Annotated in this window: 41 protein-coding genes, 1 other RNA gene and 3 pseudogenes (1 of these 45 running past the window's edge); 12 read left to right on the top strand and 33 right to left on the bottom strand. The window is 61.8% G+C overall.

Annotated elements, in window-relative coordinates; translation table 11 throughout:
• Positions 1 to 216 precede the first annotated feature (216 nt).
• Both GOB87_RS06585 and GOB87_RS06580 read left to right on the top strand, forming a co-directional pair.
• A complete protein-coding gene (locus tag GOB87_RS06585) occupies positions 217 to 1938 on the top strand; it encodes a phospholipase C (protein ID WP_242006209.1) in 1722 nt (573 codons plus the stop codon).
• On the top strand, positions 1931 to 3265 hold the full coding sequence (locus GOB87_RS06580; RefSeq protein ID WP_242006206.1) for a cytochrome-c peroxidase: 1335 nt from the start codon (positions 1931 to 1933) through the stop codon (positions 3263 to 3265). The genes GOB87_RS06585 and GOB87_RS06580 overlap by 8 nt, the downstream gene beginning before the upstream one ends.
• 82 nt (positions 3266 to 3347) lie before the next feature.
• On the opposite strand, the gene GOB87_RS06575 is transcribed toward GOB87_RS06580, so the two are convergent.
• Positions 3348 to 6977 (bottom strand): SGNH/GDSL hydrolase family protein, encoded by a 3630-nt coding sequence (locus tag GOB87_RS06575; RefSeq protein ID WP_166314007.1) that lies wholly within the window; start codon positions 6975 to 6977, stop codon positions 3348 to 3350.
• A 501-nt stretch (positions 6978 to 7478) separates the two neighbouring features.
• Entirely contained in the window at positions 7479 to 9371 is a 1893-nt protein-coding gene (locus GOB87_RS06570; RefSeq protein WP_166314005.1) for an ABC-F family ATP-binding cassette domain-containing protein, read from the bottom strand.
• 186 nt (positions 9372 to 9557) lie between these two features.
• On the opposite strand from GOB87_RS06570, the gene ndk reads away from it, so the two are divergent.
• From ndk to GOB87_RS06550, 4 genes are all read left to right on the top strand, one after another.
• On the top strand, positions 9558 to 9980 hold the full coding sequence (gene ndk, locus GOB87_RS06565) for a nucleoside-diphosphate kinase (protein ID WP_166314003.1): 423 nt from the start codon (positions 9558 to 9560) through the stop codon (positions 9978 to 9980).
• Between the two features lie 788 nt (positions 9981 to 10768).
• Complete coding sequence (locus tag GOB87_RS06560; protein ID WP_242006208.1) at positions 10769 to 12178, top strand: class II 3-deoxy-7-phosphoheptulonate synthase; 1410 nt, start codon at positions 10769 to 10771, stop codon at positions 12176 to 12178.
• 159 nt (positions 12179 to 12337) lie between these two features.
• Positions 12338 to 13573: a nicotinate phosphoribosyltransferase gene (locus GOB87_RS06555; RefSeq protein ID WP_194303241.1), complete on the top strand. Its 1236-nt coding sequence runs from the start codon at positions 12338 to 12340 to the stop codon at positions 13571 to 13573.
• A gap of 35 nt (positions 13574 to 13608) precedes the next feature.
• Entirely contained in the window at positions 13609 to 14022 is a 414-nt protein-coding gene (locus tag GOB87_RS06550; protein WP_166313999.1) for a hypothetical protein, read from the top strand.
• Here GOB87_RS06550 and GOB87_RS06545 read toward each other — a convergent pair.
• Positions 14003 to 14848: a Crp/Fnr family transcriptional regulator gene (locus tag GOB87_RS06545; protein WP_166313997.1), complete on the bottom strand. Its 846-nt coding sequence runs from the start codon at positions 14846 to 14848 to the stop codon at positions 14003 to 14005. The genes GOB87_RS06550 and GOB87_RS06545 overlap by 20 nt on opposite strands.
• 137 nt (positions 14849 to 14985) lie before the next feature.
• On the opposite strand from GOB87_RS06545, the gene GOB87_RS06540 reads away from it, so the two are divergent.
• The 3 genes from GOB87_RS06540 (at position 14986) to GOB87_RS06530 (ending at position 18876) form a co-directional block, all read left to right on the top strand.
• On the top strand, positions 14986 to 16734 hold the full coding sequence (locus GOB87_RS06540; protein WP_166313995.1) for a tetratricopeptide repeat protein: 1749 nt from the start codon (positions 14986 to 14988) through the stop codon (positions 16732 to 16734).
• Between the two features lie 133 nt (positions 16735 to 16867).
• Positions 16868 to 18196: a glutamate--tRNA ligase gene (gene gltX, locus GOB87_RS06535; RefSeq protein WP_166313993.1), complete on the top strand. Its 1329-nt coding sequence runs from the start codon at positions 16868 to 16870 to the stop codon at positions 18194 to 18196.
• Positions 18197 to 18426: 230 nt separating this feature from the next.
• Entirely contained in the window at positions 18427 to 18876 is a 450-nt protein-coding gene (locus GOB87_RS06530; protein WP_166313991.1) for a hypothetical protein, read from the top strand.
• 139 nt (positions 18877 to 19015) lie between these two features.
• On the opposite strand, the gene GOB87_RS06525 is transcribed toward GOB87_RS06530, so the two are convergent.
• Positions 19016 to 19366 (bottom strand): DUF6525 family protein, encoded by a 351-nt coding sequence (locus GOB87_RS06525; RefSeq protein ID WP_166313989.1) that lies wholly within the window; start codon positions 19364 to 19366, stop codon positions 19016 to 19018.
• A gap of 25 nt (positions 19367 to 19391) precedes the next feature.
• Positions 19392 to 19499: pseudogene (locus tag GOB87_RS06520) on the bottom strand (GTP-binding protein); the annotation flags it as partial.
• Between the two features lie 75 nt (positions 19500 to 19574).
• Between GOB87_RS06520 and GOB87_RS06515 the strand changes: the two are divergent.
• Positions 19575 to 20171, top strand: a complete 597-nt coding sequence (locus GOB87_RS06515) for a DUF1826 domain-containing protein (protein WP_166313987.1) — start codon at positions 19575 to 19577, stop codon at positions 20169 to 20171.
• A gap of 111 nt (positions 20172 to 20282) precedes the next feature.
• Here GOB87_RS06515 and GOB87_RS06510 read toward each other — a convergent pair whose 3' ends face one another.
• From GOB87_RS06510 to rnpB, 23 genes are all read right to left on the bottom strand, one after another.
• Positions 20283 to 21131 (bottom strand): pyruvate, water dikinase regulatory protein, encoded by an 849-nt coding sequence (locus tag GOB87_RS06510; RefSeq protein ID WP_166313985.1) that lies wholly within the window; start codon positions 21129 to 21131, stop codon positions 20283 to 20285.
• A 138-nt stretch (positions 21132 to 21269) separates the two neighbouring features.
• Positions 21270 to 23945 (bottom strand): pyruvate, phosphate dikinase, encoded by a 2676-nt coding sequence (gene ppdK / locus GOB87_RS06505; RefSeq protein WP_166313983.1) that lies wholly within the window; start codon positions 23943 to 23945, stop codon positions 21270 to 21272.
• Between the two features lie 212 nt (positions 23946 to 24157).
• Positions 24158 to 26236: an NAD-dependent DNA ligase LigA gene (gene ligA, locus GOB87_RS06500; RefSeq protein WP_166313981.1), complete on the bottom strand. Its 2079-nt coding sequence runs from the start codon at positions 26234 to 26236 to the stop codon at positions 24158 to 24160.
• Positions 26236 to 27957: a DNA repair protein RecN gene (gene recN / locus GOB87_RS06495; protein WP_166313979.1), complete on the bottom strand. Its 1722-nt coding sequence runs from the start codon at positions 27955 to 27957 to the stop codon at positions 26236 to 26238. The genes ligA and recN overlap by 1 nt, the downstream gene beginning before the upstream one ends.
• A gap of 115 nt (positions 27958 to 28072) precedes the next feature.
• Entirely contained in the window at positions 28073 to 29074 is a 1002-nt protein-coding gene (locus GOB87_RS06490) for an outer membrane protein assembly factor BamD (RefSeq protein WP_166314026.1), read from the bottom strand.
• 159 nt (positions 29075 to 29233) lie between these two features.
• Positions 29234 to 30250 carry a UDP-3-O-acyl-N-acetylglucosamine deacetylase gene (lpxC, locus tag GOB87_RS06485; protein ID WP_166313977.1) on the bottom strand — a complete coding sequence of 339 codons (1017 nt, stop codon included), beginning with the start codon at positions 30248 to 30250 and terminating at the stop codon, positions 29234 to 29236.
• A gap of 233 nt (positions 30251 to 30483) precedes the next feature.
• Positions 30484 to 31980, bottom strand: a complete 1497-nt coding sequence (gene ftsZ / locus GOB87_RS06480) for a cell division protein FtsZ (RefSeq protein WP_166313975.1) — start codon at positions 31978 to 31980, stop codon at positions 30484 to 30486.
• 110 nt (positions 31981 to 32090) lie between these two features.
• Positions 32091 to 33464, bottom strand: a complete 1374-nt coding sequence (ftsA, locus tag GOB87_RS06475; protein ID WP_166313973.1) for a cell division protein FtsA — start codon at positions 33462 to 33464, stop codon at positions 32091 to 32093.
• Positions 33461 to 34498, bottom strand: coding sequence for a cell division protein FtsQ/DivIB (locus GOB87_RS06470; RefSeq protein WP_166313971.1), 1038 nt, complete (start codon positions 34496 to 34498; stop codon positions 33461 to 33463). The genes ftsA and GOB87_RS06470 overlap by 4 nt, the downstream gene beginning before the upstream one ends.
• The gene (locus tag GOB87_RS06465; RefSeq protein ID WP_166313969.1) at positions 34495 to 35469 is read right to left on the bottom strand and encodes a D-alanine--D-alanine ligase; all 975 of its coding nucleotides are present in this window, start codon (positions 35467 to 35469) and stop codon (positions 34495 to 34497) included. Before GOB87_RS06465 ends, GOB87_RS06470 begins: the two co-directional genes overlap by 4 nt.
• Positions 35466 to 36413 carry a UDP-N-acetylmuramate dehydrogenase gene (gene murB, locus GOB87_RS06460; RefSeq protein WP_166313967.1) on the bottom strand — a complete coding sequence of 316 codons (948 nt, stop codon included), beginning with the start codon at positions 36411 to 36413 and terminating at the stop codon, positions 35466 to 35468. Before murB ends, GOB87_RS06465 begins: the two co-directional genes overlap by 4 nt.
• The gene (gene murC, locus GOB87_RS06455; RefSeq protein WP_166313965.1) at positions 36410 to 37834 is read right to left on the bottom strand and encodes a UDP-N-acetylmuramate--L-alanine ligase; all 1425 of its coding nucleotides are present in this window, start codon (positions 37832 to 37834) and stop codon (positions 36410 to 36412) included. Before murC ends, murB begins: the two co-directional genes overlap by 4 nt.
• On the bottom strand, positions 37831 to 39033 hold the full coding sequence (murG, locus tag GOB87_RS06450; protein WP_242006205.1) for an undecaprenyldiphospho-muramoylpentapeptide beta-N-acetylglucosaminyltransferase: 1203 nt from the start codon (positions 39031 to 39033) through the stop codon (positions 37831 to 37833). Before murG ends, murC begins: the two co-directional genes overlap by 4 nt.
• The gene (locus GOB87_RS06445) at positions 39030 to 40196 is read right to left on the bottom strand and encodes an FtsW/RodA/SpoVE family cell cycle protein (RefSeq protein WP_166313963.1); all 1167 of its coding nucleotides are present in this window, start codon (positions 40194 to 40196) and stop codon (positions 39030 to 39032) included. Before GOB87_RS06445 ends, murG begins: the two co-directional genes overlap by 4 nt.
• Entirely contained in the window at positions 40196 to 41578 is a 1383-nt protein-coding gene (murD, locus tag GOB87_RS06440) for a UDP-N-acetylmuramoyl-L-alanine--D-glutamate ligase (RefSeq protein WP_166313961.1), read from the bottom strand. Before murD ends, GOB87_RS06445 begins: the two co-directional genes overlap by 1 nt.
• Positions 41579 to 41591: 13 nt before the next feature.
• On the bottom strand, positions 41592 to 42683 hold the full coding sequence (gene mraY, locus GOB87_RS06435; RefSeq protein ID WP_166313959.1) for a phospho-N-acetylmuramoyl-pentapeptide-transferase: 1092 nt from the start codon (positions 42681 to 42683) through the stop codon (positions 41592 to 41594).
• Entirely contained in the window at positions 42683 to 44086 is a 1404-nt protein-coding gene (locus tag GOB87_RS06430) for a UDP-N-acetylmuramoyl-tripeptide--D-alanyl-D-alanine ligase (protein WP_166313957.1), read from the bottom strand. The genes mraY and GOB87_RS06430 overlap by 1 nt, the downstream gene beginning before the upstream one ends.
• Entirely contained in the window at positions 44083 to 45546 is a 1464-nt protein-coding gene (locus GOB87_RS06425) for a UDP-N-acetylmuramoyl-L-alanyl-D-glutamate--2,6-diaminopimelate ligase (RefSeq protein WP_166313955.1), read from the bottom strand. Before GOB87_RS06425 ends, GOB87_RS06430 begins: the two co-directional genes overlap by 4 nt.
• Before the next feature lie 3 nt (positions 45547 to 45549).
• Positions 45550 to 47559: a peptidoglycan D,D-transpeptidase FtsI family protein gene (locus GOB87_RS06420; RefSeq protein ID WP_166313953.1), complete on the bottom strand. Its 2010-nt coding sequence runs from the start codon at positions 47557 to 47559 to the stop codon at positions 45550 to 45552.
• A gap of 125 nt (positions 47560 to 47684) precedes the next feature.
• Positions 47685 to 48659 (bottom strand): cell division protein FtsL, encoded by a 975-nt coding sequence (gene ftsL, locus GOB87_RS06415; protein WP_166313951.1) that lies wholly within the window; start codon positions 48657 to 48659, stop codon positions 47685 to 47687.
• A complete protein-coding gene (rsmH, locus tag GOB87_RS06410; RefSeq protein WP_166313949.1) occupies positions 48659 to 49738 on the bottom strand; it encodes a 16S rRNA (cytosine(1402)-N(4))-methyltransferase RsmH in 1080 nt (359 codons plus the stop codon). Before rsmH ends, ftsL begins: the two co-directional genes overlap by 1 nt.
• A complete protein-coding gene (mraZ, locus tag GOB87_RS06405; protein WP_166313947.1) occupies positions 49735 to 50211 on the bottom strand; it encodes a division/cell wall cluster transcriptional repressor MraZ in 477 nt (158 codons plus the stop codon). The genes rsmH and mraZ overlap by 4 nt, the downstream gene beginning before the upstream one ends.
• A 312-nt stretch (positions 50212 to 50523) precedes the next feature.
• An RNA gene (rnpB, locus tag GOB87_RS06400) (RNase P RNA component class A) lies at positions 50524 to 50912 on the bottom strand.
• Positions 50913 to 51006: 94 nt separating this feature from the next.
• On the opposite strand from rnpB, the pseudogene GOB87_RS06395 reads away from it, so the two are divergent.
• Positions 51007 to 52059, top strand: a pseudogene (locus GOB87_RS06395) (alpha/beta hydrolase).
• A gap of 6 nt (positions 52060 to 52065) precedes the next feature.
• Here GOB87_RS06395 and GOB87_RS06390 read toward each other — a convergent pair.
• The 3 genes and pseudogenes from GOB87_RS06390 to GOB87_RS06380 form a co-directional block, all read right to left on the bottom strand.
• Positions 52066 to 52578 (bottom strand): hypothetical protein, encoded by a 513-nt coding sequence (locus tag GOB87_RS06390; protein WP_264805133.1) that lies wholly within the window; start codon positions 52576 to 52578, stop codon positions 52066 to 52068.
• Between the two features lie 136 nt (positions 52579 to 52714).
• Positions 52715 to 53614, bottom strand: a pseudogene (locus GOB87_RS06385) (ribokinase); the annotation flags it as partial.
• A gap of 64 nt (positions 53615 to 53678) precedes the next feature.
• Positions 53679 to 55709 (bottom strand): TonB-dependent receptor plug domain-containing protein, encoded by a 2031-nt coding sequence (locus GOB87_RS06380; protein WP_166313943.1) that lies wholly within the window; start codon positions 55707 to 55709, stop codon positions 53679 to 53681.
• Between the two features lie 165 nt (positions 55710 to 55874).
• Between GOB87_RS06380 and GOB87_RS06375 the strand changes: the two genes are divergently transcribed.
• The gene (locus tag GOB87_RS06375) at positions 55875 to 56165 is read left to right on the top strand and encodes a hypothetical protein (protein ID WP_166313857.1); all 291 of its coding nucleotides are present in this window, start codon (positions 55875 to 55877) and stop codon (positions 56163 to 56165) included.
• Between the two features lie 19 nt (positions 56166 to 56184).
• On the opposite strand, the gene GOB87_RS06370 is transcribed toward GOB87_RS06375, so the two are convergent.
• Together GOB87_RS06370 and GOB87_RS06365 are read right to left on the bottom strand one after the other, a co-directional pair.
• A complete protein-coding gene (locus GOB87_RS06370) occupies positions 56185 to 56931 on the bottom strand; it encodes a 2OG-Fe dioxygenase family protein (RefSeq protein ID WP_166313941.1) in 747 nt (248 codons plus the stop codon).
• Positions 56918 to 57007 carry the 3' end of a mechanosensitive ion channel family protein gene (locus GOB87_RS06365; RefSeq protein ID WP_166313939.1) on the bottom strand. It continues 2505 nt past the right edge of the window, so the window shows 90 of its 2595 coding nt (coding positions 2506-2595); the start codon falls outside the window, past its right edge; the stop codon is at positions 56918 to 56920. The genes GOB87_RS06370 and GOB87_RS06365 overlap by 14 nt, the downstream gene beginning before the upstream one ends.

The following is a 57007-nucleotide window of genomic DNA, read 5'->3' as shown; positions in this document are numbered from 1 at the left end:
CAGAATCTGCCTCCAGAGGCAAAATGCCGTTGTCATTCCAGATCAGACGCACAGGACACAGCTCTCAGAACAGAGAATAACACTCTTCAGACAAAATGTGAGAAATCCGCGACGAAGCTTGCACTGTCCGCTCTTTTGTCTCTGTCCGTTTTTTCTCCTATCCCGGGCCATGCCGGAGACTGGGATTTCGGATCGGGCAAGAATCAGCAGTCAAGCCTGTTTGGAAATGGCGTCAGCACCAAGACCCCCATCAAACATCTTGTTGTGATCTATCAGGAGAACGTCTCCTTCGATCACTATTTCGGAACTTATCCGAAAGCGGCCAACCCCACGGGTGAGCCGAGCTTCCGTGCCCGTTCCGGTACACCGGTTGTCAATAACCTGCTCGCCAACGGTCTGCTTGAGCAGAACCCCAACACCAACTCCGCCAATGGTACGGGCGCGGCTCTGCCGTTCCGTCTTGATCGCACGCAGGCCAGCACGGCGGATCAGAATCACGCTTATACCGCCGAACAGATGGCCTATGACGACGGCAAGGTCGATCTGTTCCCGCTCTACACAGGTAACGGCTCATCCGGTGGCGTGGGAGCGTTCGGCACCAAAGGGCAGGTTCTGGGCTATTACGACGGTAACACCGTGACGGCCTACTGGCGCTACGCCCAGCGTTTCGCCATGAGCGACAATTCCTATACCGACACGTATGGTCCATCCACGCCGGGCGCTCTGGAAGTTGTCTCGGGTCAGACGAACGGTCTGAAGCTGATCGCAACCACCCAGAAACCGTCCACGAAGGAAGCCTCTTCGGCCTATGTCTCTGACGGTCAGGGCGGCTGGACGATGGTCAATGACATCGATCCGGGCTACGACACCTGCTCGTCGGCGACCAATCAGGGCATGATGACGGGCCGCAACATCGGTGATCTGCTCAACGAGCGTGGCATCACATGGGGCGGTTTCATGGGCGGGTTCGACCTGTCCCTGTCCAACTCCGACGGATCGACGGGTTGCACGCGCAAGACGTACTCGACCATCGTGTCCGAGAACGTTGCCGACTACATTCCGCACCATAACTGGTTCCAGTATTACGCGAGCACGGCGAACCCCACACACGCCCGTCCGACTTCGGTCAAGTCGATTGGTTACACCTATGTTCCCGGCACTTCGACCAAGGATCCGGCCAATCATGAATATGACCTGAAGGATTTTTACACGGTTGCGAAATACGGCAATCTTCCGGCAGTTTCTTTTGTGAAGATGCCGGCCTATCAGGACGGTCACGCAGGTTATTCCGATCCGTTGGATGAGCAGGTTGGCGTCGTTGACGTGATCAACATGCTTCAGAAACTTCCTGACTGGCGCGACACTGCCATCCTGATCGCCTATGACGATTCTGACGGCTGGTATGATCACGCTTATGTCGCCCCGACCCACGGTTCATTCGACTCTTCTGCCGATCAGTTGAACGGGGCCGGGGTATGCGGCACGGGCACGGCGCCGAAGGGCGTGGACGGCAAGCCGGTCAATGGTCGTTGCGGCCCGGGCACACGTATCCCGCTGATCGCGATCTCTCCTTGGGCCCAGCGTAACCATGTCAGCCACACTCTGACGACGCAGGCGTCCATTGTCCGCTTCATCGAGGATAACTGGCTGGGCGGTAAGCGTCTTGGACAGGGTTCGTTCGACGCCACGGCTGGCAAGATCGACGATCTGTTCGATTTCCGTGGTGAGCCGCACACAGAGAAGCTGATCCTCGATCCGGACACGGGCGACATTCGCTCAGGCAGTATCTCGGGCAATGACAGCAGTAAGAACTCCAATAAGGATGACTCACCGTTCAACGCCGGTCATTCCAGTTCTTCGTCGAGCCAGAGTTCTTCGGCCTCGGGGCTGACTGGTCTTCTTGCCGCAATCTGGTCCTTCCTGTCTCAGTATGTCTGATCTCTTCCGTTCGATGCAGCCCGCTCTGGGCTGCATCACTCTTCTTGCTTTTCTGTGGACGGGAACCTCGGCGGCGTTGGCGGCCGGGTCCTGTCTTCCGGCGTCTGACGGCAGCAATCCCTGTCCGGTGGAATTGCGACGTCCGGATGTTCATCCGCTTTCGGCAATGGCCGAGATCGGAAAACAGATTTTCAACGATCCATTGCTGTCGGGTTCAGGTGTTCTGTCCTGCGCCTCATGCCACGAAGTAGCCAATCATTACGCACCGTCCGGTCAGACAGCGGTCTTTAGCGGTGGACAGGATCTGAATCGTCAGGGACGGCGTGCCATTCCGACGCTGACCTATGCCGAGCGGCGACCTAATTTCAGCATCGGTGTGGATGATCCCACAAGCGAGGCGGCGCCTGCGATAGTGGCCACGACAGCCAATGCGACACGTGGCGGCAAGAGTGCCGCCAATCCAGCGGCCTCTGCCGGCAATATGGTGCCACAGGGCGGTCTGTTCTGGGATGGTCGTGCTGATACGTTACAGCAGCAGGCGCTGGGTCCGCTCTACGATCCGGCTGAAATGGCGTCCACACCGCAGAAGGTGATCGACCGGATCAGCAACGCGCCCTATACGTCCGATCTGAAACAACTCGCGGGCATAGCGGGAGAGGCGTCCTCCTCCTTCCTTATGTCCGAAGCGATGTTCGCTCTTGCCCGTTATCAGATCGAGGATCCGTCCTTTCACCCGTACAACAGCAAATTCGATGCGTGGCTGGAAGGAAAGGAGTCATTCACGCCACTGGAACGGGTTGGGTATCTGGCGTTCAACGATCCGCAAAAAGGCAATTGTGCGGCGTGTCATATCGACACCGTGCAAGGCAATCGTCTGTCTCCGCTGTTTACCGATCATCAGTACGAGGCGCTGGGTGTACCCCGGAATATGGACATCGCGCGCAATCATGATCCGGCTTATGCGGATCTGGGTGTGTGTGATCGTCAGCCGAACAGTCGTCGTGCGCTGAGCGTTTATTGTGGGATGTTCGCGACGCCGACACTGCGTAATGCCGCCACCCGCCATGTGTTTTTTCACAATGGGGTGTTTCACTCTCTCAAGGAAGTGATGGATTTTTACGCATTGCGCGATCTTGAGCCGTCAAAATTTTATCCCGTGGGGGATGACGGACAGGTGCGGAAATATAACGATCTTCCTGTCCGATATCGTGACAACCTCGATACGGTGGATGCACCATTTGACCGCAAGCCCGGCGATCGGCCCGCAATGACAGAAGAAGACCGTGCGGCAATCATTGCCTTTATGCGCACGCTGACCGATCGATAAACGTGTTTTGTGAATGCAATGCAGGCGGATTGCGGAGCCGGCAGTTTTATAAAACTGCCGGCTCCGCGTCTTTCAGACGTGTTCAGAAATATGTGTAAGAGCGGCTCTGGGTCGAGAACAGAGAAGCCATTTTCGCAGTCAGGCGTGGAGCCATCATGGCGTGAGCGTGTAGCGTGGGATGTACCTTATCGCTCGCAAGGAAGCCGCCATAAGCCGTATTGATCATGCGTGAGATATCTTCACCGAAATCCAGCAGCGTGACTTTGTTGTCGTTGGGATTGGCGGTTTGATAGGCCGTGACCGCCGCCTGATAGAGAGGCAGATACAGGTCGGAGTTGATTCCGAACTTGTCACGAAATGACCACGGAACCTGAACCACGATCCAGGCGTTCGGAGCCGTCTCGCGCAGGGCTTCCATGCTCTGGGTGAGAGCCGCCTGGAAGTCGGATGGGGTCATATGGCCATAATAGGCGTCGTTGTAGCCATAGTTCAGGTAAAATGCGAACGGCTCCTCGCCCGTGTCTCCGTAAGCGCTCCAATGCCCCGCGCTATCGAGCACACTGGTCTGGCTGTCGATCAGATTCCAGCGGCTGCCACTGTCAAGCTTGCCGCCCTGACCACCGCTGGAACCCGTGATCTTGTAGAAATACGGCACACTTCCATCGCCGCTCTGGGAAAAGCCGGTACCGCCATTGGCCATCATGGAGATGTCATACCCCATCTCGTCGAGCGCCTGCGCCAGAAAGAACGAAAAATCGCAGAGATTGTCGCCATAATACGTGGTCGCGTTGTCCACCACATTGTTGGCGTTGACACCTTCCGTGATGCTGTCACCGATCATGACCACATAGGGCCGCATGGCGGGCGCTTCGGCAGGGGACGAGCCGGAATCAAGCTGGACACCGAGGATCTGCACCAGTTCGGTGGCTGTCGTGACCGGCCAGCGGGCATTGGCGGTGATCGCGGAATAGGACAGATAGAAATCCAGCCGGTTCTCGCTGTTTGCGATGATGTTGGACAGTGTGATGTCGGCGTTGGCGGCACTGCGCAAGGTGGGCACGCCATTGACGAAGTAACTGACCAGGTTTCCGGCTTTCGCATTGCCAATTTTTACCACGGCCGTGGGGTTGGTGCCTGCGTTCCAGACAAAGCGGAACCACGCACCGTTCCACGCCGAACGCCGCCACTGACTGCCGCTGCGGCCCTCATCGCCGGTCCAGTTTCCGGGGCTGAAGCAAAATGCGGTGCTGTTCACCGAGACAATCGAACTGATTGTTACGGAGAGGGCAGTTGGATTGGCCAGGCCGGCGTTATTGCTGGATGCGAGACTGACGGTGCCCGCCGCCGATGGCGTGAATGTCACGGTGACAGGCGCGGTGCTGCCTGCAGGAACCGTGACAGTGGAGGGAGAGAATGTGCCGGCAACCCCAGAGGCACTGAGTGTGAAGGTTACAGGCACGGGCTGCGAAGAGCCACCTGCTGGGGTGAGGGTCACCGTGACGGGTTCACCGATCATCGCCGTGCTGGCGGCTGTCAGGGTGTAACTCGTCCAGGCGGATGTCGCAGTGAAAGCGAGAGCCTGCGGATCGGCCAGACTGCTGTTGTTGGTGACGGAAAGGCTGCCGCTGCCCGCAGTGGACGGCGTGAAGGTAAAGCTCGTGGATGTGGTGCTTCCCGCCAGCAGCGTGACGCTTGTGGGATTGAAGGTGCCGGCCAATGTGCTCGCAGGCGTGATCACGACGTTTGCACTGAGCGTGGTCTGTGAGGACGGAGTGACGATGAAGGTGGAAGCCTGTCCCACCGTGAGTGTCGTCGCGCCGGACAGGACATAGCTGCTGGAACTGTTGGTGCTTGTCGCAGTGAGCGTGACCGGCGCAGGGTTGGAGAGTGAACCGGAGTTCGTGAAAGAGAACGTGCCCGATCCTGCAACGGATGGTGTGAACGTACAGGTTACGGCAGCCGTGCTGCCAGCCGGGAAGGTTACGCTTGCGGGAGAGAACGTGCCCGCGAGCGTGCTCGACGGTGTGACGGTGACCGCAGACGACAGAGCCGCGCCCGCGCCGGGGGTGAGCGTAAAGGTAGCGGCTGTCCCCACGGTCAGGATGGACGGTGTGGAGACGGAATAGGTGGTGAAAGCCGTCTGGCTGCTGCTTGCCGTCAGGGTCTCGCTTGCAGGATTGCTAAGCGAGCCGCTGTTGGTGAAGGAAAGTGTGCCCGACCCGGCGGCGGACGGCGTGAAGGTGAACGAGACCGCAGCCGTGCTGCCAGCGGGAATGGTGACGGTCGTGGGACTGAAACTGCCCGCAAGCGTGGAGGCCGGTGTGATGGTGACGGCGGAGGAGAGAGCCGCGCCCGAACCCGGTGTAACGGTGTAAACCGTGCCTGCGCCGACTGTCAGCGACGTTGCACCGGACACGGTATAAGTGGAAAAAGCGGCCTGAGCCTGGGCCACTGTCACCAAAAGGCTTGTTGGATTTGTAAGCGAGGCCGAGTTGGTGAAGGACAGCGTTCCTGATCCGGTGGTGGTCGGCGTGAAGGTGAACGTCACGGCGGCGGTGCTGCCTGCCGGAATGGTGATGGCGGCAGGGCTGAATGTGCCTGCAAGCGTGGAGGCTGGTGTAATGGTGACGGCGGAAGCGAGCGCCGTGCCGCTGCCCGGTGTGACGGTATAAGTCGAGGCAGCGCCTGCTGTCAGCGAAGCGGGACCGGAAATCATGTAGGTCGAAAACGCAGATGCCGCAGCGGACGATGTGACCGAAAGAGCCGCCGGGTCGCTCAGGCTCGCATTGTTCGTGGTGGAGATCGTGCCCGATCCGGTGGCGGACGGTGTGAAGGTGAAGGTTGCGGCCGCCGTGCTGCCGGCCGCAATGGTCACGGTGGTGGGGGAGAATGTGCCTGCCAGCGTGCTTGTCGGCGTAATGACGGCAGCCGTTGACAGCGCAGTGCCAGCGCTCGGTGTGACGGTAAAGGTGGAGGTGGTGCCTGCCGTCAGGGAGGCGGGGCCGGTGAGAGTGTAGGCTGTGAACGGTGTGGTTGCAGCCGCCTTGTAAGAAGCGAAAGAGGAAAGACTGGCGCTATTGCTGGCGCTTCCGGCTCCTCCTTTGTAGCTGTACGCGCACAGACCGATGGAGCCTGTCACGTTCTGGAGAGTGGCTTCCGTATCGGTGAAGGTCTTGGTGAGAACAGTCGTGCCTGCGGCGTTCGTGGCTGTCAGGTTGAAGGTTGTGGTCGCGCTGTCGGTCTGGGACCAGTCAAAAGAGAATGTGAAATCTGTTCCGGCCCCGACACCCGGCGAGAATACGGCCGTCGTGTCACCGATCCAGGTTGCTGTGCCATTCACGACCTTGTAGTAGCCAAAATAGCAGTTTTTACTTGTTTTGGCGTCATATTCGACACCAACCATGTAGCATGTGGGGGACGATGTGCTGCGGTTGGAGCGGATGACTGCGTAAAAACGCTGATAGGCCGTGGCCGTTGCCGTAAAGGTGACTTTGCCGTCCTGTACATCTTCGCTGGTAGGGCGCAGGAGCTGCTTGTGAAAATAGGTGGTGGAATCATCCACACTCATGCGGAGAAGATTGGAACTGTCAGTGGAGAAAACCCCGCCGACGGCATCGATCCAGCCGTCCACCAGTGTGGTTCCCGCGGTTGTGACGGCTGCGGTGGGGCCGGTAAAGGCTGTGGTGTCATGAAGAAGAGTAAAATCGGTCATTAAATCTGTCTTTTCTGTCAGGAAGAGCGAACGTGTCCCAGAAGGTGTTTCCGTGTCGAGCCGCACGGATATTTGAAAAATCCTTTTTCAATAAAACGACTGTTTCATATCATTGTCATGAAGGTGGAGGAGGCATGAAAAGGGAGAACATGTCGATCCTGTTACCCTGTTGCTGCTCGCAGCCGTGGGAACCCGCAACGGATCGAAAAGGGATCGTTCGTCACGAGTACGTCCGCGTGTCGCCTGACAGATATCAGTCCCCGTTCGTGATGAAGTGGTCAGAAAAGAAAAAGGTGCATATTCATGCTGTATGAAGCGCCAGCCTGTTCATGCGTGAACGTGTATGATCGCAAGTACAAAAGATGCGTAATCCGATTTCTCCGCGTGGGCGCGGGAATCGGCACTTCCATTTCGATCAGGAAGAACTGTGGAGCGGCGGATATACGTAATCGGTGAAAGAAAAGGGGCGCGTGTCCTGCCCGAACCGTGTCCCTCCCTTCGTCAGCTTTCGGCGGCAGCCTCTTCCAGTGCGCCTTGAGCTGCGAACCACTCCTCTTCCGCCTGTTCCGTATCCTTTTTCAGAGCGGCAAGTTTGGTGGTCAGCTTCGTCACATCTTCGCCCGATGAGGTTTCATAAAGCGTGGGATCGGCCAACTTCGCCTCAATCTTTCCGCATTCACCAGAAAGTTTCGCAACCTTGGCCTCAGCCTCTTTCACGCGCTTGCGCAAGGGCGCCAGAGCTTTTCGTGCTTCGGCTTTTTCCCGTCGATCTTCTTTTCGTCCGGCGGTCGTGTCGGCTGGTTTCGCGTTGCCACGTGCCGTCGCACGGGATTGTTCCAAAGGCCATGTGCGATATTCGCTCATATCGCCTTCAAATGGCGTGACCTTGCCGTTCGCCACCAGCCACAGACGATCCGCCACCATTTCCACAAGATGGGCGTCATGGCTGATAAGCAGAACCGCCCCGGCAAACTCGGACAGCGCACGTACGAGCGCATCCTTGGCGTCCAGATCAAGATGGTTCGTCGGTTCATCGAGGATGAGCAGTTGCGGGGCGTCGCGCGTGGCGAGCGCAAGTAACAGTCGGGCCTTTTCACCACCAGAGAGTTCACTCACCTTCGTTTCGGCCCGGTTTGCATCCAGTCCGAAGCGGGCAAGCTGGGAGCGCACCTCGGTCGGCGTGGCCTTTGGCAAAGCCCGCGCCATATGGCCGATGGGCGTATCGGTCATCACGAGTTCTTCAGCCTGATGCTGTGCGAAATATCCCACTTTCAGACGTGGGCTGTGATTGACCGTGCCGGACATGGGTGTGAGACGCCCGGCCACCAGCTTGGCAAAAGTGGATTTACCGTTCCCGTTCGCGCCTAGCAGGGCGATGCGGTCTTCCATGTCGATGCGCAGCGAAATGTCTGACAGCACCACACGTCCTTCATAACCCGCTGTGACATGGTCCATCGTCAGCATGGGCGGTGGCAGGGGCATTGGCTCGGGGAACGCGAATTGCGTGGGGGTGTCTTCCACCACACTGTCGATGACGGGAAGTTTCTCCAGCGCCTTAAGGCGAGCCTGCGCCTGTTTCGCCTTCGTGGCCTTGGCGCGGAAGCGATCCACGAAGGACTGCATATGCGCCCGCCGCGCCGCCACCTTTTCTGCGGCGCGCGCCTGCTGCAACGCCTGCTCGGTGCGGATGCGCACGAATTCCTCATAACCGCCCGGCGTGAGTGAGAGCTTGCCACGATCCAGATGCGCGATGGCATCCACACAGGAATCCAGCAATCCACGGTCATGACTGACGATCAGCGCCGCACCGCCGAAACGCGCAAGCCAGCCTTCCAGCCAAAGCGTGGCTTCAAGATCGAGGTGGTTGGTCGGTTCATCTAGAAGCAGAAGGTCCGGCTCAAGAAACAGCGCCGTTGCCAGCGCCACGCGCATGCGCCAACCGCCTGAGAAATCCGACACAGGTCTTCCTTGGGCGTCTGCGTTGAAACCCAGACCGGAGAGGATGCTGGCCGCGCGGGCCGGCGCGCTGTCGGCATTGATGGCCAACAGGCGTTCATGGACTTCCGCAATGCGCTGCGGATCGGTAGCGGTCTCGGCTTCCGCAAGCAGGGCCGCGCGTTCGGTGTCCCCCGCAAGCACGGTTTCGATCAGTGACGTCGGACCGGACGGAGCTTCCTGCTTCACACGGCCGAGGCGCGCACGCGAGGACAGGCGGATATCGCCCCCATCCGGGGAGATGTCTCCGGCAATCGCGGCCAGTAGGGTGGATTTGCCCGCGCCGTTGCGTCCGACCAGACCGACCTTGCGCCCCGGTTCGATCGAGAGACTGGCCTGATCGAGCAGCGTGCGGCCCGCAATGCGAAGGGTCAGATCATGAATGACAAGCAGGCTCACCGGAACTCTCGCGTCGGATCGAGGAAAAGGGGAGGGGCGCGTAGCCCTCCGGGCCGTTCCATAGCATCCGTCCTTCCAAAGCCCTACCCGAAGACGCGAGAATGCTCTAGATGAGCCTCAGCTGCGGGCTTGCCCGCGCTCCGTTTCGCGCAACGCGGAGCGACAGACCAAACGAGGGAGCCGAACATGGCCGTTGAACGTACCCTTTCCATCATCAAGCCCGATGCCACGCGCCGCAACCTGACCGGCAAGATCAATGCCGTGTTCGAAGACAACGGCCTGCGCATCGTCGCCCAGAAGCGCGTGCAGCTCACGCCCGCACAGGCCGGCGCATTCTACGCCGTGCACATGGAGCGCCCGTTCTACGGCGATCTCGTCTCCTTCATGACGTCCGGCCCCGTGGTCGTGCAGGTTCTCGAAGGCGAGAACGCCGTGGCCAAGAACCGTGAGGTGATGGGCGCGACCGATCCGAAAAAGGCCGAGCCGAAGACGATCCGCGCTCAGTTCGCCGAGAGCATCGAGGCCAACTCGGTCCACGGTTCCGACAGCGCCGAGAACGCCGCCAACGAGATCCGCTTTTTCTTCGCCGAGACGGAAATCCTGCCCTGATCTGAGGGTGGTTTCTGACGGGCCGGAGCTTCTCCGGTCTGGACGATAGAATGCGGGACGGTCGCTGAGTGAGAGCCATGTTCTCCTCAGCGGCCGTTTTCGTAGGAAGTGTCAGGTGAACAAGATTGGCTTCAAGGTGGCTTGCGGCGGCCTTTGTTACGTGGGTAAGAAAGGTTGGCCGTAAGGCGTTTTGGGTTGGTGGATTTTTGACCTGCCTTATTGTTCTTTGAAATCAATGGGTTTCAGGAAGAGTGTTCCCCGCAGACGCGGGGATGAACCGTTCTGGCCGTCCATGCAGATCGTGCCGACTCCGTGTTCCCCGCAGACGCGGGGATGAACCGTAAAGACCTCGACCGGGAGGCAGTCAGACGCAGTGTTCCCCGCACACGCGGGGGTGAACCGATCCGCGTGGATAATCCCCGGACTGGAACGGTCGAGATACCAACAATTATTGGAGGGCATAAGTCGTTCTCATGGGCATCATGAAAGCAGAGCTATGTGGTGACACGGTGATATTCTCTCCGCCGTAGCCACCTCCCAAGGGGCGCAATGCAGGGTTCTCGGGAGGTCCTGCCCGCATGGCTCTGCTCTCCGCATTTTGAGACAGATCACTCAACTTGTCCTGCCTCCGGTTGCGCAGACGTTTGTGCCCCACTCTTTGCACTCCACCCTGAACTTCGGCATACTCCCGGACCCGTCGCGTGACGGGTCCGTTTCATCATGTGTGTAAAGACACGGCCAAGGCTCAGAAAACTTGGCCAAGACGACAGGAACCGACCATGAGTGTCATGCTCACCCGCTCCGCTCCGATTCAGACAGCCGCTCCCGTGGTTGCCAACTGGTCGCCGGAGAGCTGGCGCTCGTTTCCCATCAGGCAGGTGCCGTCCTATCCGGACGAAGCGGCGCTGAAAGCCGTCGAGGGACGCCTGCACCGCTATCCGCCGCTGGTCTTTGCGGGGGAGGCGCGTCGTCTGCGCGCCCATCTGGCAGAAGCCGCAGCCGGTCGGGCCTTCGTTCTGCAAGGGGGCGCCTGCGCGGAAAGCTTCTCCGAGTTCTCGGCCGATATCGTCCGCGACACGTTCCGCGTGCTGCTTCAGATGTCCGTGGTGCTGACCTTCGGCGCCAAGGTGCCGGTGGTGAAGATCGGTCGCATGGCCGGGCAGTTCGCCAAGCCGCGCTCGTCCGACATGGAGACGGTGGGCGATGTGTCGCTGCCGTCCTATCGTGGCGACATCATCAATGGACCGGCCTTCACGGCGGAAGACCGCGTGCCCGATCCCGTGCGCATGGAGACCGGCTACTTCCAGTCGGCCGGAATCCTCAATCTGGTGCGTGCGTTCTCGCGTGGCGGTTATGCCAACCTGCACCGCGTCAATCGCTGGAATCTTGGCTTTGTCGAGCGTTCGCCGCTGGCCGAGCGTTATCGCGCGCTGGCTGAACGCATCGATGAGACACTTTCCTTCATGTCGGCCTGTGGCCTGAACGCCACGAGCGCTCCGCAGATCGATGAGACGGAGTTCTACACGTCCCATGAGGCGCTCTTGCTGCCTTATGAACAGGCCCTGACCCGCATCGATTCCACTTCGGGCGAGTGGTATGACTGCTCCGCTCACTTCCTGTGGATCGGGGATCGCACCCGCCAGCCGGAGGGCGCGCATGTGGAGTTCCTGCGTGGTGTGCGTAACCCGATCGGCATCAAGGTCGGTCCGACGACACAGATCGGGGATCTGGAGAAGCTGCTTGAAATCCTCAACCCAGAGGACGAAGCCGGACGCATCACACTGATCTCGCGTATGGGCGCCTCCAAAATCCGCGATCACCTGCCAGCGCTGGTGCAGGCGGTGAAGGGAACGGGTCGCACCGTGACATGGGTGTCCGACCCGATGCATGGCAACACCATCTCGACTGCAAGCAAGGTGAAGACGCGTTCGTTCGAGGCGATTCTCTCCGAGGTGCAGGGATTCTTTGACATCCTGACCAACGAAGGCGTGTCGCCGGGCGGCGTTCACATGGAAATGACCGGTCAGAACGTGACGGAATGCGTGGGCGGCGCGCACCAGCTCACGGAGAATGATCTGGGCGAGCGGTATGAGACGTTCTGCGATCCGCGCCTGAACGCGGAGCAGTCGCTGGAACTGGCGTTCCTCATGGCGGAAGAGCTCAAGGGGCGTGCCCACTCACTCGTTTCCGAAGCCTGATCGACGAGGGATACCCGCCGGGGGAGGCGCATGCGCTGCCACCGGCGGGTTCCTGTTCCGTCTTTTGTGATGCCTGCGACGGGGTTGTCCTCTGCGCCATCCTGCGTCCTGATACGGCATTCCTCCGCATGACGGAGCCAGAGTAAAAGGACGGCAGAGATGTCCCGTTCCAGTCAGCCCTCTCCAAAAGCTCCATCACCGAACACGGCGCTTGGTGTCGCCGGGTCGCTCTGTGCGGCCCCGATTGATGACGCCGCCATCCGGGCACGCACCGACAGCTACTTCAACCGCACGAAAGACATTGTCTCCCGTTTTGGGGATTGTGTGGTGACGTATGCTGTCTTCATCCGTCGTCCGGTGCTGTCGGCCACGGCTATGGTGGAAACATGGCTTGCCAATATTGCGCGGGAACGTGGGATCGAGATCCTTGTCGAGCCGGTGTTCACCGAAGGCGAATGGGTGGGAGCGGGCGAGCCTCTGCTCTACATCACGGGGTTCTTTTCCCATCTTGTGGATCTGGAAACGCTCGTTCTCCAGAAACTCGGTCCGTGCTGCGTGGCAGCGCACCGGGCCTATCAGATGGCCCTTTCCCTGCCCAAGGCACAGTTTCTGGCCATGGAAGCCCGGCACTGCGCGGGCTACGAGATGCAGGAACTGATGGCCTATGGCGCGTCCGTCGGCAGTCGGGCCGCCCAGCGTGAGGGGGCTGTGGGCTTCGTCGGCGGAGCGAATGACGCGACAGCGGTATATTTCGGACAGGACCACGGCTACGGCACCATGCCGCACGCGCTGATCGGTTACGCCGGGTCCACGCTGCGCGCCGCGTCCATGTTCCACGAAGTCTATCCGGACAGCGATCTCGTGGTGCTGGTGGATTACTATGGGCGCGAGATCACGGACGGTCTGGCTGTGTGTCGCCGCTTCTCCGAACTGGCGGCGCAGGGGCGCGTGGCGCTGCGACTGGATACGCATGGCGGGCGTTTCATGGAAGGGCTGGACCCGCAGGAATCCTATGCCGTTCTGGATCGGTACGTGCCCGATGCCATCCGCCGCTACCGCTCTGAGAGCGAGTTGCGCAATCTGATCGGCACGGGCGTTTCGGCCGCCGCCATCTGGCATATGCGCGAGACCTTGGACGCGGCAGGCTTCGAGAAAGTGAAGATCGTGGTCTCGTCAGGTTTCGGTGTGACGAAATGCGCCAGTATGGCGGATGCCAGTGCTCCTATTGACGTGGTAGGGACGGGTTCCTTTATCCCCAAGCTGTGGAACGAAACGTATGCCACGGCGGACATCGTGACCTATGCCGGGGTGGAGAGCGTGAAAGTGGGGCGTGAGTTCTTGCTTCCCTCCATGCGCCGCGCCGAGGAAAGCCGCCGCCGGCTCCTCCATCCCTGAGATCGCAGCCTTATTCTTTCTTTCAGAGAGTGCCGATGACGAACACCGAACACGCCCATGACGAAACCCCGGACGCGCAGGATGACAAAGGCGGATTCGTCGTTCGTATTCTCGATCTTTCGGGCGGTGCGGAGGACAATATAGTTGAAGACGTGAAGGGTTTTCACGACATTGCCCATGCCAACGCCTTCGCGCGGGCCTATGTGCGCGACAGCATCGAGCGGTGCCGGGTGCCGGGCGCGTCATCCCGCGAGACGCTACAGGCGTGGTTCGCTTATGGTGAGAACGCGGAAGTGCTCGATGCGGGTGAGGACGGATGGAAGTCGTCCACCGAACTCAACGATTTCGTTGAACATCCCGCCACGCGGATGGACCGTGACTGGCGCGCGCTCGATCCGCGTCGTCTGATCGATGAAGAGGATGAAATCTTTACGGACAGCGAGGACTGAGAGGGAGGGACGGGATATCGATTCTTCCCGTCGCTTCGGCTTCCGGGCTGATCAGTAGCCGCTTCAGTCCGGTAAGATCGGGATGAACGTGACGGGCGTCACGTCGCATGATGAGCTTGCGGTTTTCCAGCACGCCCAGCGCGCGACTGACCGTCTCCACAGTGGTGCCCAGATAGTCGGCGATGTCCGAACGATCCATAATGAGCGTCAGGATGCCAGTGGAGGCATTGTAACATTCGGGCTGGCGGCAGCACTCGATCACAAAGCCTGCCACGCGTTTGAGAATGGGACGATGCGTCACCAGCAGAAGATGACGCTGGTTCATGCGTAACTCCGCCACTGCGCCAATCAGAAAGGCGCTCTGAAGCTGGGGATCTTTCGTGAACAGATCGCGCAGATCGGACAGACGGAACCGTTCCAGTTCGCAGTCTGTCAGAGCTGTGGCTTCATTCAGATAGGCGTCGTTCTCGAACAGGCCGAACGGATCGCCCGGCCAGTGAAAAGCGAGAACCTGACTGCGACCATCTTCCAGTTGATGGGTGATGCGCACGAGGCCTTTGCGCACCAGAAACACCATCTCCGCATGGGTGCCCTGACCATAGATTACCGTCTTGGCTGACACCTGCACCGACTGGGCAATGCCGGCAACAAGAGTGCGTTGTTCGGGGGACAGCACGATCGTGGGGACAGGTCCGGCTTCGGGCTGCGTGCGTTGGTCTTCTGCACGCGCACGAAGGGGAAGGGGCCGTGAGACCGGGGCATCCATGGTGAGGCATCCTGCTGGGTGGAACAGATTGTCGGTAGCCAGCCCGCTTGCCTCCGTCAATGCGTCATGCCGTTTGGGGGAACTCCGCAAAACATGAGGACATTATTCCTTCCTGTCATCGGCGGGTTTTCCGGCTCTCAGAGAAAGCCTGCTTTAAGATATGACTGGCAGGAAAGAGGCAGGAGGATCTTCTGCCCATGACGCCCCAGCCCGATTCAGCCGCTCACATTGAGCGGGACGCCGTTATCGCGCGCTGTCGCAAGCTGGAACTCGTGGAGGATTTCGTGCGTATGCGTCGGGAGGTGTTGCGGTATCTCGCGCACACTCCCGATGATGCGATTGCGTTGTCGTTATTGGCCCGCACCCACTTCCGGCTCGGTCACCCGGTTCGGGCACTGGCGCCTTTGGTGCGATGTTGCCGTCATTCGGAACATTTCGTTTTTCGGCTGCTGTACGCTCATGCACTGAGTCGGGTGGGGTGCGCGGAAGAAGCTCTGTCACAACTGGAGAACGGCGCACGGCGAATGCCCGAAACCAGTCTGTCCTTCTTTACGGCCGGTGTGGCGTTCGAAGGGATCGGAGAGACGGAGCGCGCCATCCGGTTCTACACCCGCGCTCTTGAACTGGAGCCGGGAGAGCCATCGGCCTGCCACAGACTGGGGCGGCTTTTGCTCGCCACACCCCAGACACAACGTGCCTTGGAACTTCTTTTGCGCGCAGCAGAAGGCAGCCCGGACAATCCCAACTGTCATCTCGACCTGAGTGTGGGGCTGGAACTGGTCGGGCGATTTGAAGAGGCGCTGTCAGCGGTAGAGAAAGCCCTCACTCTGGAACCGGACAATCTGGTCGCCCTGCATAACCGCAGCCATCTTCTCATCCTGCTCAATCGTTCCACAGGCGCTGTGGCGGCTGCCGAGGCAGCGCTTCGCGTGCAGCCTGCCTATCCCAAGACAGAATTTACGCGGGCCATGGCGTTGCTGAAATCGCGGCAATGGGAAAAGGGATGGGAGGCGTATGAATCCCGGTGGCGCTATTGCCAGACACCACGCGCAGACATTCCGGCTCCTCTGTGGACAGGGGAAGACCTGCACGGACGCCGGATTCTTCTTCACACCGAACAGGGATTGGGAGACTCTCTCCAGTTTATCCGCTTTGCGACATCTGTCGCCGCGTTAGGGGCGCATGTGTTCGTGGAGGCGCCTCCACAGCTTCGGCGGTTGTTTCAGCACGTGCAAGGCGTGGCGGAGGTGGCCAGCTTTTTCCCCACGACGGCGACCTTCGATTATCATTGTCCACTTGCCAGTCTGCCTTATCGTTTGGGCGTGATCCCGGAACAGCTTCCGCGCGGGCCGTATCTGTCCGTGCCCCCGTCCGAAGCTGAGGCGGGAAAACAGTTTGTCCGGGAATTGGCAAAGCCGCGTGCGGAAGATGTGGTTGTCGGCCTCGTCTGGTCGGGAAACCCGCGTCCTCACAAGGTTCGTTCCCACGCCATGGATCGCCGCCGCTCCATTTCGCTGGACGATCTGGCGCCACTTTTTGGCGTGGCGAGCGTGCGGTTCGTCAGTTTCCAGATGGGGGAGGCTGCGCGACAGTTGCAGACCACCAGCCTGCCGGTGGTGAACGGCATGGCAGGCGTGAGGGATTTCGAGGACACCGCCGCGCGGCTGATGGGCGTTGATCTGCTGATTTGTGTCGATACATCGGTTGCACATCTTGCCGGTGGACTCGGCCTGCCGGTCTGGATGCTGTCACGCTTCGATGGATGTTGGCGTTGGATGGAGGAACGGGACGACACCCCGTGGTATCCCACCCTGCGTATCTTCCGGCAAAGCGTGCCGGGGGAGTGGTCGGATGTCATCGACGCGCTTCGTGCAGGGCTTGTGAAACGCGTGGCGCGGCAGCCCGAAAAGGCTGCGGAATCCCGGACGCTCATGCCTGCTACATAAGGAGAGGCAGGCATGAGCCGGAACGTGGATGCGAGGACACGCGCGTCATGTGCAAGAAACCGTGCCGGCTTGTTGCTTGTCGAGTCTGTCGTCGCCTCTGGCGTTTCCCGCTCGGCCCCGGCATAAATCGCGCATGAAACTTCGCTTCGCGCCCAGTCCCACCGGCATGCTGCACGTCGGAAACGCCCGTCAGGCCATTGCCAACGCCCTCTTCGCCCGTCGTCACGGTGCGACGTTCCAACTGCGCATCGATGACACCGATACGGGTCGTTCACGTGAGAGCTTCGCTGAGGCCATCCGCACGGATCTGACGTGGCTTGGCATCCACTGGGACGAGACCTTCCGCCAGACCGAACGTCTGGATCGTTACGCCGCCGCTATCGAAGCGCTGAAAGCGTCCGGTCGTCTCTATCCCTGTTTCGAGAGTGAGCAGGAACTGGCCGCCAAGCGCGAGATGCGCATTCGCCAGCACAAGCCGCCGCTTTATGATCGCGCGATGCTCAAGCTCACGCCACAGCAGCGCGCACAGGCCGAAGCGAACGGCAAGGTGCCTTACTGGCGTTTCAAACTGACCGATGGCAGCAAGAAGTGGAAAGACCTCGTGATGGGGGACTGTTCTGTCAAGCTCACCGCCATCTCCGATCCGGTGCTCGTGCGCGCCGATGGCACCGTGCTGTATACGCTGGCTTCCGTGGTGGACGATCTGGAAACGGGCATCACCCATATCATTCGTGGTGAAGACCACGTGACCAACACCGGCGTGCAGATCGACATCGCCGAGGCGCTGGGTGCCAAGCCAAACCGCTTCACCTTCGCGCATCTGCCGCTCCTTCTGGATGAGGGCGGCGGCAAGCTGTCCAAGCGTTTTGACGCGCTTTCGCTCAAGACGATGCGTCAGGACGGCGTGGAGGCTGAGGCTGTGGTGTCCTACCTCGCGCGGCTGGGCAGTTCGGATGATCCGGAGCCGCTGCCCTTCGATGAACTGGCCGCCACGTACGATCTTTCGCATATCTCGAAATCGGCCGCGCGTTTCGACATGCGCCAGCTTCTGGGGCTTAATCGCCGCGTGCTGGCCGCATTGCCGTTCGAGGCCGCGCGCGATCGTCTCCCGCAGGGGGCCACGGAAGCATTCTGGCTGACGATCCGCAGCAATATCGAACTGTTCTCCGAAGCCCGTCACTGGTGGGACGTGACGCATGGCGACATTGTCTCCCCCGTGCAGGAAGGCGACGAAGCCTATCTCGCGCAGGCCGCCTCTCTGCTGCCGCCCGCACCGTGGGACGAGACGACGTGGGCCACATGGACCGCCGCTCTGAAAGACGCGAGCGGACGCAGCGGCAAAGCACTGTTCCGTCCGCTTCGGCTGGCGCTCACGGGCGAAGAGCATGGACCCGAACTGCGCGATCTGCTGCCCATGATCGGCCCCGACCGGGCTAAGACGCGACTGCTCGTGGGGGTCTGAAAGAGAGCGGGACCGTCAGGTAATCCTGCAACGGTCCCATCGCTTTCCCGCATGACCCGGTGTTTTCTCGGGCAAAAACTGTTTCGGAAAACCACCAGCTTCAACGACGTTTTTCTCTTTCCTGTACGGTCCTGTTGTCCTGTTCGTGGAGTGCTGCGTCTGTGGAGGACGGGCTGGCATCCTGTGACAAACATTGACAGGAGAGGGATGTATCCCGAACTCTCCTGATTATGGCCGACCCTCTGTTCCCCGCTGGCGATCACGAAGCCGGAAGCACGATTCATGTGTTTCCGGGGCGGCATGTGCTGGGACGGGCGGAAGCTGCGCGTTATCTCGGGATTACACCTCGCCGTCTGTTCCTGATGGAACTCGCACGCTGCGGTCCCGTGGCGCTGGAGCGCGGGCGCTACCGCACGGATGCACTGGATGTCTACCGCGTGGAACTGTTCCTGAGCGCAGGTCTTCCTGCCTCGGAAGGGGAGCGGCGCAACGGTCTGGCCGCCAGCCTGTCGCCAGCCGCTCCGGCTCCGCATGATCCGTTCATGGATATGGCCACGCAGCATGATCTGCTGGAAGTCGGCACCTTCATCGGCGCACGTGTCGCCATCGCGGTCGGTCTGATCGTGATTGTGCTGTCTCACACACCGCTCTCGCGCGTGCTGTTTCACGTTATTCGCTAGACGTCTCATCGGGTGAAGGCCGTAGCGTGAGGAAGGGGGCTCTCTTCCCCCATTCCATTTTCTTCGCTGTGGTCAGAAGTCCTTTCCGTGGGGGCGGGTAAAGCACAACACAGTCGTAGAGTGTTCAGTCTCGTTAGCTTCAAGCCGCTTCCGGTTTCTCCCGCAAAATCGTCGCTGCTGCAGCGTCATGCGGTAACATTGCGCCATACATTTCCGTATAGCGCGATGCAAAAGCCGCTCGTTCCAGTCGCTCGCAGTAATCGAGATACCGGATCAATGCCCGTTCGGCCCGTGGCGTCCGTCCGTAAACGCGTTTGTAGTGTTGCCAGAGCAGCATCACGTTCACTGACCAGGCATCATAGGCATGTTCGGCCACACGTTTGCGCACCGCTGCGGGAAGCGCATCGAACGCCTCCCAATCGTCTCCCGAATAACGACGCCACATCTCATGCCGCAACGTCCGTTCATTGTCTTCCCGTGCGTCAGGCATTCTCAAGCGCTTTCCGCTGCTCCCGGACAAGGATCCTGCGCCCTTCGCGAGTGTTCAGGGCATGAGTAAGGAGTGTCGTTTTCCCGGTCCCGAGAAAACCTGAAAGCACAGTAACCGGAAGCTTTTCGCGCATGACAGGCACCTCCGTTCGATTGCGGTCGGCACATCCTATAATGTATGTTATAACATAACAATATGGGAGATGAAGATGAGACAGGCCTGCCTGACCCGCGAGCGGATCGCTGCTGCGCCCGCGCCGTTTCAGAACATCACTTTTCCGGATTGCCATATCATTCAGGAGCCGCGCGTCCTGATGAAAGGCATCAGACAGGCTGCCGCATTGTACATCGCCTACGGTCCGCCTCTTTTTCTCAGCCGAGGTTCTGTTGAAGCCCTCGAAACAGAACTCCCGCCCTTCATGCCCGGTGATATGCGGCCGCTCATGGATGACACTCTGACTCTTGCCCGTCGCTACCAGCGTCTGTCAGGCACGGATGAGATCCGTTTTCGTCTCGAAAAAATCAAAGATGACAGTTGCCGCTGTTTCCATGTCGACAATGTGCCCCTCCGGCTCCTGTGCGCTTATGCCGGTCCGGGCGTTCAGTGGCATCACGCGGGAGAGGAGGATGTCCATGAAACCCCTACCGGGTACATTACTCTCCTCAAAGGACGACTGTATCCCGGTTGGTCGGAAGAAGGGTCTGTCCGTCATCGTTCTCCCCCTCTTTCCACGCTTAATGCGCCTGTGACACGCCTACTTTTGACTCTTGATCATCCCGACGCCTGCGGCATGAGGCCACGTTAAGCCTCTCTGACGTAATAATAACGTGACACATTCAGGGTCCCAGTGAAGTCCTGCGCGTCTCAGATGTCTCTCGTGCCGCCAATGCACAATCTAACTGTCTGAAACGCCCGCTTATCCCGGTAACCCCGCCGGGTTCGGATGCTCGATGATGTTGAGCACAGCCGCACTCGTCTCCTCAATGGAGCGGCGCGTCACGTCGATCACCGGCCAGCCGTGGCGGGCGCACAGGCGCTTTGCCCAGAGCAGTTCCCCGCGCACTTCCTCCGGATCGACATAGCTTGTCGAGCGCATCGAAGCCGGATTGCCGCCGCTGACCATGGTGGTCAGCCGTGTGCGCCGGATTTCGATAAGGGAGTCCGGGTCGATGGTCAGGCCGATCACAGGAACCTTGATGTCGAACAGCTCCGGAGGCAGTGGCGTGTCAGGCACAAGCGGCACGTTCGCCGCCTTGATCCCCTTGTTGGCGAGATAAAAGCAGGTGGGCGTCTTGGAGGCGCGTGAAACACCGACAAGGACGACATCAGCTTCCCGCAGTTCGCGCGTTTGTTGTCCGTCATCGTGCTCGATCACGTAGTGCATGGCGTCGATCCGACGAAAATAGTTCTCGTCCATGACATACTGGCCGCCAGCAGAACCCTCGCTTGCCTGTGTGCCCGTCACACCTTCGAGGAAATTGAGCGTGTTTTTCATCACATCCAGCAGCTTCACACCCAGCCGCAGGCACCCTTCCTCCAGATCCATCTGAAGTGGCGCGTCGGTCAGGGAGGACAGCACCGGTCCCGGTTCACTGGCTACGCCCTTGATGACCTGCCGCAACTGTGCCCGTGTCCGCACGAGATTCCAGTGACGAAACTCCAGGTCCACGTCAGGAAAGTGTGGATCGCAGGCGCGCGCGAGAGAATCCAGAGTCTGGCCAATTCCACCGGAAACCAGATGAAGGGTGATGCTGCGTCGTTTCATCGCGACGGTTGTTCCTGTCCGAAAGTGGGAAGGTGCCCGAGTGGAAACTATCGGCCCGTTCGGGAAAGGGAGACTAATGAAAAGGGGAGGGCTCCAATGGAGCGCCTCCCCTGATCGTACAGTGAATGGGGGCTGCGATCAGGACGTCGCGGCTTCCTTTTTCTTGTGGGCCAGAGCCGCCTGCGCCGCCGCCAGACGCGCCACCGGCACGCGGAAAGGGGAGCAGGAGACATAATCCAGCCCAACGCTTTCGAAGAATGCGATGGAGTCCGGATCGCCACCGTGCTCGCCGCAGACGCCAAGTTTGAGCTTCGCCTTCGTGCGACGGCCGCCCTCGACGCCCATACGCACCAGCGCGCCTACGCCTTCGCGGTCGATGGACACGAACGGGTCTTTCGGCAGCAGGCCATGATCGACGTAGTAAGGCAGGAACGAACCAGCGTCGTCACGCGACAGGCCCAGCGTGGTCTGGGTCAGGTCGTTGGTGCCGAACGAGAAGAAGTCCGCGCTCTGGGCAATCTGATCCGCCGTGATCGCCGCACGAGGTAGTTCGATCATGGTGCCGATCAGATAATCCAGCGTCGTGTTCTGCTTCTTGAACACCGCCGCAATCTCGTTCTCCGCCACCTTGCGGGTGACATCCAGCTCCGTCTTCATGCCCACCAGCGGGATCATGATCTCGGGAATGATCGCCTCACCCGTTTCCTTGGAGACAAGGATCGCGGCCTCAATGATGGCGCGAACCTGCATCGCGTAGATCTCGGGATACGAGATGCCCAGGCGGCAGCCGCGATGGCCCAGCATCGGATTGGCTTCCGAAAGAGCGGAGCGACGGGCGCGAAGTGCGTCCACGCTCTGTCCCAGAGCCTTGGCCACTTCTTCGAGTTCCGCCTCACCATGCGGCAGGAACTCATGCAGAGGTGGGTCAAGCAGACGGATCGTGACGGGCAGGCCGCTCATGATGCGGAAGATAGACGCGAAATCGTCCCGCTGGAACGGCAGCAGCGCGTCGATGGCCTTTTTCCGCGTGGTCGGATCGTCGGCCATGATCATCTGGCGCACATGCCCGATGCGGTCGGGACCGAAGAACATGTGCTCCGTGCGGCTCAGGCCAATGCCTTCGGCACCGAAGCGGCGTGCTGTCTCGGCGTCGTCCGGCGTCTCGGCATTGGCGCGGACACGCAGACGACGCACTTCATCCGCCCAGCCCATCAATGTGCTGAAATCACCCGAGAGCGTGGGAGGAATGGTGGGCACCTTGCCGACATAAACAGCGCCCGTGCCGCCATCGAGGGTGATCCACTCACCGCCCTTGAGCGTCGTGCTGCCGACCGTCATGGTCTGCGCCTTGTAGTCCACATGGATGCTGCCAGCACCAGCCACGCAGACGCGGCCCATGCCACGTGCCACGACGGCGGCGTGTGACGTCATGCCGCCACGCGTGGTCAGAACACCGCGTGCCGCGTGCATGCCGTGCACGTCTTCCGGCGAGGTCTCGATACGGACAAGAATGGCGTCCTTGCCCTGCGCCGCATATTCTTCGACCTCTTCAGCCGAGAACACGATGGCACCAGCCGCCGCACCCGGCGATGCGGGCAGACCGCGTGCGAACAGGTTCCTCTCCGCCTTCGGGTCCAGCGTGGGGTGCAGAAGCTGATCGAGAGAAGCCGGCGGCACGCGACCGATGGCTTCTTCCTGTGTGATCAGCCCTTCACGTGCCATGTCGATGGCGATCTTGAGAGCCGCCGCCGCCGTGCGCTTACCTGAACGCGTCTGGAGCATGTACAGCTTGTTGTTCTGGACCGTGAATTCGATGTCCTGCATGTCACGGTAATGCTTTTCCAGAATCTCGCGCACACGCATGAGTTCCTGATACGCGTTGGGCAGCACCTTCTCCATGGGCGACTGATCGGACGCCGCGCGCTCGGCGGACATGGGCTGCGGCGTGCGAATGCCCGCCACCACGTCCTCGCCCTGCGCGTTTACCAGATACTCGCCGTAGAAGATGTTCTCGCCCGTGGACGGATCGCGCGTGAAACACACGCCCGTCGCACAGTCGTTGCCCATGTTGCCGAACACCATCGCCTGCACATTGACGGCGGTGCCCCAGCTTGCGGGAATGTCGTGCAGCTTGCGGTAAGTGTTGGCACGCGGGTTCATCCATGAGCCGAACACGGCGCTGATCGCGCCCCAGAGCTGCTCCTGTGGATCGGCGGGGAAGGGCTTGCCCGTCTCCTTGAGCACGATTTCCTTGTAGCTCTCGACAATCTCGCGCCAGTCGTTGGCTTTGACAGCGGTGTCGTCGGTCACGCCGAGGGCGTGCTTGGCCTGCTCAAGAATGTCTTCGAAACGGTGATGCGGCACGCCCATGACGACGGAGCCGTACATCTGAATGAAACGGCGATAGCTGTCCCACGCGAAGCGCTCGTCCTTGGAGGACTTCGCCAGCCCTTCCACCGTTTCGTCATTGAGGCCAAGGTTGAGGACCGTGTCCATCATGCCCGGCATGGAGACGCGCGCGCCCGAGCGGACCGAGACGAGCAGCGGCGCCTTGGAATCGCCGAAGGTCAGGCCGACCGCATGTTCGATGCGATGCAGGGCGGCGGCGACCTGTTCGGCCAGATCGGTTGGGTAGCTGTTGCCGTTCTCGTAGTACGCCGAGCAGACCTCGGTCGTGATGGTGAAGCCAGGCGGAACGGGCAGCCCGATGGACGCCATTTCCGCCAGGTTGGCGCCCTTGCCGCCAAGCAGATTGCGCATGTCGGCGCCACCTTCGTTGAGGTCGCCACCGAAGCTGTAAACCCATTTCGTCATGATCGTCGCCCTCCGAGAGCGGTGCGCCTCCTCCGAACGGCCTTTCCTTTCCCGGGGAAAAAACCGTTTGGGCACATTCCGCTGGAATCAGGTGTTGTTTTCAGTTTCTTGTTCTTGTCCGATCCCGGGTGGCCGGTAGCATGGCAGGGATTTGGGCGTTCGGCAATTCGTCTTTTGGAGAGAAACTCCAAAAAATCGCAGTCGGCTGCGGCTCAAAGTCCAGCCAGTTGACGCCAGCCCGCTTCGTCCAACGTGTCGATCCCAAGTTCGGCGGCCTTGCGCGCCTTGGAGCCGGCATCCGCCCCCAATACGACCAGATCCGTCTTTCGGGAGACGCTGTCCGTCACCTTGGCGCCCAGCCGTTCCGCCGTCGCTTTTGCTTCTGGTCGCGTCATGGTGGTCAGCGATCCCGTGAAGACAATGACCTTCCCGGCAAGTGCACCGCCCTCGGTCGCAACTTCATCCTCAACGGTCACGTAGTGGAGCAGGTCATCGAGTGTCTGCTGATTGTGGGGTTCAGCAAAGAATCCCACGATCTCATCGGCAATCGCGGCGCCGATGCCCGTGATCTCGCCCAGTTCCTGCCGTGCTTCGGAGCCGACGATGTGTGCGGCCTCCATCTGCGTGCGCCATTGCGCGAAAGAGCCGTAATGCCGCGCCAGCAGACGGGCGTTGTTCTCGCCCACCCGTCGAATGCCGAGCGCAAAGATAAAGCGTGGCAGGGAGATCGTGCGCCGCGCCTCAATGGCGTTCACCAGCTTGCGCGCGGACGTCACGCCCCATCCTTCGCGCTTGGCGATCTGGGCTTCATGTTCGGGCAGACGAAAGATGTCTCCCGGCGCTTTCAGCAGTCCGATATCGTGGAATTCGGCAATGCTTTTGTCGCCCAGACCGTCGATGTCGAAGGCTGTGCGGCTGACGAAGTGCACCAACCTTTCCACCACCTGCGCAGGGCAGGTGAGGCCGCCGGTGCAGCGCAGCACGGCTTCGCCCGGCACACGCTCGGCCGTCGCCCCGCAAACCGGACAATGATCCGGCATGACAAAAGGCGCCATCCGCTCACGCCCTTCTTCGGGTACCACAGCCAGCACTTGTGGGATCACGTCCCCAGCGCGCTGGATACGCACCAGATCGCCCACGCGGACATCCTTGCGGTCAATCTCGCCCTGATTGTGCAGCGTCGCGCGGGCTACCAGCACACCACCAACATTGACCGGTTCCAGATGCGCCACGGGCGTGAGCGCTCCCGTGCGGCCGACCTGTACCTCGATCGCGAGCAGTCGTGTCTCCGCCTGTTCGGCGGCGAACTTCCACGCGATGGCCCAGCGTGGAGCCCGCCCGGCAAAGCCGAGCCGTTCCTGTAGGGCCACATCATCGATTTTGTACACCACGCCGTCGATATCGTAATCGAGTGCCGCCCGTTCGCGCGTGATGCGCTCCTGAAATGGTTCCGCCTCATCCTTGCCCGCAAGGCGGGTGGACAGCGGATTGACCGTGAACCCCCATGCCCGAAGTTGCTCCAGATATGCCCAGTGCGTGCTGGCCACGGGTTTTGAGGAAAAGCCCATGGCATAGGCAAAGAGAGAAAGTGGACGCCGGGCCGTCACTTTCGGATCGAGCTGGCGAAGGGAGCCGGCCGCAGCATTGCGCGGGTTGGCAAACAGCTTCTGTCCGGCCTCTTCCTGTGCGGCGTTGATGGCAAGGAACGCCTTTTTGCTCAAGAACACTTCACCCCGAATTTCGATCAGGTCCGGTGCATCGCCTTTCAGGCGCAAGGGCAGGTTTTTCAGCGTGCGAATGTTGGCGGTGACGTCTTCTCCCACTGTGCCATCGCCGCGTGTGGTGCCTCGTACAAAACGGCCTTTCTCATAGGTCAGGCTTATGGAAAGACCATCGATCTTGGGTTCGGCAACAAAGGCAAGGGCTGCTTCCTGTTCAGCATTCAGGCCGAGAAAACGGGCCGCACGCGTGATGAACGCCTCGAAGTCTTCTGCGTCGAACACATTGTCCAGCGAAAGCATGGGCACCAGATGGCGGTGCTTGCTGAAGGCGCCGTCAGGTGCCGCGCCTACCTGAAAGCGCGGGCTGTCCATGCGGATGAGTTGCGGGAAGCGGTCTTCGATGTCTTCATTGCGCTTGCGCAGGGCATCGAATTCCGCATCGGACACTTCGGGCGCATCCTGCGTGTGATAGGCATGATTCAACCGCGCGATGAGAACGGCCAGCCGCGCCAGTTCTTCCGCTGCCTGCGCCTCGTTCAGCGCATCGACCGGTAGGGCCGCCGTATCCATCACCGTTTCTCCAGAAGACTTTCCGCTGCCGCGCGTGCGGCGTCCGTCACTACGTCTCCGGCCAGCATCCGCGCGATTTCCTCGCGGCGCTCAAGGGCTGGGAGGGGAGAGGCATTGGTTTGCGTCTGGCCGTTTTTCACGATCTTACCGATGCGCAGGTGATGGTTGGCCGCTGCCGCCACTTGCGGCGAGTGGGTGACGGCAAGCACCTGCATATCACGCGCAAGGCGATGCAGCCGCTCACCGATGGCCGCCGCCGTAGCGCCACCCACGCCCGAATCGATCTCATCGAACACGAGCGTGCCGATGACCGAGCGTCCGGCCAGCACCAGACGGATGGCCAGCATCAGGCGGGAGAGTTCGCCGCCCGATGCCACCTTGCCCAGAGGTCCGGGTGGCTGGCCGGGGTTGGCGGCCAGCAGGAACGTCACCTGTTCGAGACCGGCCGCACTCCACTGCTCTTCCGCCAGTGGCGTGATCTGCGCCACGAAACGTGCGCGTTCGAGCTTGAGCGGTTTGAGTTCCGCTTCTACCGCCGCTTCGATCTTGCGGGCGGCCTTGGCGCGCGCGGCGGAGAGATGTTCGGCGGCCTCCATGAATGTGCGTCGCGCTTCGGTGGCCGCCTGCTCTAGCGCCTCCAGTCGAGCGGTCCCGCTTTCCAGCGCGTCCAGTCGCTGCTTTAGACGCGTCAGCAGATCGGGAAGGTCTGTGACGGAGGTCTCGAATTTCCGGGCCGCCGCGCGGAGTGCAAAGAGACGCTCCTCCACCTGTTCCAGAAGGCGCGGGTCCACATCCTGATCCGCCACCAGTCGTGCCAGCAGGCTCTCGGCGTCTGCCAGCGCGTTTTCTGCGGCTTCGAGTGCTGCCAGGGCTTCCTGTGCCCCGGCTTGCTGTTGTGCGAATCCTTCGTCGAGATCGTCATCCTGACCGGGGGCAGGCAGGAGTTTGTGCAGTGCGCGACTGGCCGCCCGCAATGCGGCGGCGGGGCCGGAATTGCGTCGATCCCGTGGGTTGAGTTCGGAGAGTGCCGCCGCCACAGCTTCGCCGCGGCGTTCATTGCGTTGCAGGGCCTGCCGCTGTGTGGCCAGTTGCACTTCTTCATCCGTTTGCGGGGCGAGGGCGGAAAGCTCGTCCACCGCCAGCCGCAGCCATTCCTCTTCCCGGGCTGCCTCGCTCATCTCGCGTCGGGCGGCTTCAAGGGCAAGGCGCGCCTCGTGCCAGCCGATATAAAGACGTTTGACCTCGCGGCGTGTTTTGTCCGGCACACCGAAGGCATCGAGCAGATCGCGATGGGTGGTCGGATCGGCCAGCCCCATCTGTTCGTGCTGCCCCTGAATTTCCACGAGTGTGGAGGCGATGCGACGCAAAAGGCCGATGCCGATCGGTTGGTCATTGACCCACGCGCGGGATCGGCCATCGGCACCTACGACACGTCGTAGGATCAGCGGTTCCTCGCTGTCGGTAGCGATGTCCTGTTCGGCCAGGATGGCCTGAACCGGATGGTCCGCCGGTATTTCAAAGCTGGCCGTCACGCGGGCTTCATGGGCACCGGCGCGAATCAGGCCGGCATTGGCCCGTTCACCCAGAGCAAGACCCAGACTGTCGAGGAGGATGGATTTTCCTGCGCCCGTCTCGCCGGTCAGGGCTGTCAGGCCCGGGTGAAACGCCAGATCAAGGGATTCGATCAGCACGACATCGCGGATGGAGAGAAAACTCAGCATGACGACTGCATTTCCCGCCTTTCAGAGATGAAAGGCAAGAGGGCGCCCCAAGCAGGGACTTTCCTGTCCCCATTCCTGTCGGCGGCTGACCGATGCGATGATCGCCGAACTGGCCTCACGGTGCGCCGGTGCGTGCTCCGCGTGCCGAAGCCGGAACGCCGCTATGTCCAAGATTGCCGGTCAGAGCCGAGCCGCCACCGTCAGAGGACAGTTCGCTGGAAGACACAGGTGAGACCGGCGCGGAAGACAGGGATGGCGGCGCATCCGCGCGGCCTACGTTATGGGCTGCGGACTGCGCGGGGCTTGCTGTTGTGCCTGCGGCTTCGGTTTTGGGAGCCGTGACAAGCTTGCCCGGAGCCGGTGTTTTGTCCGTCAGCAGCTTGTAGGATTTCAGGGTGTCGTAGGTGTAGCGATACCAGCGACTGTCAGGATAGTTGTAGGCCAGCACCGCGCCGGTGCGGCGGGCCTCATCCGTCAGGCCGAGATCGAGATAGACTTCCACAAGCCGTTCCAGTGCTTCGGGCACGTGGTTGGTTGTCTGGAAATCCTGCAACACGCGCTGATAGCGCCCGATGGCGGCCTGATAGGCGCGCTGCTGCTGATAATAGCGTCCGACAAGCATTTCCTTGCCAGCCAGATGGTCACGACAGAGATCGATCTTCAGCTGCGCATCGCGGGCGTATTTCGACTGCGGGAAGCGGGCGATCACGTCCTGCAGACGGGCCATGGCCTCGGCCGTCATCTGCTGATCGCGGCTGACGGCGCCGATCTGCTCATAATAGCACAGGGCCAGAAGATAGAAGGCATAAGCCGCGTCCGGGCTGGTCGGATGCAACTCGATGAAGCGATCGAGCTGCTGGGCCGCCTCGGGGTATTTGTTGCGCAGATAGTAGGCGTAGCCTTCCATCAACTGCGCGTTCGCGGTGTAGCCGGAATAGGGATAATTCTGCTGCAAGGCTTCGAACTGATCGGCTGCGACCTTGTAGCGTCGTGTGCGCAGCGCATCGATGCCGTTGTTATACAGCGTGTCCGCCGAGCCGATGGCGACGGAAGGTTTCTCTTTCTGGCTGTTGAACATCGAGCAGCCGGAAAGCAGGGGAAGTGCTGCGCAGGCCATGGTGACAACCAGTCTCGACGACACTCTGGGGGGGATGCGCGAGGAGGGTTGCGGCACGTATCAACTCACTGTTCGGCGTGTTCAGACTGAGGCCGGTATAGCATGGATTCCTGCAGGCGGAAGGCTTCCTGATGCGCCTGCGCTTGTGGATGGGAAAGTTCAGGCGGCGCGGCGGTCTTCCTGCGTGGGAAGAGAGCCGGTTTCACGCCAGTTGGCGCTGTCGGCAAACAGGGCACGTAACAGCAGATTATTCAGGCGATGGCCGGATTTGTGTCCCACGAAGCGAGCCTTCAGCCAGCCACCGGCAAGAAAGAGATCGCCCACAGCGTCCAGCATCTTGTGCCGGACGAACTCGTCACGGACGCGCAGACCGTCCGGATTGAGAATACGGTCATCGTCCACCACTACGGCGTTTTTGAGAGAGCCGCCGCGCGCCAGTCCGATCCGGTGGAGATGCTCGATTTCCGCGCGGTTGGTAAAAGTGCGGGAGGTCGCCAGTTCCCGGCGGAATGTCCCGTCTTCCAGCCCCAGCTTCAGATTCTGACGACCGATGGCGCGGGCCGGAAAGTCGATGGTCATGTCCAGTTGCTGCGTGGCGCAGGGATGAAGCTGCGCGAAGGCGTCGCCGTCCTCCACTCGCACGGTTCTCTTGATCTCGATTTCGCGCCGCTGCGTTTTTTGTTCCACGCTGCCCGCGCAATCGAGGAGGAAGACGAAATCGGCGGCGGAACCATCGAGAACCGGCACTTCAGGACCGTCCACCAGCACCCGGACATCATCGATGCGGCTTCCACAAAGTGCGGCCATCAGATGTTCGATTGTGGCGATACGGTTGCGCAAAGGATCGGTGGGATCACCGATGACTGTGCTCAGGCGTGTGTCCACCACATGATCGTAACGGGCCGGAAGCGGTGCGGCTCCAGCAATATCGATGCGCTGGAACACGATCCCGGTCCCGGCTGCGGCCGGTTCGAGAACGAGACGGATGGGAGAGCCCGTGTGCAGTCCTACGCCGGTGCAGGAAATGGGAAAGCGCAGTGTTCGCCGCCGTGGTGCGCGTGATGACACCTGTTTCGAACGAACGGATACGGATGAGGGAAGGTCCACGGTCATGGACGCCAGCACATCATCGTCTGCTTCCGCCATGATGATGGGATCAATGCTGAGGGTGTCCATGAATATGCTCGCAATTGTGATGGGAAATAGGCCCATGAACCATGCAGCTACAATACGCGGCCACTTCAATGGTTCCAGTCACTGTTTATTGCGACCTATTACCAGACTGGAAGCTAATTTTTCTTTTAAATCAACGAATTGGATACAATCTGTCACAGGGTGCACAAAAAAGAAATGGGCCGGGGCGTTACGCCCCCGGCCCATTCCCATGATTCACATGGACGGAAGCTGTGTCAGGACTGACGGCGCATGAACGCCGGAATGTCCAGACCGCCATCGTCCGTTTGAGCCGGGCGTACGGTCGGAGAGGCGGGCTGCGGCGCGCGGGGAGCCGCGTTGACCTGCGGTGCCGATGCCTGAGGCGCGGGCTTCGCCTGAGGTTCAGGTGCCGGACGACGCAGAACGCCCGTCATCAGGCCGAACAGGCTGCGTGGCTGCTGCACTGGCTCCGGTACCCGGGGCTGCGGCTGCGGCTGCGGCTGCGTGGGGCGGGAGGTATCTGTGAACAGGCCGGCGCGGGGAGAACTGTGGCGCGAGGCGGTCTCTGCCGGAGCTGCTGTCTGCGGCTCCGCCCGCATGGCGGATTGTGGGAACAGACCGGAATGCGCGGTGGCCTCGCTCGCCTGCGTGGAGTGGGGCTGAGCGGGGGTGCCGAAGGCCGCCTGCGGGTCGGCGGAAGCCGCAGCGCCGTCGTTTCCGACAGCAGCACTTTGAGGAGCGGTTGCCTCGTTGTCTACGGCCAGATGCGGCTTGGCAGAAGGGATGTCGATGCCGGTGGCCACGACCGACACGCGGATTTTGCCTTCAAGCGTGGAATCGATGGCGGAACCAAAAATGATGTTCGCGTCCTCGGCCACTTCCTCGCGAATGCGGTTGGCGGCCTGATCCACCTCGAACAGGGTGAGATCGTCGCCACCCGTAATGTTGATCAGCAGGCCACGCGCGCCCGACATGGAGGTGTCTTCCAGTAGCGGGTTGGAGATGGCCGCCTCCGCTGCCAGACGGGCGCGGTCTTCGCCCTCGGCCTCGCCCGTGCCCATCATGGCCTTGCCCATCTCGGCCATAACGGTGCGGATATCCGCGAAATCGAGATTGACCAGCCCATCGACCATCATCAGGTCGGTCACACCACGCACGCCCATATAGAGGACGTTGTCGGCCATCTTGAACGCGTCCTTGTAGGTCGTGCGCTCATTGGCCATGCGGAAGAGGTTCTGATTCGGAATGACGATCAGCGTGTCGACATACTGCTGAAGTTCGGCAATGCCTTCCTCGGCGGCGCGTCCACGGCGCGGTCCTTCGAAGCTGAACGGTTTGGTGACCACGCCCACCGTGAGGATGCCGCGCTCACGCGCCATCCGCGCCACGATGGGGGCCGCTCCCGTGCCGGTGCCGCCGCCCATTCCCGCCGTGACGAACACCATGTGCGAGCCGTCAAGCTGACGCGCCAGTTCATCGCCCGCTTCTTCTGCCGCCGCCCGGCCGATCTCAGGTTTTGCGCCCGCGCCCAGTCCCTGTGTCAGATGTGGGCCAAGCTGGATGCGGCGGTCGGCGCGGCTGTTGGAAAGCTGCTGCGCGTCCGTGTTGGCGACGACGAACTCAACCCCCTTGAGGTCCGCGAGAATCATGTTGTCGACGGCATTGGTGCCGCCGCCTCCAACGCCGATCACGGTGATCTTGGGCGTGAAATCGGAGTGATTCTGAGGCGGGACGGTCAAGTTGAGAGTCATCTGCGCTTCCTTGGACGAGACATAGGCGGGGAGCCGTCACGGTATACCCGCGATGCGGCCTGTGAAACAGAAAGATGCTTATTTTGATGAATATAGTGCCAAAAAATGGATCAGACACGCTCCCTTACGAATGAGACGAGTCGACTGAAGAACCCGGTGGGCTTTTCTTCCGTGAATTCGATGTCGCCAAAGGGGCGTTCGGCAGAGGCGGCCCAGATCAGCAGGCCGGCCGTCGTCGCAAAGCTCGCCGCCGCGCATTGATCGGGCAGGCCGATCACGCCTTGGGGGCGTCCCAACCGCACGTGACGGTTGAGCACACGCGCTGCCACAGAACCCACGCCATCAAGCAGCGAACCGCCACCCGTGAGGATGACGCGCCCGCCTGCAAGACGCCCGAGTGCTGCGCTTTCGAGACGGTCACGGACCAGTTCGAATGTTTCCTCAATACGCGGGCGGATGATGTCGCCCAAGACCGCACGGGGAATCGCCTCGAAACTTGGCATATCCGGCCCCTGCCGTTCAATGCGGATCGTAACCCCGTCATCGTCGGCGGACAGATCGGCATGACCGTGCATGGTTTTCAGGCGTTCGGCATTGTCGGTGGAGGTGCCCAGTCCACGCGCAATGTCGCGCGTCACGTGCTCGCCTCCCACTCCAATCTGCGCGGTGTGAAGCAACTGCCCATCTGCAAAGACAGCCAGTGAGGTGGTGCCGCCGCCCATATCCACGACCGTCGTCCCGACCAGCCGCTGATCCTCGTCCGTGACCGCGAGACCGGAGGCGAGTGGCGCGGAAACCAGAGCATCGATACGTAGTTCGGCGCGACCGAGGAGGGACTCCAGCGTGCGCAGGGCGGTCGCGGAGGAATCGATGACGTGCAGGCGCGCGCGCAGTTCGTTGCACAGGTGCCCGCGCGGATCGGTAACGCCATCCGTCTCGTCCACCGAAAAATCCAGCGGCAGCGTATGGATGACCGCGCGTCCTTCGAGCTGGGCTTTCATCCGCCCTTCGGTGACGATACGGCGAATGTCCCCATCCGTGATCTCCCGGCCGCCGATCGGCCAATGGACATTGAACAGCCGGCTTTCGGGATGACCGCAGGAGAGGTTGACCACCACCTTGTCCAGAGAGCGCTCGGCCTCACGCTCGGCATTGCCGACGACGTGGCGGATGATGGCTTCCGCCGCTTTGAGATCCACAATCGCGCCGCTCTTCACGCCGCTGGAGCGCAGCCAGCCGTGCCCGAGAACGCGCAGCGTGCCGTTGGGCTCCCCACGTCCGATCAGGCAGGTGATCTTGGTGGAGCCGATATCGAGCACACCGATCAGTCCGCTACGCCATGCGCGTGGGGCAATGCGCGGCGCGTTACCCGGTGACGACGCCCGCAGGTCATCGCCGCTGCCGACCATGCCGCGTCCGCGATGATCGCGCCCGCTCAGGACGAGGGCGGAAGATTGGGAGGAAGGGAGGCCAAGATCGTTCATGCGGGCAGTTCCTCGTCCATCCTCTCCACGTGGTCGTCCTTCTTCCGCGCCGGGTCTGACGGTTTTGGGCGTGGCGCGGCTGCGTTGCCTTTGTTCTCCGCCTGCCCGGAGCGGAGGGCTTCATCGGGCGTCGCGCTGCCGCCCGTTCCCGCCTGTCCGTCTGCGGAGGGCAGGTCAGAGGCGGGGGCAGGCCGCTCGCGGATGGTCAGGCGATCGGGCAATCGAAGGTCGATGATTTCCACGGGACGATCAAGCAGTGCGAATCGTTTCTGAAGCATTTCCAGCCGGTCGAGCGCCTGCACTTCGGCGGCCTCCGGAAGATAGACGGTCGTGCCGTCGCGCAGCATGAGCGACCAGCGGCGTTCGCCCACAAGCGTGGCCGCCGTCATGCGCTCTTTTACATCGGGCGCCTTGGCCAGCGCATCGAGAAACTCCGCGGCGGCACGATCCGCGCCGTCACCCACAACCAGCGGCAGTTTCATGAACGCCAGCGCGTCCTTGCCTGTCATGCCCTTGTCGGGGACCGGGTTGCCGTCACGGTCGATGAGAATGAACTGCCCCTTGTGCTGCCACACGGCAAAGGGAGGGCGTTCCTCAAGCCGTACCACGATCAGCCCCGACAGATGGCGCTCCACACTGGCGTGTTCCACGAAAGGCAGAGCGTCCAGACGCGCGCGGGCCGCCTTCACGTCGAACCCCAGCATCGGGTCGCCCACCGCAATGCCCAGCGCCTCGTGGATGGTCACCGGATTGGTGAGGTTCTGCCCCTTGATGCGGATATCCGTCACCTTCAGCGGGAGACTGGCCACGATCCGTGTCGTGAGAGGTGCGAGAACCTTTTGCGTGCCGTGAAAGGAGAGAAATCCCCAGCCCACACCTGCCAGAACAGCACAGCTCACCACCATCCGCACGCCGTGTTTGTGGCGGCGCAGGAACAGGCCCAGTCGTGACGGACGATCCGCACGACTGGTGTGACGGAAACGGTTTCCGCCTTCTGTATCCCTGCTGTCATGAGGATGGTGGCGACGGCTCATCGGTGGGCCGTCTCCGCGCGATTAAGGGCGTCCTGCACCAGCCAGTCACACAGCTCGGGATAGGACATGCCGCAATACGCCGCCTGTTCGGGCAGGAGCGAGGTGGGCGTCATGCCCGGCTGCGTATTCACTTCCAGAAGCACCAGTCGTCCGGGGCCATCGCCGCTCTGTGTGTCGTCGTAGCGAAAGTCGGAGCGCGATGCGCCGGTGCAGCCCAGCGCCCGATGCGCCTCCACCGCCACCTTGCAGGCCTGCGCGAAGGCGTCCGGGTGGATGACGGCGGGGAGCGCGTGGCGGCTGCCGCCTGCACCGTATTTGGCGGCATAATCGTAGAAATCATGGCCGCTATCGGCGTTGGGTGTGATGTCCGTCACGGTCAGAGCGCGTGGACCATCGGGGCCGCCATCGAGGACACCCACTGTGATCTCGCGCCCCGGCACATAGCTCTCCACCAGAGCCAGCGGCCCGTAGGTCCATGTTTCGACCACATGCGCGCGCTGGTTGGTGCCTTCACGCACGATGGACACCCCCACGGAGGAGCCTTCATCCAGCGGCTTCACAACATACGGGCAGGGGAGTGGGTCCGCCTCCGCCAGTTCCGCGACGGGCAGCACGCGGCCCTCGGCCACGGGCAATCCGGCGGCGATGAACACCTGTCGCGAGGCGTCCTTGTCCATGGCGTTGGCGGACGCCCGGATGCCGGAATGGGTGTAGGGCAGGCCGAGCCATTCCAGAATGCCCTGCACCGCTCCATCCTCGCCGAAGCGACCGTGCAGGGCATTGAACACGACGTCCGGCTTCTGCTCCGCCAGACCGGCGACGAGAGCCGCCAGATCGCGGGTGACGTCCAGCCCCTGCGCGTCATGGCCCGCCTCGCGCAGAGCCGCGATCACGCCCTTGCCCGAAGAGAGACTGACCTCGCGCTCGGCGGAGGCACCACCCATAAGGACCGTGACCTTCTTGCCGTTCATTGCGCAGTCTCCTTCTCGGATCTCGGCAGGCCGATCCGCTTGATTTCCCAATGCAGCGTCACGCCGGATTTCTCCTGCACCCGCTTGCGCACCGTCTCGCCCAGCGTTTCCAGATCGGTCGCGGTGGCGGTGCCTGTGTTGATGAGGAAGTTGCAGTGCTTCTCACTCACCTGCGCGCCGCCAATGGTCAGCCCCCGACATCCCGCTGCATCGACCAGTTGCCAGGCCATGAGCGGGCTTTCGGCCGGATCGGGATTGCGGAAGGTCGAACCGCCTGTCCTTGCCCGGACGGGTTGGGAGCCTTCACGTGCGGCACGGATTTCACCGATGCGTCCAGCCACGACCGCTGGATCGGCCGGTTGCGCCCGCAGCCGCGCCCGCACCACAACGGCCCCGTCAGGCAGAGCGGAGCGGCGATAGCCAAAGCGTAGGGCCGCCACGTCGAGCCGCATGAGCGAGCCGTCGCGTGACACGATCTCGGCCCAGTCGAGCACGGCCGCCATATCGGCTCCATAGGCTCCGGCGTTCATGCGAACGGCACCGCCGATGGAGCCGGGAATACCCGCCAGAAACTCCAGACCACCCAGACCGTTGGCGGCCGCCGTTTCGGCAACTGTCGCATCCAGCGCGGCACCGCCTGCGATCAGGCCGTCTTTTTCCACCTCGATCCCGGCGAACGCACCGCCCAGACGGATCACCAGACCGGGAATGCCGCCATCGCGAATGATGATGTTCGAACACGCGCCCAGCGTCGTGACGGGGAGTTCAGGCGAAAGACGCGCGAGCCCAGTGGCCAGATCTTCCGCGTCGGCCGGCTGGAACAGACATTCCGCCGGTCCTCCCACGCGGAACCAGCTGCGGGGGGCGAGTGGCTGTCCGGCGGTCACGCGCCCGCGCACATCGCCGAGCGCGGCTTTCAGGTCATGTGTGGGCTGAGCGTTCATGCGGCCGTGACGCCCTTCTGAAGCGCCGCCAGTTCAGCGGGAAGCGCTTGCGCCCAGTTGGTGATCGTGCCCGCGCCGAGGCAGACGACATAGTCACCCGGCTTGGCCATGGCGTTGATCATTTCAGGCAGATGGGCAGGATCGGTTAGCGGCACGACGGAGCGATGTCCACGCTCACGCAGACCTTCGATCAGCCGGTCGCGATCATACCCCTCGATCGGCTCTTCGCCTGCGGCATAGACGTCCGAGACGATGACGGTGTCGGCATCGTTCATGCAGGTGCAGAAATCGTTGAACAGCATCTTCATGCGGGAATAGCGATGCGGCTGCATGACGGCGATGACCCGACGCGCACCGGCCTGCCGGGCGGCCTTGAGCACGGCGGCAATCTCGACGGGGTGGTGGCCATAATCGTCAATCACGGTGATACCGCCCGTTTCACCACAACGGGTGAAGCGACGTTTCACGCCACGGAAGGCCGCCAGCCCGGAACGGATGGTGGCGTCGTCGATGTTCATTTCGGTCGCAACGGCAATCGCGGCCAGCGCGTTCTGGACGTTGTGGTTGCCCAGCATCGGCAGGCGGAACGGACCGGCCTTGCGCGTACGGCGTGTCACCCGGTCGGTGATCTGCACCTCGAACGTGGCGCCGAGCTTGTCGGTGATAACCTTCTCGGCCCGCACATCGGCCTGCGGGGAGAAGCCATAGGTCACGATGCGGTGGTCCGACAGGCGGGGGATCATCTGCTGCACGGCCGGGTGGTCGATGCACAGCACGGCGAAGCCATAGAACGGCACGTTGGAGACGAACTGGTCGTAGGCCGCCTCCATCGCCTCTGCGGATCCCCAGTGGTCGAGATGCTCGGGGTCCATGTTGGTGACGACCGAGATCACGGAAGGCAGGCGCAGGAAGGAGCCGTCGCTCTCATCGGCCTCCACCACCATCCATTCACCCTGACCCATGCGGGTGTTGGTGCCATAAGCTTCGATGATACCACCGTTGATCACGGTCGGATCAAGCTTGGCCGCTTCCAGCACGGCGGCGACAAGGCTGGTCGTCGTCGTCTTGCCGTGTGTGCCTCCGATCGCCACGGCCCAGCGCAGGCGCATCAGCTCTGCCAGCATCTCCGCGCGGCGCACAACCGGGATCAGGCGCGAGCGAGCCGCCACGACTTCGGGATTGTCGCGTTTGACGGCGGTGGAGATCACCACGACCTGCGCTTCTCCCAGATTGGAGGCATCATGGCCGATGGAGACCGGAATCCCCGCTGCGCGCAGACGACGCACATTGGCGTTCTCGCTGATGTCGGAGCCTTGCACCTTGTAACCCAGCAGGTGCAGCACCTCAGCAATGCCGGACATGCCGATGCCGCCGATGCCGACGAAGTGGATGGTGCCAATGGTCAGCGGCAGGGCTCTCATGCGCGGGACTCCTCGTTCGATGCGGACGACTCTGTGGGAAGGGGGGACGATTTGGAGGCGGAATAAGCACCCTGTGTTCCACCACGCAAGGTGGCCTCGACCAGATCGGCCAGACGTTCCGCGGCGTTCGGTCGGCCCAGACTGGCTGCGGCTTTCGCAGCGGCTGTCAGTATGCCGGTGTCGGTAAACTGCATGGCGAGCAGCGCGCTCAGCGCGTCCGGTGTGAAAGCGGGCTGGCGCATCAGCCATGCCGCGCCCACGCCTTCCAGAGCCTGCGCATTGGCGGTCTGCTCGTCGCTGGCGGCGACGGGCAGCGGCACCAGAACGGATGGCCGACCGGCCACGGTCAGTTCCGCGACGGAGGAGCCGCCCGCCCGCCCGATGACGAGATGCGCATCACGCATCAGCGTGGCGACGTCCGCAAAGAACGGGGCCAGTTCGGCGGCGATTCCGGGTGCGTCATAGGCAGTGCGGACACGTTCGATGTCTTCAGCGCGCACCTGCTGCGTCACGCTCACACGCTCGCGGATTTCCAAAGGCAGAGCGGCTAATGCTGCGGGCACCACATCGGAAAAGACCCGCGCCCCAAGGGAGCCGCCCCAGACCAGGAGATGGATCGGGTCACCGGGTTCGGGCGCGGCATACCCTTCGCCCGCAAGAGCCGCGATGGCCGGACGCACGGGCATGCCCGTCTGGGTGGTCTGTGCCCCCATGGGCAGGCCGCGCACGAGGGGAAACGACGTTGCGATGGCGTCCGCAAAGCGCGCGAGAAAGGCGTTGGCCTTGCCCAGCACGGCGTTGCCTTCGTGTAGCACGATGACCGGGCGCAGGGATTTCGGCAGGAGGCGCGCGCCCAGCAGCGGTGGCACGGAGGGATACCCCCCAAACCCCACAACGGCGGAAGGACGCAGACGCATCATGATCTGCCGGGCCTCTTTTGCCCCTTTCAGGAGCGCCAGCCCGCCCTTGATGGCGCGCACCGGCCCACGTCCTGCAACTCCGGCGCCGGGAAGCACGAACTGCTCCGCCGTCGCGAAAACCCCTTCCGTGCGGCGTCCCGCGCGCGCATCCGTCATGAGCGCGACCCGATGGCCGCGCGCCACGAGTGCGTTGGCCAGTGCCTCAGCAGGGAAGAAATGACCGCCCGTGCCGCCCGCCGCGATCACCACCGGACCGTTCATGTTCGCTGTCGTGTTCATGCCACTGTCTTCCAGGTTCCTGCGGGTTCGGGGAGCGAGCGGGTGAGGCGGCTGCGGCCGACACGCTGGCGGGTAAGGGCCAGCATCATCCCGATGGTGAGCGCCACCGACATGGCCGATGAACCGCCATAGGAGATGAAAGGCAGCGTCATACCCTTGGTCGGAATCAGATGCAGGGTGGAGGCCATGTTCACAAACGCCTGCAGCCCGAAGCCCGTGACCAGTCCGGTTGTGCCGAGGATGATGTAGGGATCGTCCTCACGCAGCAGGCGCAGCAATGTCCGTACGACGATGATCCCGAATATGCCTACAAGGAAGAGGCAGACCAGCAGCCCGTATTCTTCACCCGCCACCGCAAACACGAAGTCCGCGTGTGCGTCGGGCAGCAGATCCTTCACGCGACCTTCGCCGGGACCGCGCCCGAGCAGTCCGCCATTGCCGAACGCCCGCAGCGCCGTATCGATCTGATAGTGATCGCCCACGCCGGGATGCAGAAACCGCTCCACGCGGGAATGAACGTGCGGGAAGAGAAAATAGGCCCCGATGCCACCCGCGATCAGCAGTCCAAACACACCGGCGACAAAGATCAGATTCAGTCCGTCCACAAAGAGCTGCGCCACGAACACCACCGTCACCACCGTCAGCATCCCGATATCGGGCTGTGATTTCAGCAGCATCAGGATCACGCCATAGCCTATGCCAGCGAGCAGCAGTCCCGGAAAGCGCGGGTTGGCCTGCCGTCTGGCGAGAAGCCACGCCGTCAGCACGGCAAAACAGGGCTTGAGAAACTCGGAGGGTTGAACCGACATCAAAGGCAGGGCGATCCAGCGCCGCGCGCCCTTGATTTCCATGCCGTGAACGAGTGTGAGCGCGGTGGCGGCAATCGCGATTGCTGTGCCGATAAAGCCCATGCGCACCAGTCCCTTGCGGGAGAGCATCGACACGACAATCGTGATCGCACCCGCGATGCTCAGGAACATTACCTGTTTGAAGATGAACATGTTGCGGGATGCGCCGATGCGCACCGCGACGGCCGGGCTGGCGGCCAGCATCAGGATGTAGCCAAAACCGATCAGCACGCCCACGCAGGCGAGCGTCACATGATCGACGCTGCGCCACCAGCGCCCGAACCACGAGTTGTTGGTGCGTGACAGCGGGGCCATCAGCTTTCCTCTCGATCATGCGCCAGTTGCTCGACGAGTTCGGCAAAACGCAGTCCGCGGGCCTCGAAACCGGGGAACTGATCGAAGCTGGCGCAGGCGGGGGACAGCAGCACGACTTCCGCGCCCGTTCGACGTGCGGCTGCTGCGGCCTGTGGCACGGCATGCTCCAGATCACCCACGATGCGATACGTGATGCCATGGGCTGCCAGTGTCTGAGCGAACTCGGGCGCATCGCGACCGATCAGGAAGGCTTCGGTGATGCGGGAAAAATAGGGAACAAGGTCGGTGATACCGCCCGCTTTCGCGATGCCACCTGCAATCCACACGATACGGTCGTAGCAGCCCAGAGCGCGGGATGCGGCGTCTGCGTTCGTGGCCTTGCTGTCATCCACGAAGGCAACGCCGTCGCGGATCGTTACCAGTTTCTGTCGATGGGCAAGACCCGCGAAAGTGCCGATCCCTTTGGCGAGGGTTTCGCGCGGCACACCAAGATACAGCGCCATGGCGAGTGCTGCGCACGCATTTTCCGCGTTGTGTGCCCCCGGAAGTGTTGCGCCGGGCTGCGCTATGGGGCCGTCACGATCCACGATCATGCCGTCTGCGGGATGCACGTCAGTTTGCGTGTCCGTGCCGGAGATCGTCTCCGTAGGAACGCCTTGTGCCCGCAGGGTCGCGGCAATCCGGCGGCACCAGTCGTCTCCGGTTCCAATCACCGCCAGATCGGCGGTCGTCATCCGATCAAAGATATGCGCCTTGGCGGCGGCATAACCGTTCATGTCACCATGACGGTCGAGATGATCGGGTGTCAGGTTGAGCAGGCAGGCGACATCGAAATGCAACGTCTCCAGCCGCTCCAGCATGTAGGAGGACATCTCCAGCACATACACGCCGTCATCGGGCAGGAGCGGGAGTGAGAGCGCGGCAGGACCGAGATTGCCGCCTTCCGCAACAGGGACGTTTGCTTCGCGCAAGAGATGCGCCAGCAGAGCCGTCGTGGTGGATTTCCCGTTGGTGCCCGTAATGCCGGCAAAGCGCGCTTTCGATCCGGCTTTCCGCACGGCTTGGAACAAAAGGTCCGCGTCCGAGAGAATGGGCACGCCCGCTTTGCGGGCCAGTTCAGCAACCGGATGCGCCTTGGGCAGTGTGTGCGGGATGCCGGGCGACATCACCAGTGCGTCGAAGCCGTTCAGGCTGTCAAAGGGCGCCAGCGTTATGCGCGCCGGCGTATCGTTGAGCGAGGCCCGACCTGCTTCCCCATCGTCCCATGCCTGCACTTCGGCCCCCATGGCTGCCAGCGTACGGGCGGCGGGCGTACCGTTGCGACCGAGGCCCAGCACTGCGAAGCGCTGTCCGGCGAAGAGGTCGGAAGGGAAGGTGGGCATCGTGCGGTTCCTCTCAGCGCAGCTTGAGGGTGGCCAGACCGAACAGGCCCAGCACGACGGCGACGATCCAGAAACGGATGACGATCTTGGGCTCCTGCCAGCCCTTCTTCTCGAAGTGGTGATGCAGGGGCGCCATCAGGAACACGCGGCGTTTGGTGCGCTTGTACCAGAACACCTGAATGATGACGGATAACGTCTCGGCCACGAACAGGCCGCCCACGATGCACAGCACCAGTTCGTGCTTGGTGGCCACCGCCACCGCACCCAGTGCGCCTCCCAACGCCAGAGAGCCGGTGTCGCCCATGAAGACGGAGGCCGGGGGTGCGTTGAACCACAGGAACCCCAGCCCTGCTCCCACAAGGGCAGAGCAGAATATGGCCAGTTCACCCGTTCCGGGCACGGCGTGCAGTTGCAGGTAGTCCGCAAAGACATGGTTGCCCACGAGATAGGAAATCAGGGCGAACACGAGGGCTGCGATCACCACGGGCACCGTAGCCAGACCGTCCAATCCATCCGTCAGATTGACGGCATTGCCGAAGCCCGTGACGGTCACCATCGCAAAGATGGGGAAGGCATAGCCCAGCGGCAGCATGTAGTCCTTCACGAAAGGGAAGGCGAGGTGATTGGCAAGGTCGGGCGGCATGAGGTGCTGCATCCACCAGCCCGCAATCAGCGAGGCGCCGAATTCACATCCCAGCCGCGCTTTCTTCGACAGTCCGTCCGTGTTGCGCTTGGCCAGCTTGCGGTAGTCGTCTGCGAAACCCACGGCCCCGAACACTGCTGTCACGAACAGGACGGCCCAGACAAATCCGTTCTGAAGATCGGCCCAGAGCAATGTTGAAATGAACAGGGCGGCGAGGATCAGAACCCCGCCCATCGTGGGGGTACCGGCCTTTTCAAGAATGTGCCGCTCCGGCCCGACAGCGCGGATCGGCTGTCCTTCGCGCTGGATGCGCTTGAGTTGGCGGATCACCGGATTGCCGAGGATCAGCGCGATGGCGAGCGCCGTCAGGCACGCGCCGCCCGCCCGAAAGGTGAGGTAACGGAAAAGGTTCAGGAGCGTGGTGTGGCCGTGAACATGATGGGCAACGAGCAGATAGAGCATCAGGCGCTCTCCGCCCGGAGGGCATCCACAACGATTTTCATCCGGCTGCCGAAACTGCCCTTGACCAGAATCGCGTCTCCGGGGCGCAGCGCCGCGCGGACCAGCGGGGCGAGCGACGTGGAATCCGCACACCATCCTCCCTGTCGTGAAGGAGGCAGTGCGTCAAAAAGATCTTTCATATGCGGTCCACAGCAGAAAACGAGATCAGCCGCAGCCGCGACCGAAGGTTCGAGGGAGACATGTTCGTCACGCGCGAAATCGCCCAGTTCACGGATGTCGCCCAGCACAGCAAGGCGACGCTGGGCGGGCAGCAGGGACAGTACGTTCAACGCGGCGCGAATGGACAGAACCGAGGCGTTGTAGCTTTCATCGAGAAGCAACGCCTTGCCGACAAGAATGGGAGAGGCCGCGCCGCGTCCTGCGCCCGGCACAAAATCGGCAAGCGCCTCAACCGCTCGTGTCAGTTCCGGGCCAATGCCGTGCAGGGCGGCAACAGTGCCCAGAGTTGCCAGCGCATTGCGGGCCAGATGCTCACCCGGTGCGTGCAGCGTGACGGGAAGGGCGCGGTCTGCCACATGCGCGACAAAGCGGCTGCCTTCGCCTGAGAGGTCCAGTTCCGTCAGACGGACTTCACTCCCGGCGGCAAAGCCCGCGCGCCACAGCGTGACACCGGCTTTCTGCGCCACATCATCGAAAATGGTCTGTCCCTCGGCATCGTCGGGCACAATGGCCACGGCGCCACGGGGAAGGGCGGCGATCAGGCATGCTTTTTCCTGCGCAATGGCGTCAAGGCTGCCCATGTGTCCCAGATGCGCTGAGCCAATGGTGGTGATGACGGCCACGTCCGGACGCACCAGTTCCGCAAGTGGCGTGATTTCGCCGGGATGATTCATCCCGATCTCACTTACGCAGAACGCGGCCTCTCGGGGGAGGCGGGCAAGGGTGAGCGGCACTCCCCAGTGATTGTTGTAGGAGGCGACGGCCGCGTGGGTCGGACCCAGCGCACTGAGAGCGGTGCGGAGCATTTCCTTGGTCGTGGTTTTGCCCACGCTTCCGGTCACAGCCACGACTTTGCCCGCGAAACGCGCCCGCGCGGCACGTGCGAGATCCCACAGCCCGACCATTGTGTCGCCCACGATCAGCAGGCGCGGATCGTTTGGTTCCACACCATCCAGATCGTCCGTGCGATGCACCAGCGCGACGGCGGCTCCTTTTTCCAGTGCCGTAGCGATATGCGCATGTCCGTCCGTGTGTTCGCCCACGAGGGCTATGAACAGATCACCCGCTTGCAGCGTGCGTGTGTCGATGGACACGCCCGAGACTTCGATCCCCGCTCCAGCCAGCGCCCCGAAACGGCCACCCGTGGCCGCAGCAAGTTCCTCTCCAGTCCACAACACGTTCAAAGATCTCCCGCGAGGTGCCGGACCACGCTCACATCGTCAAAGGGATGCACGACGGAGCCGATGATCTGGCCCTGCTCGTGGCCCTTGCCAGCCACCAGCAACACGTCTCCTGCTCCCAGACGGTCGATGGCCTGAGTGATGGCGGCCTTGCGCCCCGGCACTTCTTCCGCCTGCGGGGCGCCGGACAGCACGTCCTGCCGGATGGCGGCCGGGTCCTCGCCACGGGGGTTGTCGTCGGTCACGATGACGACATCCGCGCCCTGCGCCGCTTCATGCGCCATGAGGGGGCGCTTGCCCTTGTCACGGTCACCGCCCGCGCCGAACACAACGAACAGTCGTCCCTTTACATGGGGGCGAAGGCTGGTGAGGGCGCGTGCGAGGGCATCGGGCGTATGGGCGTAATCGACATAGACCGCAGCGCCATTGGAGAGAACGGCGGCGCGTTCCATGCGCCCCCGCACACCGCGAAGCTGCGGCAGAAGTTCGAGCGCTTTTTCCATACCGGCCTCATCCGGCAGGACCAGAGCCGCCGCGAGCAGCGCGTTGTCCACCTGAAACCGTCCCGGAAGCGGCAGAATGATGTCCATCTCCCGATGGCCGTTCACTTCCAGTCGTAACCGCTGGCCTTCGGGAAGCGCCTTGTGGGCCAGCAGGCGGATGGCATGTCCCTTGCGCCCCACCAGCCGCAGATCGAGGCGACGTCGGCGTTCGATCTCACGCAGGGCCGTGAGGGTTTCCTCGTCCATGTCCGCGTTGGCGGCAGCCAGAGACCCTCCGGGCAGTAGCGTGTCGAACAGGCGCAGCTTGGCGGTGCGGTAAGCTTCGAAGCTGCCGTGATAGTCCAGATGATCGCGTGTCAGGTTGGTGAAGCCTGCGGCCGACAGACGCACACCGTCGAGACGGCGCTGGTCCAGCCCATGGGAGGACGCTTCCATGGCCACATCCGTCACGCCCTCTTCGCGCAGAGCGGCCAGCGCACGCGCCAGCGTCACCGGATCGGGGGTGGTGAGGGAGGGGACTTCGAACGGCAGTTTCACAGAGGAGATCAGACCGAGCGTGCCGAAGCTGGCGGTGCTCCGGCCCATCAATGTCCAGAGCTGACGCAGGAAATCCACGGTGCTCGTCTTGCCGTTGGTGCCGGTCACGGCGACGATGTGCTCGGGCTGCGGCCCGGCCAGTGCCGCCACCATCAGCGCCAGCGAGCGCCGTGGCGTGGCGGACCGGACCGTCACGGTGCCTGGAGCCGGTTCCGAATCTTTGGGGACAAGGACAGCGGATGCACCAGCGGCTACGGCTGCCGGAATGAAAGCGCGTCCATCCTGCTTCGTGCCGGGAATGGCGACGAACAGTACGCCCGGCCTGGCCTCACGGCTGTCGGCCGTAACGGCGGTGATGTTGGGATCGGCGGACAGAGCCTGATCCGACAGGCCTGCTTCGGAGAGAAGGGAGGAAAGCTTCATGGGTTATCCTCTTCCGCGAGATTCGGGCGACGTCCGTGCGGACTCACGCTCGGTGGCGGACTGCACTTTCCGACGATGCTCTTCGGCCTGACGTTCCTCGGCGGCGTGGCGCGGGTCGCCGGGGTCATTGCCGGGCCCGAGGGGTCTTACACCGCGGGGCGGCTGGGGTCTCAGAGGAATGGCGAGTTCCGCTTCGATACGATCGGCATGGGCCGTGTCAGGGAAGACCTGCAGCATCGGACCGATGCGCGAGATGATCCGTCCCGCGGTCGGTGCCGCGTTCCAGGCTGCGGTCGTCCAGCCATGCGTGGCGGTTGTGCCCTGCGGACTGTCAAGCATGACATACACCGCATAGCGCGGCGCGTTCATCGGAAAGATGCTGGTGAAGGCGGAAATATTGACGTGTTTGAGATAACGCCCGTTCGCGCCGATCTTTTCCGCCGTGCCGGTTTTACCACCTACGAAATAGCCCGGAACCTCCCCGGTTTTACCCGTGCCTTTCGAGACATCCAGACGCAGGATCTTGCGCAGGAGCGTCGAGTTCTGGGGCGAGAAAACCCGCGTGCCTTCGGGAAGAGGCTGGGTTTCATCGGGAGATTCGGCCCCACCCGAAATTACGGGGGCGTCGGATGCTTCAACCGTTGGGGCGTCGTCACGCGCCAGCAGCGTGGGTTTAAGCAGAATGCCACCGTTCACCGTGGCTACGGTCGCACGGACAATGGACAGCGGCGGTTCGGCCACGCCGTGACCGAAGCCCACTGTCATGGTGGTGGAGAGACTCCAGTTGCGCCGTGCAGGCACAATGGGATGCCCGGCTTCCGGCAGTTCGATCGGTACGGGAGCGAAGAAACCCATGCCGCGCAGCCAGTCCTGCTGGCGCTGCGCCCCCACATCCAGCGCGATATGGGCGGCAGCGGGGTTGGAGGAAAAGGCCATCACTTCCGGCAGGGAAAGCCACGGTGCGAAGTGATCGGTCTTCATGTCCGCGATGGTGAAGCGCCCGACACGGATGGGAATGGACGAGAAGCGGTCCCAGATATGGGCCACGCCCAACTGAAGCGCCATGGCCGCTGTCTGGAGTTTGAAGGTCGAGCCCGGTTCGTACATGCCCGTCACGGCCCGGTTGAAGCGGGCATCGGCAGGAGCGTGCGCGAAATTGTTTGCGTCGTAGTCGGGCAGGCTGACCATGGCGATGACTTCGCCCGTGTTCACGTCCATTACGATCGCGCAGGCGCCGATGGCTTTGAACGTGTCTTTCGCCTTCGCCAGTTCTTCACGCACGACGGCCTGTACACGCACATCCAGCGAGAGCTTGAGCGGATTGCGGTCCGAGTTCAGACGTTTGTCGAAATAGCGTTCCACACCGGCAATGCCGTGATCGTCGATGTCCACGCCGCCGAGAATCTGGGCCGCCATCATGCCGAGCGGATAGTGACGGCGTTCACCCGGTTCGAAATAGATGCCCGGAATGCCGAAATTGTTGATGGCCAGTTCCTGCTGGAGCGTGATGTTGCGCGCCAGATAAACAAATTGTCTCGGCAGGGAGAGTCTGCGGATCGTCTCATCCTCATCCAGTGCGGGGATGACCGATTTCAGCTTGTGCGCCACATCCTTCGGGTCGATCAGTTCGCTCGGATTGGCATAGACCTGCGCCACCGGGAGCGAAACCGCGAGCGCCTGATTGTTGCGGTCCACGATCATCGCGCGCTTGACCTGTGGCAGTGCTAGCGCAGAGGCGAGCGATCCTTTGGGATCGACTTTGGGAATCTCGGGCACCTGCGGCCTGATCTGCCGCGCCTCCGGCACCATGGGGGTGAGCACTGTGGCGAAGGTGAGCCTGAGGCCGATAACCGCGAACAGAAAGGAGAAACCGCCTGCTACGGCCAGCAGACGGACATGCATCCGCTCCAGAAGAGCCCGCTCACGCAACTGGTCACTGGTCACCCGCACGTCACCAGCCGGTTTGCCGTTCGTGGGGGTGTCCGGATCAGGCGAAGGCGGCGGGCGAGACATCAGGCGGGGCGTATCCTCGAAGGCCGACCTCCGTCATCCCCATCGTTGCGAAACGGGCGGCGGGCCGGAAAGAAACCGTGTCGGAGAAACCGACACACAGAGCAGATGAACCTGCAACTGTGGCATCAGTTTGAAATTGGCATCGGCGGCGGCAATCCCCCACCCAGAGAAGAGTGCCCCAGAAGCGATCCACTGTAACTGGCCCGGGCTTCCACGTAGCGGGGTGTAGCGCTTCCTGCCGGGTGCCATGCAGCTACGTTGATCGGGGCGGGTGAAGTTGTGCGATGCGTCACGACATGATCGGCCATTGCGACCCGTGCTGGCGTATGGACCACAGCGGTCCGGTCCGTCTCGGCCACGTGATGCACAGGCGTGCTGTCCGCCACGAGCACATGGTTCGCACGGTGCGGGAGGGACGAGGTGGGAACAGATGTACGCAGATCGCCGCTGGAAGCGATCTGTGTGTCGGTGGCGTGGCGCGTGGATTTGCGTGTGACGGTGGGCGTGTCCGTTACGCTGCCAGCGGAAGCAACCTCATGCCGTGGTGTTGTCGTTTCCGGCTGGGTGAGTCGATGATGTTCGACAGCGACTGGCTGAGGCGGTGCGAGAGGTTCCGCACGTGCCACCACCACAGGGACCTTATGCGGCTTTACGCTTGCTGCCACGGAGGCTTCTTCATGCTCGCGTGAAATGGGGGGAGCCGGATGTTCGACTTCTGCCACACGGACGGGCTCGGGTGCCGATGCAGCAGGCGGCACTGCCGCCGCAGCCACGACGGCCGCCGTATGACCGCCAGCAGGATGGAACGAACCGGGCGCGGGCAGGTGTTTGCCCAGGTCCGTCATGCGCACGAACTGCCGCGGTTCCATCGGACGCAGTTGCGAGGCGAAACGCCCCGTCAAATGATCCAGACGATCCGGCTGATTGAGAAGCGCCCACTGGGTCTGGAGCATGGCCGTCTGCTGACGGATGTGCTGCGTGTCCGCCACGATTTTGGAAATCTGCTGATCCAGAACCGTTGTCTGATGCTTTTTTGTATACAGGAACATTCCCGACGAACCGGCCAGCAATGCGCAGAACAGGGTGAGGGGCCTGAACATCAAGTTGTTCCCTTGTCGGAAGAGGCTACGGAACGGACGCCGACATTCGTCCGGTATTCCGTGTGAGAGGAGGTATTCGTGTCATCGGAGGAAAGGCGCAGCAGCGCCCGAAGCTTGGCGCTGCGGGCACGTGGATTGCGACGACATTCCTCATCGGACGGTTGCATGGGTTTGCGGAAAGCGAGCCTGAACTGTGGCTTGACGTTCCCGCGCAGCATGGAGCGCGGATCATGACGCGACATGCCGGACTCCTGCCCGGCGGCAGCGGCCATGACACGCTTGACGATGCGGTCTTCCAGCGAGTGAAACGCCACCACTACAAGACGTCCGCCCGGTGCGAGCAGATCGAGAGCCTGCGTCAGCCCCCGCTCGATCTCGCCAAGCTCGTCATTCACCGCAATCCGCAGCCCCTGAAAGCTGCGTGTGGCAGGATCGATCCCGGAACGGTCCGCGCGGACGACCGAGCGGATGACGGTCGCGAGCTGGAGTGTCGTGGTCAGAGGCGCGCTTGTGCGGGCCTCCACCACGGCGCGGGCCACGCGGCGGGCGTGACGCTCCTCACCATAATGATGAAAGATGTCCGCCAACTCGCTTTCGGGAGCGGTGTTGACGATATCCGCAGCCGAGCGACCGGCCTTGCCCATCCGCATATCCAGCGGGCCATCGGCACGGAACGAAAAGCCGCGTTCCGCTTCGTCGATCTGAAAAGACGAGACGCCGAGATCGAGCATTACGCCATCGACGGAAGCGACGCCGGCATCGCGCAGCATGTCGCCCATCGCGCCGAATCCACCGTGCAACATACGCAGTCGCGGCGCACCGTCCGGGGCTACGCCCAGAAGGGTGGAAAGGGCTTCTCCCCGTGCGATGGCGTCAGGATCGCGGTCGATGCCCCAGACATGACAGGAAGCGGCGGCCAGAACAGCGCAGGCATAGCCGCCGCCGCCGAATGTGCCGTCCACATAGACTTCGCCATCATGGGGGGCGAGGGCGGCCAGCACTTCCTCGCGCATGACGGGGATATGTCCGGGATCATGGTCCGGGATCATCATGGAGGTTGTTGGCGTCATGGCATTCATGTCGCTCCTCCGGGACCATTGTCGCGATTGCCGGGAAGCGTGACCCGGCGCGAGCGCTGGCGGGCTTCGGCGCGGCGCTGGTCGGCGGCTTTCGGCTCCCAGATCTGGAAGATACGCCCAAGCCCCATGAATGCGACCTGATCCGTGATGCCCGCGTGTTCGCGCAGGAAGTCGGGGAGAATGATTCGCCCCTCCTTGTCCGAGTCGAGCGGATAGGCATCAGCGTAAAGCGCTGCCGCGAGATCGTCGTGCTCGTCGGAAAACATGTCGAGCCGGTCGAGCGGTTGCGCGAGCGCCGAGAAGGCGGCGGAAGGCCACGCTTCGATGCAGGGCAGGGTGTGGGATGGGCGAAGGATCATCAGTGCTTCACCCTCAACGGCCTTGGCGCGAAGGACGGTGCGGAACCCGGCGGGAATCGAAACACGCCCTTTGGCGTCGATTCGATTCTGATGTGTGCCGAGAAACACGCTCACTGGGGGAAATGTCCTTCATGTGCGGAAACGCTCGGGATCCTTGGGGCTGTCCAACTGTGGTTTGGGATACCATGGGATTTTATGGGACGTCAAATGAATCTCTAATAAAAAATGGCGGAAATCTGGGGAAAATCACAAATAGACCGTTCTTTGTTCGCAAAAGGTTTCCAGAATCCCGGTATCCGTTAACAAGAACGTATGTTCTTGTTATGTTCTTCATGTTGTTTTTCAGGACGTAACCTCATCTCCGTGCGCAGAAAACGGACAAGAAGCACCAATCGTCTTCTTTATGAGAATCGTTTCGAAAAATGAGGAGCCAGACGGTCTGTAAGCCGGGTTCTGTCGGCCCCTGATGGAGCCGTAACGACCATTCCTCTGGGACACGTCTTGCAACGTGCCTCACGCGACCAACCCGGACGACAGGGCGGGAGAGCCCCCGGCAGTCAGGCTGCCTGTCGTCCCTATTCGGTCTTGCTCCCGGTGGGGTTTGCCGTGCCGCCGCCGTTACCGGAAGCGCGGTGCGCTCTTACCGCACCGTTTCACCCTTACCTCCAACCTGCGAACAGGTCCGGAAGGCGGTCTGTTTTCTGTGGCACTGTCCCTGGGGTCGCCCCCGCCGGTCATTAACCGGCACCGTTCTCCCGTGGAGCCCGGACTTTCCTCCACCACGCACGCGCGGCAGCGGTCGTCCAACCGTCTGGCTGGGGCGGAACCTGCGCGCGCACGCCTGTTCCGTCAAGCGTGGGATGCTGACGGGTGGACATATTGTCGCCCGAGGCTGAGACTCAGCGGATCATGTCCCTTTTCACAAGACGGACCGCCTGCTCCGCAAAGCGGGCAGACAATGTGCGGCCCGATGCCATTTCGCGTCTTTTCCTGCTCTGGATTGGCTGGATGCTCCGTCTTCAGGCGCGCAGGCTGGCACGTCAACCTGTGGCTCTGGAGCCACCGGAAGCGGTCCGCGCGGAGAATCTTGCACGGCTGCGCAAGCTTGCCGGACGACCGTCTTTCCCTATGGCACTTTCATCGCTGCCGCTGAAACGTGTACTCGATATTCGGGTGCCCGGCGCCCGTGAACTTCGGCCCGCTCGCCTTTATATTCCGCGCGGCAAGGTAAAGGGCGTGGTTCTTTACTTCCATGGCGGCGGTTTCGTGCATTGCGGGCTGAACTCGCATCACGGGATCTGTTGTCGTCTTGCCCGAGCGTCCGGTGCCGCCGTCCTCTCCTTTCATTACAGCCTTGCGCCCGAACATAAGTTTCCCGCCGCTGTGGACGATTGTTGGGAGGCGGTGCGCTGGCTGTCGGGAGAGGCATGGCGTTGGGGTGGTCAGATGGCGCTTGCTGGAGACAGTGCAGGTGGAACGCTGGCGGCCGTCATGAGCTAGAAAATCCGCGATGCCCACAGCAAGGATGGGGCGTGTCCCATTCTCACGCCTCGCATGCAGGTTCTGTTTTATCCCGCGACATTGGGGACAGAGGAAACGCGTTCTCGTCAACTGTTCGCCAAGGGATTCTTCCTGAGCATGGCGATGGTGGAGTGGTATGGGCATCAATACGCGCGGTCCATCGAAGATGCCGACGATGTGCGGTTTGCGCCCGGTTTACAGACGAATCTGTCTGGTCTTCCGCCCGCCTGGATCATGACGGCCGAATGCGATCCTTTGCGTGATGAGGCTGCGATGTATGCCGACAGGTTGCAGCAGGCGGGCAACACGGTGACCTATTCATGCGCGCCGGGCACCCTGCATGGCTTCCTGCTGTTTTATCCCGTCATGTGGAAAGCGCGCCGGGTTCTGCGTGAAAGCGGCAAGGCGCTACGGAAAGTGTTTTCCGCTCCGCAAGTATGACGAACCCTACAGTTTGGTGCGCATGGTCTCGCGCAGAGTATTGCACCGCTTGGCAAAGCTGGAGGCGCGGGACGCTGTGAAGAAGTTGATCAGGAACGCCCCGATCAGCGACACGAAAGACAGCAATGACAGCACTGTGCCCAGAACCGGGATGACTTCGTCGTAGTGATAGCCTGAATACCACAGCAGCCCGAGGCTCAGGATCGCGCCGAAAAGTCCGAACACGCCAGTGGAGCGCAGCAGGGAGTCTTCAATGCTTTCGAAGTTCGCCGCTTCCCGCCACAGATCGAACAGGGCGCGGTCCATTTCATTCACCGCTTCCGTATGGCTTTCCTTGTGCTCTGGCGCCCGTTTGTGCGGATTGCGCCGGTGGATTTCCAACTCCTGCCGCGCTTTGGCGAACACCCGGCGGCGTTCCTTGATGGCGGGCAGGCTGATGTCCACGAAACTGAGAATCGCGACATTGAGGCCGGCAGAAAGCTGGATGACGGCCTGAAAGTTGCCCCACGTCATCGACACTCGCACTCATCCTCGGCTGTTTCGCATAGTGGCACGAGTGTTTATTCAGTGTTCCGTCCATGGGATAGAGGGAAGTCGAATGTTGGTTATTCGTTTTTTCTATCAATCTCAGAACATCCTCCCATTCCGGCGCGCTCTCGGCGGCACCCTCTTTTGTGGTAGCGAGTGCCCCGCAGGCAGCGGCAAGGCGCGTGGCGTCCTGTAACGAGCGTTCCTGTATCAATCCCGTAGCCAATCCCGCATTGAAGCAGTCGCCAGCCGCGACGGTATCGATGGCGGACACAGCAAAGGCGGGTACGAAGCCTCCTGCCATGGGGGTCTGCCACCACACGCCCCGTCCACCCATTTTGATGGTTACGGCGTGCGCGCCTTGCCGCATCAATTCTTGTGCTGCCTGTGCGGCGGTCGCCTCATCCTGCGGATAAAGACCTGTGAGAGCCTGCGTTTCCGTTTCATTGGGCGTGAGAACGTCGACAAGAGACAGAAGCGACGAGGGGAGAGGCCGGGATGGGGCCGGTGCGGGATCAAGAATGATTTTGCAGCCAGATGCACGAGCGCAGCCTGCTGCGTATTCCACGACCTCAAGAGGAATTTCCAACTGGAGCAGCACAACGCGGGCCTGTTCCAGCATGGGCTGGAGGCGATCCACATCTGTGTGGTCGAGCGCCATATTGGAGCCTCCAATCACGGTGATGCTGTTCTCGCCGCCTTGATCCACGCCGATCAGGGCAAGACCTGTCGGATGATGGTGATCAGACGCAAGTGCTGTGAGGTCCATGTGAAAAGTGGCCAGATGATCGCGGGCCTGCTTGGCAAAGTCATCTGCTCCCGTGCGTCCAGCAAGCACCACCCGATGATGCGCGCCTTTCCCCAGTCGGGCAGCGGCGGCGGCCTGATTGGCTCCCTTGCCGCCAAGTCCGATGGTGTAGCTCTGGGCGTGCACAGTTTCGCCCGGTGCCGGCAGGTGCGCGCCGCGTGCGGTGATGTCGATATTAACGCTGCCGATAACAAGAAGCAGGGGAAGGGGTTGTTCCATGATCTGGTGCTCCTGCGAGGTGCCCGTGGTTCTGTCAAAGCAGATGCGGGCAACAGGAGCGCGATCAGAAGTGAGCGGTCAATCCGCCGATGAGACGACGTTGGATACGTAAGCCCGATGTTTCTTTCAGGGCGGAAGAGCCGAGTTGTTCGCCACTCAGGGACAGGGTGAATCGTTTATCGATTTTCCACGCAGCGCGGGCATCCACGGTCACGAAGTCATGAATCTTTACGTTGTCGAGTTGGAAGGTGCTGAAATTGGCGGCCACATCCTGATAATGCGACTGCCAGCGCGCGTGAGCGCTGAGTTCCACCGGTCCGATCTTCCACGAAAAACCGCCGATGACGCTGTTGACCGGGGTCTGACGTTGAAAATTGATCATGGACGCTTTGTCCATATCGCGAACAGCGGTCATGGCGTAGGCCAAGTCCCAGCTTAATCCGAAATCCGTCTTGCCGTTCAGGTGCGCTTCACCGCCGGCATCGTCCACCCGTCCGTAATTGCGGGGCTCCATGGTGAGTGTCGTGGGTGGAATGAAGCTGAAATTCGAGGCGAAAGGGGTGCCCAGCATGTTGGTGGTGCGTTGCGCGTACAGGGCCAGCGTCAGGCTACCGTCAATGGCTGCGATGGGATGCGAGTAGTTGATCCCGACATTGATGGTGGTGGAAGGCACCAGTGAAGGATTGTTGATCGCCAGTGCCGGACCGAAGGCGGTGTCAGGTGAAAAGTCAAAAAGTGCGGGAAGCTGGATTCCCCGTGCGGCATTGACGCCAAAAACTCCGAGTGAGCCAGCATCGTAGCGCAGGCGGGAATTAAAGCTCGGCTCGATGTAGTGGTGAGCGTGAGAGGCCGCCTGATCCGGCACGGTGTAGCTGCGCAGAGAGGGCACATAGAGAGTGTCCAGTCGTACGGCGTTCGTCATGGTGAGTTGCGGCAGTATCCGGTAGTCCCATGTGGCCGAGCCGGCGGCGAGCATGTCGTATTCACTCGTCAGCTTCGTGCCGGCATGTTGGTCGTCGAGGGTTGTGTAGCGGTACTCGACACCCAACTTCAGGTCATTGCGGCTGTCCAGCGAAATGGTGTCGGACAACTGGGCCACCGTGGTTTCCAGATTGTAACTGAAAGCGATGGGAAAACTCATGTTCAACGCGTCGATCGTGTTGGAGATGTCGCTGTTGAACGAGTTTTGGTAGGCCCGAAATTCGACAAGCCCCCATGACGTATCGGAAGCAATTCGCCCTTCCAGACTTTTGGAAAGAGAACTGGAGGTCACATAGGTACCTAAATCCAGCCAGAAGGGATTTTGCTCCCGGTCGATGGTTCCGGTCAAAGTCCATTCCGTGCGTGGGGTAATCTGGCCGCGCAGGGTAAGAGCGGCGTTCAGGGCGTAGGTTCGCGGAACGGTGTCCGTGCGCCCGCGTGCGGCATATTCGTCGGAACGGACGCCGTTGAGAGACAGTTTGGCGGCAAAGGCGTCTGAAAATTTGTGAGACGCTACAAACTCGCCCCCGAAATCTTCCTGACTTCCTCCTTCGACATGCACATAGCTGCGATTTTCATGCAGTGGGTCACGGGTGACGATGTTGATCACGCCTCCCGATGCATCGAATCCATAAACGGCCGAATTCGGTCCGCGAATGACCTCGATCTGCCGGATGTCGCGCAGCGACACGGGCAGGCCGCCCCAGTCGGTGTAATTATAGCCGTCGAGATAGACCTGTCGTCCATCGATCAGCACCAGAGTGCGGGAGCCGCCTGCGGCGTCATTGCCCCGGATGGACACATTGCTGCCGAGCATGGAATAGCGCCGCACATTTACGCCCGCCACCATGCGCAGCACTTCGGGAATCGATTGTGCGCCGGAGCGTTCGATCTGTTCGCTGGTGACGATCTGCGTGTCGGTGGACAATTCGCTCGCGCGCTGGGGCTTGCCCGTAGCGGAGGTGGTCACGGGTTCGCCGAAAAGCTGTTCGAATGAATTGTAATCGATGCTTTGGGCATGGGCCGTTTTTGCCATTCCCAGCAGGCACACGAGAAGAGAAAGACGTGAGCCGCGCCAGTGTCGCGCATTGCGCTGCTGGTCGCGGCTGGTCATGTCACGCTGTAAAAGACGGCGGGCAGGGTGCACAGATAACGGTCTCCATTACCGCTTTCTCGCACTGGCTCCATTACCGTTCGGTTAAGTCGTGGCGTGTTAACTCTGTTTGAAAGGGCAGGCACACCCCATATCCGTGCTATGGTTCCCGATGTGGAGAATGCAATGGATGAACACACGACCGCTCAGTCCGATGACGGGCATGACCAGACTCATGTTCAGGAGGCTGCGACCCAGCCGCGAACGGAGGGAGGGGCAGACACCGTGACGTCTGCGCCGGTAGCGGCCCAGCCAGCCCCGGCTGCGCGTGCGGTGGTGGGCGTGCCCGATGCTGACCGGATGGACGGTCCCGCGTTCAGGGAACTGTTTCAGATGGTGGGTGCGATGGCGTTTGTCGGCCTGCTGGTCGCGATTGGCTGGCACGCGGCCCATTATTCAGGAGCGTGGCCTTACTGAGCCACGCAGTTCCCGTCCTTTACTGATGACGGAGCGTGACCACCATGACGTCACGGAAAGCCGGAGCATCCGGGCGCACCGGCTGGATGGGCGTTACGCCGTGAAAGACCTGATTGTCGTTCACGAACGCTGCGTCCATCGGTGAGGACAGTGTGAAACTGCCGAGTTCATTGCCTTGAAGGTCATGAATGGTGGTTTCACCGCTCGCCACGTTTTCACGACGAACCATCAGGACAAGCACCCAGTCAACACCGTCACGGTGCAGTCCCTCCGGCGTGGGCTGTCCGGCTTCATTGTCCCGCGCTTCGATCCGGAACTGATGCACCTCCGCGTGCCAGGCTTCGGGACGTCTGGCGATGGGTGTCAGATCGGTGGCCAGTCTGCGGATGAGCGAGAGCACGGCGTGCATGACTGGATGCGCGCCGATTTCACGTTCCACAGGCTCGAACCAGCGTTCGATCCCGCCATTGAGCGCGTTGTAGTCACGGCTCTGATAATGCGGCTGGTGCTTTTTGCGAATGATGGCGTCTTCCGCCAACGCGAATGTGGCGTAGCGCCGCCGCCGGTAGCGACCGCCATCGGCCATGTAGAGATCCACACCAAGCCGTTCCCAACTGGCAGCGAATCCCTCCCAGTCCGACATGCCGAACGCTTCCAGAAGGGGACGCATCTCCACCGCCGGAATACGCGCGAAATGGTTTTCCCGAGTGGCGGCCTCTATCCGATCCAGTTCAGGCTGGGCCTGTTTTTCTTCACGCACCGTCATGCTTGCTGTCTCCGGAAGGCGATTTTGGCGCGTCCGCATTGTCCGCCGCAGCCTTTGGCTTGTCCTCGTTGGCGGG

It is taken from the genome of Acetobacter estunensis (assembly GCF_011516945.1).
Lineage (GTDB): Bacteria > Pseudomonadota > Alphaproteobacteria > Acetobacterales > Acetobacteraceae > Acetobacter > Acetobacter estunensis.
This window is presented reverse-complemented; position numbering and strand designations above follow the sequence as displayed.

Coding starts and splice junctions, on each gene's coding strand:
- GOB87_RS06580 (WP_242006206.1), top strand. CDS start 1,931: ATGTCTGATCTCTTCCGTTCGATGCAGCCCGCTCTGGGCTGCATCACT.
- GOB87_RS06575 (WP_166314007.1), bottom strand. CDS start 6,977: ATGACCGATTTTACTCTTCTTCATGACACCACAGCCTTTACCGGCCCC.
- ndk (WP_166314003.1), top strand. CDS start 9,558: ATGGCCGTTGAACGTACCCTTTCCATCATCAAGCCCGATGCCACGCGC.
- GOB87_RS06560 (WP_242006208.1), top strand. CDS start 10,769: ATGCTCACCCGCTCCGCTCCGATTCAGACAGCCGCTCCCGTGGTTGCC.
- GOB87_RS06555 (WP_194303241.1), top strand. CDS start 12,338: ATGTCCCGTTCCAGTCAGCCCTCTCCAAAAGCTCCATCACCGAACACG.
- GOB87_RS06550 (WP_166313999.1), top strand. CDS start 13,609: ATGACGAACACCGAACACGCCCATGACGAAACCCCGGACGCGCAGGAT.
- GOB87_RS06540 (WP_166313995.1), top strand. CDS start 14,986: ATGACGCCCCAGCCCGATTCAGCCGCTCACATTGAGCGGGACGCCGTT.
- gltX (WP_166313993.1), top strand. CDS start 16,868: ATGAAACTTCGCTTCGCGCCCAGTCCCACCGGCATGCTGCACGTCGGA.
- GOB87_RS06530 (WP_166313991.1), top strand. CDS start 18,427: ATGGCCGACCCTCTGTTCCCCGCTGGCGATCACGAAGCCGGAAGCACG.
- GOB87_RS06525 (WP_166313989.1), bottom strand. CDS start 19,366: ATGCCTGACGCACGGGAAGACAATGAACGGACGTTGCGGCATGAGATG.
- GOB87_RS06515 (WP_166313987.1), top strand. CDS start 19,575: ATGAGACAGGCCTGCCTGACCCGCGAGCGGATCGCTGCTGCGCCCGCG.
- GOB87_RS06510 (WP_166313985.1), bottom strand. CDS start 21,131: ATGAAACGACGCAGCATCACCCTTCATCTGGTTTCCGGTGGAATTGGC.
- ppdK (WP_166313983.1), bottom strand. CDS start 23,945: ATGACGAAATGGGTTTACAGCTTCGGTGGCGACCTCAACGAAGGTGGC.
- ligA (WP_166313981.1), bottom strand. CDS start 26,236: ATGGATACGGCGGCCCTACCGGTCGATGCGCTGAACGAGGCGCAGGCA.
- recN (WP_166313979.1), bottom strand. CDS start 27,957: ATGCTGAGTTTTCTCTCCATCCGCGATGTCGTGCTGATCGAATCCCTT.
- GOB87_RS06490 (WP_166314026.1), bottom strand. CDS start 29,074: ATGGCCTGCGCAGCACTTCCCCTGCTTTCCGGCTGCTCGATGTTCAAC.
- lpxC (WP_166313977.1), bottom strand. CDS start 30,250: ATGGACACCCTCAGCATTGATCCCATCATCATGGCGGAAGCAGACGAT.
- ftsZ (WP_166313975.1), bottom strand. CDS start 31,980: ATGACTCTCAACTTGACCGTCCCGCCTCAGAATCACTCCGATTTCACG.
- ftsA (WP_166313973.1), bottom strand. CDS start 33,464: ATGAACGATCTTGGCCTCCCTTCCTCCCAATCTTCCGCCCTCGTCCTG.
- GOB87_RS06470 (WP_166313971.1), bottom strand. CDS start 34,498: ATGAGCCGTCGCCACCATCCTCATGACAGCAGGGATACAGAAGGCGGA.
- GOB87_RS06465 (WP_166313969.1), bottom strand. CDS start 35,469: ATGAACGGCAAGAAGGTCACGGTCCTTATGGGTGGTGCCTCCGCCGAG.
- murB (WP_166313967.1), bottom strand. CDS start 36,413: ATGAACGCTCAGCCCACACATGACCTGAAAGCCGCGCTCGGCGATGTG.
- murC (WP_166313965.1), bottom strand. CDS start 37,834: ATGAGAGCCCTGCCGCTGACCATTGGCACCATCCACTTCGTCGGCATC.
- murG (WP_242006205.1), bottom strand. CDS start 39,033: ATGAACACGACAGCGAACATGAACGGTCCGGTGGTGATCGCGGCGGGC.
- GOB87_RS06445 (WP_166313963.1), bottom strand. CDS start 40,196: ATGGCCCCGCTGTCACGCACCAACAACTCGTGGTTCGGGCGCTGGTGG.
- murD (WP_166313961.1), bottom strand. CDS start 41,578: ATGCCCACCTTCCCTTCCGACCTCTTCGCCGGACAGCGCTTCGCAGTG.
- mraY (WP_166313959.1), bottom strand. CDS start 42,683: ATGCTCTATCTGCTCGTTGCCCATCATGTTCACGGCCACACCACGCTC.
- GOB87_RS06425 (WP_166313955.1), bottom strand. CDS start 45,546: ATGAAGCTTTCCTCCCTTCTCTCCGAAGCAGGCCTGTCGGATCAGGCT.
- GOB87_RS06420 (WP_166313953.1), bottom strand. CDS start 47,559: ATGTCTCGCCCGCCGCCTTCGCCTGATCCGGACACCCCCACGAACGGC.
- ftsL (WP_166313951.1), bottom strand. CDS start 48,659: ATGTTCAGGCCCCTCACCCTGTTCTGCGCATTGCTGGCCGGTTCGTCG.
- rsmH (WP_166313949.1), bottom strand. CDS start 49,738: ATGAATGCCATGACGCCAACAACCTCCATGATGATCCCGGACCATGAT.
- GOB87_RS06380 (WP_166313943.1), bottom strand. CDS start 55,709: ATGACCAGCCGCGACCAGCAGCGCAATGCGCGACACTGGCGCGGCTCA.
- GOB87_RS06375 (WP_166313857.1), top strand. CDS start 55,875: ATGGATGAACACACGACCGCTCAGTCCGATGACGGGCATGACCAGACT.
- GOB87_RS06370 (WP_166313941.1), bottom strand. CDS start 56,931: ATGACGGTGCGTGAAGAAAAACAGGCCCAGCCTGAACTGGATCGGATA.